Origin of the sequence: Mycobacterium kyorinense (assembly GCF_002101735.1) — a bacterium.
Classification (GTDB): Bacteria; Actinomycetota; Actinomycetes; order Mycobacteriales; family Mycobacteriaceae; genus Mycobacterium; species Mycobacterium kyorinense.
This window is the reverse complement of record NZ_LQPE01000085.1, coordinates 1-55,269: the sequence shown is the minus strand read 5'-3', so window position 1 is coordinate 55,269 and position 55,269 is coordinate 1. Positions and strand designations below refer to the sequence as shown.

The 55,269-nt window shown below is 66.9% G+C and carries 59 protein-coding genes and 1 tRNA gene (1 of these 60 only partly in view); 28 read left to right on the top strand and 32 right to left on the bottom strand.

Annotated features, from left to right (window positions below; all coding sequences use genetic code 11):
• Positions 1-983 carry the 5' portion of a phosphoserine transaminase gene (gene serC, locus AWC14_RS10500; protein WP_045374771.1) on the bottom strand. 136 nt of this gene lie to the left of the window's left edge, so only the first 983 of its 1,119 coding nucleotides appear in the window; it begins with the start codon at positions 981-983; its stop codon lies off the left edge, out of view.
• A 160-nt stretch (positions 984-1,143) separates the two neighbouring features.
• Here serC and AWC14_RS10495 point away from each other — a divergent pair, with 160 nt between their 5' ends.
• Together AWC14_RS10495 and AWC14_RS10490 are read left to right on the top strand one after the other, a co-directional pair.
• Positions 1,144-2,160 carry an AurF N-oxygenase family protein gene (locus tag AWC14_RS10495; RefSeq protein ID WP_045374774.1) on the top strand — a complete coding sequence of 339 codons (1,017 nt, stop codon included), beginning with the start codon at positions 1,144-1,146 and terminating at the stop codon, positions 2,158-2,160.
• 7 nt (positions 2,161-2,167) lie between these two features.
• Positions 2,168-3,859 carry an FAD-dependent oxidoreductase gene (locus AWC14_RS10490; protein WP_045374777.1) on the top strand — a complete coding sequence of 564 codons (1,692 nt, stop codon included), beginning with the start codon at positions 2,168-2,170 and terminating at the stop codon, positions 3,857-3,859.
• Here AWC14_RS10490 and AWC14_RS10485 read toward each other — a convergent pair.
• Positions 3,856-4,311: a VOC family protein gene (locus AWC14_RS10485; RefSeq protein WP_045374779.1), complete on the bottom strand. Its 456-nt coding sequence runs from the start codon at positions 4,309-4,311 to the stop codon at positions 3,856-3,858. The two genes, AWC14_RS10490 and AWC14_RS10485, sit on opposite strands and share 4 nt — an antisense overlap.
• Before the next feature lie 73 nt (positions 4,312-4,384).
• Complete coding sequence (locus AWC14_RS10480; RefSeq protein ID WP_045374781.1) at positions 4,385-5,515, bottom strand: citrate synthase 2; 1,131 nt, start codon at positions 5,513-5,515, stop codon at positions 4,385-4,387.
• 82 nt (positions 5,516-5,597) lie between these two features.
• Between AWC14_RS10480 and pdxH the strand changes: the two genes are divergently transcribed.
• From pdxH to AWC14_RS10465, 3 genes are read left to right on the top strand one after another with little or no spacing between them, the layout of a single operon-like run.
• On the top strand, positions 5,598-6,257 hold the full coding sequence (gene pdxH, locus AWC14_RS10475; protein WP_045374783.1) for a pyridoxamine 5'-phosphate oxidase: 660 nt from the start codon (positions 5,598-5,600) through the stop codon (positions 6,255-6,257).
• Entirely contained in the window at positions 6,258-7,547 is a 1,290-nt protein-coding gene (locus tag AWC14_RS10470; RefSeq protein WP_045374785.1) for an MFS transporter, read from the top strand.
• A 58-nt stretch (positions 7,548-7,605) separates the two neighbouring features.
• Positions 7,606-8,901 carry a citrate synthase gene (locus AWC14_RS10465; protein WP_045374787.1) on the top strand — a complete coding sequence of 432 codons (1,296 nt, stop codon included), beginning with the start codon at positions 7,606-7,608 and terminating at the stop codon, positions 8,899-8,901.
• A 46-nt stretch (positions 8,902-8,947) separates the two neighbouring features.
• On the opposite strand, the gene AWC14_RS10460 is transcribed toward AWC14_RS10465, so the two are convergent.
• Both AWC14_RS10460 and AWC14_RS10455 read right to left on the bottom strand, forming a co-directional pair.
• Positions 8,948-10,402 carry a phytoene desaturase family protein gene (locus AWC14_RS10460; protein WP_045374789.1) on the bottom strand — a complete coding sequence of 485 codons (1,455 nt, stop codon included), beginning with the start codon at positions 10,400-10,402 and terminating at the stop codon, positions 8,948-8,950.
• A complete protein-coding gene (locus tag AWC14_RS10455) occupies positions 10,399-10,662 on the bottom strand; it encodes a DUF2630 family protein (RefSeq protein ID WP_045374791.1) in 264 nt (87 codons plus the stop codon). The genes AWC14_RS10460 and AWC14_RS10455 overlap by 4 nt, the downstream gene beginning before the upstream one ends.
• A gap of 35 nt (positions 10,663-10,697) precedes the next feature.
• Here AWC14_RS10455 and AWC14_RS10450 point away from each other — a divergent pair, with 35 nt between their 5' ends.
• Genes AWC14_RS10450 through arfC form a run of 4 tightly spaced genes read left to right on the top strand, consistent with a single transcriptional unit; the run spans position 10,698 to position 12,076 of the window.
• Complete coding sequence (locus tag AWC14_RS10450) at positions 10,698-11,060, top strand: FKBP-type peptidyl-prolyl cis-trans isomerase (RefSeq protein WP_045374898.1); 363 nt, start codon at positions 10,698-10,700, stop codon at positions 11,058-11,060.
• A 57-nt stretch (positions 11,061-11,117) separates the two neighbouring features.
• The gene (gene arfA / locus AWC14_RS10445) at positions 11,118-11,762 is read left to right on the top strand and encodes a channel-forming protein ArfA/OmpATb (protein WP_057003160.1); all 645 of its coding nucleotides are present in this window, start codon (positions 11,118-11,120) and stop codon (positions 11,760-11,762) included.
• A gap of 12 nt (positions 11,763-11,774) precedes the next feature.
• The gene (gene arfB / locus AWC14_RS28965; RefSeq protein WP_045374793.1) at positions 11,775-11,927 is read left to right on the top strand and encodes a channel accessory protein ArfB; all 153 of its coding nucleotides are present in this window, start codon (positions 11,775-11,777) and stop codon (positions 11,925-11,927) included.
• Complete coding sequence (arfC, locus tag AWC14_RS28630; protein WP_156419149.1) at positions 11,927-12,076, top strand: channel accessory protein ArfC; 150 nt, start codon at positions 11,927-11,929, stop codon at positions 12,074-12,076. The genes arfB and arfC overlap by 1 nt, the downstream gene beginning before the upstream one ends.
• Here the strand turns inward: arfC and AWC14_RS10440 are convergent.
• Both AWC14_RS10440 and prrA read right to left on the bottom strand, forming a co-directional pair.
• Positions 12,073-13,410 (bottom strand): sensor histidine kinase, encoded by a 1,338-nt coding sequence (locus tag AWC14_RS10440; protein WP_045374795.1) that lies wholly within the window; start codon positions 13,408-13,410, stop codon positions 12,073-12,075. The genes arfC and AWC14_RS10440 overlap by 4 nt on opposite strands.
• Positions 13,411-13,435: 25 nt before the next feature.
• Positions 13,436-14,137, bottom strand: a complete 702-nt coding sequence (gene prrA / locus AWC14_RS10435) for a two-component system response regulator PrrA (RefSeq protein WP_045374797.1) — start codon at positions 14,135-14,137, stop codon at positions 13,436-13,438.
• Positions 14,138-14,240: 103 nt separating this feature from the next.
• Here prrA and AWC14_RS10430 point away from each other — a divergent pair, with 103 nt between their 5' ends.
• Positions 14,241-16,124 (top strand): ABC transporter ATP-binding protein, encoded by a 1,884-nt coding sequence (locus tag AWC14_RS10430; RefSeq protein WP_045374800.1) that lies wholly within the window; start codon positions 14,241-14,243, stop codon positions 16,122-16,124.
• Entirely contained in the window at positions 16,121-16,666 is a 546-nt protein-coding gene (locus AWC14_RS10425) for an AAA family ATPase (RefSeq protein ID WP_045374804.1), read from the top strand. The genes AWC14_RS10430 and AWC14_RS10425 overlap by 4 nt, the downstream gene beginning before the upstream one ends.
• On the opposite strand, the gene AWC14_RS10420 is transcribed toward AWC14_RS10425, so the two are convergent.
• On the bottom strand, positions 16,626-17,879 hold the full coding sequence (locus tag AWC14_RS10420; RefSeq protein ID WP_045374808.1) for an MFS transporter: 1,254 nt from the start codon (positions 17,877-17,879) through the stop codon (positions 16,626-16,628). The two genes, AWC14_RS10425 and AWC14_RS10420, sit on opposite strands and share 41 nt — an antisense overlap.
• A 116-nt stretch (positions 17,880-17,995) precedes the next feature.
• Here AWC14_RS10420 and AWC14_RS10415 point away from each other — a divergent pair, with 116 nt between their 5' ends.
• Entirely contained in the window at positions 17,996-18,310 is a 315-nt protein-coding gene (locus AWC14_RS10415) for an ANTAR domain-containing protein (protein WP_057003159.1), read from the top strand.
• 11 nt (positions 18,311-18,321) lie between these two features.
• On the opposite strand, the gene AWC14_RS10410 is transcribed toward AWC14_RS10415, so the two are convergent.
• Complete coding sequence (locus AWC14_RS10410; protein ID WP_235215827.1) at positions 18,322-18,462, bottom strand: hypothetical protein; 141 nt, start codon at positions 18,460-18,462, stop codon at positions 18,322-18,324.
• A 4-nt stretch (positions 18,463-18,466) separates the two neighbouring features.
• Entirely contained in the window at positions 18,467-18,883 is a 417-nt protein-coding gene (locus AWC14_RS10405) for a MerR family transcriptional regulator (protein WP_142281661.1), read from the bottom strand.
• A gap of 233 nt (positions 18,884-19,116) precedes the next feature.
• Here AWC14_RS10405 and AWC14_RS10400 point away from each other — a divergent pair, with 233 nt between their 5' ends.
• Both AWC14_RS10400 and AWC14_RS10395 read left to right on the top strand, forming a co-directional pair.
• The gene (locus AWC14_RS10400) at positions 19,117-19,539 is read left to right on the top strand and encodes an Hsp20/alpha crystallin family protein (protein ID WP_045374816.1); all 423 of its coding nucleotides are present in this window, start codon (positions 19,117-19,119) and stop codon (positions 19,537-19,539) included.
• A gap of 336 nt (positions 19,540-19,875) precedes the next feature.
• Complete coding sequence (locus AWC14_RS10395) at positions 19,876-20,196, top strand: J domain-containing protein (RefSeq protein WP_045374819.1); 321 nt, start codon at positions 19,876-19,878, stop codon at positions 20,194-20,196.
• 5 nt (positions 20,197-20,201) lie between these two features.
• Here the strand turns inward: AWC14_RS10395 and AWC14_RS10390 are convergent, their stop codons facing one another.
• A complete protein-coding gene (locus AWC14_RS10390; protein ID WP_045374822.1) occupies positions 20,202-21,674 on the bottom strand; it encodes an acetyl-coenzyme A carboxylase carboxyl transferase subunits beta/alpha in 1,473 nt (490 codons plus the stop codon).
• A gap of 111 nt (positions 21,675-21,785) precedes the next feature.
• Here AWC14_RS10390 and AWC14_RS10385 point away from each other — a divergent pair, with 111 nt between their 5' ends.
• The 7 genes from AWC14_RS10385 to AWC14_RS10355 are packed head-to-tail and all read left to right on the top strand — an operon-like array spanning position 21,786 to position 28,440.
• Complete coding sequence (locus AWC14_RS10385) at positions 21,786-22,952, top strand: glycosyltransferase family 4 protein (protein ID WP_045374825.1); 1,167 nt, start codon at positions 21,786-21,788, stop codon at positions 22,950-22,952.
• Positions 22,949-25,069 carry an amylo-alpha-1,6-glucosidase gene (locus AWC14_RS10380; protein WP_045374827.1) on the top strand — a complete coding sequence of 707 codons (2,121 nt, stop codon included), beginning with the start codon at positions 22,949-22,951 and terminating at the stop codon, positions 25,067-25,069. Before AWC14_RS10385 ends, AWC14_RS10380 begins: the two co-directional genes overlap by 4 nt.
• Before the next feature lie 27 nt (positions 25,070-25,096).
• Positions 25,097-25,828, top strand: a complete 732-nt coding sequence (locus AWC14_RS10375) for an enoyl-CoA hydratase (RefSeq protein WP_045374830.1) — start codon at positions 25,097-25,099, stop codon at positions 25,826-25,828.
• A 4-nt stretch (positions 25,829-25,832) separates the two neighbouring features.
• Entirely contained in the window at positions 25,833-26,960 is a 1,128-nt protein-coding gene (locus AWC14_RS10370; RefSeq protein ID WP_193393797.1) for an MBL fold metallo-hydrolase, read from the top strand.
• Between the two features lie 26 nt (positions 26,961-26,986).
• Complete coding sequence (locus AWC14_RS10365; protein WP_045374833.1) at positions 26,987-27,166, top strand: antitoxin; 180 nt, start codon at positions 26,987-26,989, stop codon at positions 27,164-27,166.
• Positions 27,167-27,169: 3 nt separating this feature from the next.
• Complete coding sequence (locus tag AWC14_RS10360) at positions 27,170-27,610, top strand: type II toxin-antitoxin system Rv0910 family toxin (protein WP_045374835.1); 441 nt, start codon at positions 27,170-27,172, stop codon at positions 27,608-27,610.
• A 56-nt stretch (positions 27,611-27,666) separates the two neighbouring features.
• Positions 27,667-28,440, top strand: a complete 774-nt coding sequence (locus AWC14_RS10355; RefSeq protein WP_045374838.1) for a VOC family protein — start codon at positions 27,667-27,669, stop codon at positions 28,438-28,440.
• On the opposite strand, the gene AWC14_RS10350 is transcribed toward AWC14_RS10355, so the two are convergent.
• On the bottom strand, positions 28,437-28,880 hold the full coding sequence (locus AWC14_RS10350; RefSeq protein ID WP_045374841.1) for a cupin domain-containing protein: 444 nt from the start codon (positions 28,878-28,880) through the stop codon (positions 28,437-28,439). The genes AWC14_RS10355 and AWC14_RS10350 overlap by 4 nt on opposite strands.
• A gap of 34 nt (positions 28,881-28,914) precedes the next feature.
• Between AWC14_RS10350 and AWC14_RS10345 the strand changes: the two genes are divergently transcribed.
• A complete protein-coding gene (locus AWC14_RS10345) occupies positions 28,915-29,331 on the top strand; it encodes a hypothetical protein (protein ID WP_045374843.1) in 417 nt (138 codons plus the stop codon).
• Here the strand turns inward: AWC14_RS10345 and AWC14_RS10340 are convergent.
• A complete protein-coding gene (locus AWC14_RS10340; RefSeq protein WP_045374847.1) occupies positions 29,317-30,846 on the bottom strand; it encodes a carotenoid oxygenase family protein in 1,530 nt (509 codons plus the stop codon). The two genes, AWC14_RS10345 and AWC14_RS10340, sit on opposite strands and share 15 nt — an antisense overlap.
• Positions 30,847-31,056: 210 nt before the next feature.
• Between AWC14_RS10340 and AWC14_RS10335 the strand changes: the two genes are divergently transcribed.
• Positions 31,057-31,743 carry a GAF and ANTAR domain-containing protein gene (locus AWC14_RS10335; RefSeq protein WP_045374850.1) on the top strand — a complete coding sequence of 229 codons (687 nt, stop codon included), beginning with the start codon at positions 31,057-31,059 and terminating at the stop codon, positions 31,741-31,743.
• Positions 31,744-31,754: 11 nt separating this feature from the next.
• Here AWC14_RS10335 and AWC14_RS10330 read toward each other — a convergent pair whose 3' ends face one another.
• The 12 genes from AWC14_RS10330 to AWC14_RS10275 form a co-directional block, all read right to left on the bottom strand.
• Positions 31,755-32,174, bottom strand: coding sequence for a type II toxin-antitoxin system VapC family toxin (locus tag AWC14_RS10330; protein WP_045374853.1), 420 nt, complete (start codon positions 32,172-32,174; stop codon positions 31,755-31,757).
• Positions 32,171-32,404, bottom strand: coding sequence for a type II toxin-antitoxin system Phd/YefM family antitoxin (locus tag AWC14_RS10325; protein ID WP_045374856.1), 234 nt, complete (start codon positions 32,402-32,404; stop codon positions 32,171-32,173). The genes AWC14_RS10330 and AWC14_RS10325 overlap by 4 nt, the downstream gene beginning before the upstream one ends.
• Positions 32,405-32,477: 73 nt before the next feature.
• Positions 32,478-32,550 (bottom strand) — tRNA-Arg (locus AWC14_RS10320).
• Between the two features lie 27 nt (positions 32,551-32,577).
• The gene (locus AWC14_RS10315) at positions 32,578-33,390 is read right to left on the bottom strand and encodes an LLM class F420-dependent oxidoreductase (RefSeq protein ID WP_045374859.1); all 813 of its coding nucleotides are present in this window, start codon (positions 33,388-33,390) and stop codon (positions 32,578-32,580) included.
• Positions 33,386-34,468, bottom strand: a complete 1,083-nt coding sequence (locus tag AWC14_RS10310) for a poly-gamma-glutamate hydrolase family protein (RefSeq protein WP_081967997.1) — start codon at positions 34,466-34,468, stop codon at positions 33,386-33,388. Before AWC14_RS10310 ends, AWC14_RS10315 begins: the two co-directional genes overlap by 5 nt.
• Positions 34,468-35,688, bottom strand: coding sequence for an Nramp family divalent metal transporter (locus tag AWC14_RS10305; RefSeq protein WP_045374862.1), 1,221 nt, complete (start codon positions 35,686-35,688; stop codon positions 34,468-34,470). The genes AWC14_RS10310 and AWC14_RS10305 overlap by 1 nt, the downstream gene beginning before the upstream one ends.
• A gap of 50 nt (positions 35,689-35,738) precedes the next feature.
• Complete coding sequence (locus AWC14_RS10300; RefSeq protein ID WP_045374865.1) at positions 35,739-36,815, bottom strand: NAD(P)H-dependent amine dehydrogenase family protein; 1,077 nt, start codon at positions 36,813-36,815, stop codon at positions 35,739-35,741.
• Between the two features lie 2 nt (positions 36,816-36,817).
• Positions 36,818-37,609 carry an SDR family oxidoreductase gene (locus AWC14_RS10295; protein WP_057003158.1) on the bottom strand — a complete coding sequence of 264 codons (792 nt, stop codon included), beginning with the start codon at positions 37,607-37,609 and terminating at the stop codon, positions 36,818-36,820.
• A 232-nt stretch (positions 37,610-37,841) separates the two neighbouring features.
• On the bottom strand, positions 37,842-38,762 hold the full coding sequence (ku, locus tag AWC14_RS10290) for a non-homologous end joining protein Ku (RefSeq protein WP_085241239.1): 921 nt from the start codon (positions 38,760-38,762) through the stop codon (positions 37,842-37,844).
• A 51-nt stretch (positions 38,763-38,813) separates the two neighbouring features.
• A complete protein-coding gene (locus tag AWC14_RS10285) occupies positions 38,814-40,022 on the bottom strand; it encodes an adenylate/guanylate cyclase domain-containing protein (protein WP_052425491.1) in 1,209 nt (402 codons plus the stop codon).
• A 55-nt stretch (positions 40,023-40,077) separates the two neighbouring features.
• Positions 40,078-40,992, bottom strand: coding sequence for a carbohydrate kinase family protein (locus AWC14_RS10280; RefSeq protein ID WP_045374871.1), 915 nt, complete (start codon positions 40,990-40,992; stop codon positions 40,078-40,080).
• Entirely contained in the window at positions 40,989-42,401 is a 1,413-nt protein-coding gene (locus AWC14_RS10275) for a mannitol dehydrogenase family protein (protein WP_045374907.1), read from the bottom strand. The genes AWC14_RS10280 and AWC14_RS10275 overlap by 4 nt, the downstream gene beginning before the upstream one ends.
• A gap of 171 nt (positions 42,402-42,572) precedes the next feature.
• Here AWC14_RS10275 and AWC14_RS10270 point away from each other — a divergent pair, with 171 nt between their 5' ends.
• On the top strand, positions 42,573-44,834 hold the full coding sequence (locus tag AWC14_RS10270) for an ATP-dependent DNA ligase (protein WP_045374874.1): 2,262 nt from the start codon (positions 42,573-42,575) through the stop codon (positions 44,832-44,834).
• Here the strand turns inward: AWC14_RS10270 and AWC14_RS10265 are convergent, their stop codons facing one another.
• From AWC14_RS10265 to AWC14_RS10255, 3 genes are all read right to left on the bottom strand, one after another.
• Positions 44,835-45,680 (bottom strand): HAD family hydrolase, encoded by an 846-nt coding sequence (locus AWC14_RS10265; protein ID WP_045374877.1) that lies wholly within the window; start codon positions 45,678-45,680, stop codon positions 44,835-44,837.
• Positions 45,671-47,218 carry a mannitol dehydrogenase family protein gene (locus AWC14_RS10260; protein WP_045374879.1) on the bottom strand — a complete coding sequence of 516 codons (1,548 nt, stop codon included), beginning with the start codon at positions 47,216-47,218 and terminating at the stop codon, positions 45,671-45,673. The genes AWC14_RS10265 and AWC14_RS10260 overlap by 10 nt, the downstream gene beginning before the upstream one ends.
• 133 nt (positions 47,219-47,351) lie before the next feature.
• Complete coding sequence (locus AWC14_RS10255; RefSeq protein WP_045374881.1) at positions 47,352-47,642, bottom strand: CDGP domain-containing protein; 291 nt, start codon at positions 47,640-47,642, stop codon at positions 47,352-47,354.
• Positions 47,643-47,736: 94 nt separating this feature from the next.
• On the opposite strand from AWC14_RS10255, the gene AWC14_RS10250 reads away from it, so the two are divergent.
• Positions 47,737-49,662 carry a fumarylacetoacetate hydrolase family protein gene (locus AWC14_RS10250; RefSeq protein ID WP_045374909.1) on the top strand — a complete coding sequence of 642 codons (1,926 nt, stop codon included), beginning with the start codon at positions 47,737-47,739 and terminating at the stop codon, positions 49,660-49,662.
• A gap of 6 nt (positions 49,663-49,668) precedes the next feature.
• Here AWC14_RS10250 and AWC14_RS10245 read toward each other — a convergent pair whose 3' ends face one another.
• The gene (locus AWC14_RS10245; protein WP_045374884.1) at positions 49,669-50,220 is read right to left on the bottom strand and encodes a hypothetical protein; all 552 of its coding nucleotides are present in this window, start codon (positions 50,218-50,220) and stop codon (positions 49,669-49,671) included.
• A 26-nt stretch (positions 50,221-50,246) separates the two neighbouring features.
• Positions 50,247-51,113, bottom strand: coding sequence for an LLM class flavin-dependent oxidoreductase (locus AWC14_RS10240; RefSeq protein WP_057003157.1), 867 nt, complete (start codon positions 51,111-51,113; stop codon positions 50,247-50,249).
• A 121-nt stretch (positions 51,114-51,234) separates the two neighbouring features.
• Here AWC14_RS10240 and AWC14_RS10235 point away from each other — a divergent pair, with 121 nt between their 5' ends.
• Both AWC14_RS10235 and AWC14_RS10230 read left to right on the top strand, forming a co-directional pair.
• Positions 51,235-51,933, top strand: coding sequence for a GAF and ANTAR domain-containing protein (locus AWC14_RS10235; protein ID WP_045374887.1), 699 nt, complete (start codon positions 51,235-51,237; stop codon positions 51,931-51,933).
• Positions 51,930-52,322 carry a hypothetical protein gene (locus AWC14_RS10230; protein ID WP_045374890.1) on the top strand — a complete coding sequence of 131 codons (393 nt, stop codon included), beginning with the start codon at positions 51,930-51,932 and terminating at the stop codon, positions 52,320-52,322. Before AWC14_RS10235 ends, AWC14_RS10230 begins: the two co-directional genes overlap by 4 nt.
• Here the strand turns inward: AWC14_RS10230 and AWC14_RS10225 are convergent.
• Positions 52,312-52,953, bottom strand: coding sequence for a chemotaxis protein CheB (locus tag AWC14_RS10225; RefSeq protein WP_045374912.1), 642 nt, complete (start codon positions 52,951-52,953; stop codon positions 52,312-52,314). The genes AWC14_RS10230 and AWC14_RS10225 overlap by 11 nt on opposite strands.
• Before the next feature lie 66 nt (positions 52,954-53,019).
• On the opposite strand from AWC14_RS10225, the gene AWC14_RS29550 reads away from it, so the two are divergent.
• Positions 53,020-53,736, top strand: a complete 717-nt coding sequence (locus AWC14_RS29550; protein WP_045374893.1) for a Crp/Fnr family transcriptional regulator — start codon at positions 53,020-53,022, stop codon at positions 53,734-53,736.
• Between the two features lie 3 nt (positions 53,737-53,739).
• On the opposite strand, the gene AWC14_RS10215 is transcribed toward AWC14_RS29550, so the two are convergent.
• Positions 53,740-55,269: CheR family methyltransferase (locus AWC14_RS10215; RefSeq protein ID WP_142281659.1), on the bottom strand; the 1,530-nt coding region annotated here is incomplete at its 5' end.

Sequence of the window (55,269 nt, the reverse complement as noted above, 5' to 3'; positions counted from 1 at the left end):
GCGCGCAGCACCTTGGCCACGGCCGCCGCGTCCACCTCGTCGCTGAAGTCGATGGTCCCGACAACTTGGGACCGCAGCCGCGGCTCGGCGACAAACGGAGTGGTGTAGGGCCGCTCCTGCGCCCACCGGTACAGCCGCTGCGACGAGTCCGCCGTGCGCTTGACCGCCCAATCCAGCCCGCCGTTGCCCAAGAGCCAGTCGATCTGCTCGGCCAGCAGCACCAGCGTGCCGATGGCCGGGGTGTTGTAGGTCTGGTTCTTGAGGCTGTTCTCGACCGCGATCGGCAGCGACAGGAAGTCGGGCACCCAGCGGCCGGATCCGGCGATGGCCTCGATGCGCGCCAGCGCCGCTGGGCTGCAGATCGCCAACCACAGGCCGCCGTCGCTGGCGAAGTTCTTCTGCGGCGCGAAGTAGTAGGCGTCGGTCTCGGTGATGTCGACCGGCAGCCCGCCGGCGCCGGAGGTGGCGTCGATGACGACCAGCGCGTCGCCCGAGTCGGCGGGGCGTTGCACCGGCACGGCCACCCCGGTCGAGGTCTCGTTGTGGGCCCAGGCGATGACGTCGACCGACGGGTCGCTCTGCGGTTCCGGGGCGCTGCCGGGATCGGCCTTGACGACGATCGGTTCGTCGACGAACGGGTTCTTGGTGACGGCGCCGGCGAACTTCGAGCTGAACTCGCCGTAGGACAGATGCAGCGAGCGCTTGTCGATCAGCCCGAACGCCGCGGCGTCCCAGAACGCCGTGGCGCCGCCGTTGCCCAGGATGACCTCGTAGCCGTCTGGCACCGAGAAGAAGTCACGCAGCCCCGTGCGCACCCGGCCGACCAGGTCCTTCACCGGCGCTTGTCGGTGCGACGTGCCGAACAGCCCGGCGGCGCTGGTGGCGAGGACCTGCAGCTGCTCGGGCCGGACCTTGGACGGCCCCGATCCGAAGCGGCCGTCGCCGGGTTTGATGCCGTCGGGGATCGCGAGCGTCTCAGCCATGGTGACCAGGCTAGTGACCCCGGTAATGTGAGCTAGACCACATCGATGGCGTCGACCCCGGCTGCGCCACAGTGCGTGCGTTGGGTCTAGAAAGTTTGCGATACCTGCGGTACTGTCTAGACACAAGACGTCCAAATGTAAACCTCATCGGGAGGCTTCGATGGCTCGGACGAAAATCGTGCAGCGCTGGCGCCGCAACATGGAAGTACAAGACGACACAGAGTACGTCGAGATGTTGCGCACGCTCTCCGAGGGGTCTGTCCGGCGCAATTTCAACCCGTACACCGACATCGACTGGAACTCGCCGGAGTTCGCGGTCACCGAGAACGACTCGCGCTGGAAGCTGCCCGCTACCGACCCGCTGGGCCGCCACCCCTGGTACAAGGCGCAGCCTGAAGAGCGTCAGATCAAGATCGGCATGTGGCGCCAGGCGAACGTGGCCAAGGTCGGCCTGCACTTCGAATCGATCCTGATTCGCGGCCTGATGGAGTACGCGTTCTGGGTGCCCAACGGGTCACCGGAGTACCGGTACTGCCTGCACGAAGCGGTCGAAGAGTGCAACCACACCATGATGTTCCAGGAGATGGTGAACCACATCGGCGCCGACGTGCCCGGCATGCCGCGGCTGCTGAAGTGGGTCCAGCCGCTGATCCCGTTGGTTGCCGGCCCGCTGCCCATTCCGTTCTGGTTCGGCATCCTCGCCGGTGAGGAGCCCATCGACCACACGCAGAAGAACATCCTGCGTGAGGGCAAGGAGTTGCACCCGATCATGGAGCGGGTGATGGCCATCCACGTTGCCGAGGAGGCCCGCCACATCTCGTTCGCGCATGAATACCTGCGTAAGCGCTTGCCGCACCTGCCGCGCCGCAAGCGGTTCTGGCTGTCGCTGTACGTGCCGGTCACCATGCGGATCCTCTGCTCGGCAATTGTGGTGCCGCCCAAGGCTTTCTGGCGTGAGTTCGACATTCCGCGCGAGGTCCGCAAGGACGTGTTCTTCCGTTCGCCGGAGTCGCGCCAAATGCTGCGCGACATGTTCGGCGACGTGCGGATGCTCTGCCACGACACCGGCCTGATGAATCCCGTTGCCAAGCTCGTGTGGCGGATCTGCAAGATCAACGGCAAGCCGTCGCGGTACCGCAGCGAGCCGCAGCGCCAGCACCTGACCGCGGTCGCCTAGAGGGTCCATGCCGCACGTCATCACCCAGTCGTGCTGTAACGACGGGTCCTGTGTTTTCGCTTGTCCGGTGAACTGCATTCACCCCACACCGGACGAGCCGGGGTTTGCCACCTCGGAGATGCTCTACATCGACCCGGATGCGTGTGTGGACTGCGGCGCGTGCGTGAGCGCGTGCCCGGTCGGCGCGATCGCGCCCGACACCCGGCTGGATGCCAAGCAGCTGCCCTTCGTCGAGATCAACGCGTCGTTCTACCCGGAGCGGCCGGCCGGTGTGAAGCTGCCGCCGACCTCGAAGCTGGCCCCGGTGATCCCCGCCGCGGAGGTGCGCCAGGACGGGCACCCGCTGACTGTGGCGATCGTCGGCTCCGGGCCCGCGGCGATGTATGCCGCCGACGAGCTGCTCACCCAGCCGCGGGTGCGGGTCAACATGTTCGAAAAGCTGCCGACGCCTTACGGATTGGTGCGTGCCGGCGTGGCGCCCGACCACCAGACCACCAAGCGGGTCACCCGGCTGTTCGACAAGGTCGCCGCCCGGCGGGGTTTCCAGTTCTTCCTCAACGTCGAGATCGGCAAGCACCTGAGCCACGCGGACCTGCTCGCCCACCACCATGCCGTCATCTACGCCAGCGGTGCACCCAACGACCGCCGGCTCGACATCGAGGGAATGGGCTTGCCCGGCACGGGTACCGCTACCGAGGTGGTGGCGTGGTACAACGGCCACCCCGAATTCGCCGATCTGCCAGTGGATCTCGGCCACGAGCGGGTGGTGGTCATCGGCAACGGCAACGTTGCGCTCGACGTGGCCCGCGTGCTCACCGCAGACCCCGACGAACTGGCCCGCACCGACATCTCCGATCACGCGCTGGAAGTGCTGCGCGCGTCACGGGTGCAGGAGGTGGTGATCGCCGCGCGGCGCGGCCCGGCGCACTCGGCGTTCACGCTGCCCGAGCTGATCGGGTTGACCGCCGCCGCCGACGTGGTGCTCGACGCCGAAGACCACGAGCTGGTGCGACGAGACCTGGCCAGCACCACCGATGCCCTGACCCGTCAGAAGCTGGAGATTCTCAGCAAACTCGGCCAGGCCTCGGTTCCGGCGCGACGGCCGCGCATCCGGCTGGCTTACCAGCTGACGCCGGCGCGCGTCCTCGGCCAAGACCGCGTCACCGGGATCGAGTTCACGCTCACCGGGACCGACCAGACCCGTCGGCTCGACGCCGGCCTGGTGCTGACTTCAATCGGCTACCACGGCAAGCGGATTGCCGATCTGCCGTTCGACAACACCGCCGGAGTGGTACCCAACGACGGCGGCCGCGTCGTCGACCCGGACACCGGCCAGCCGGTGACGGGCGCGTATGTCGCCGGGTGGATCAAGCGCGGCCCGACGGGATTCATCGGCACCAACAAGTCCTGCTCGCTGCAAACCGTGCAGGCACTGGTCGCCGACTTCAACAAGGGCCTGCTGTCCGACCCCGCGGCCGGGCCGCGTGCACTGGCCAGGCTGGTGCACGCTCGCCAGCCCGACGTCGTCGACGCGGCCGGATGGCACGCCATCGACGCCGCCGAGGTGGCGCGGGGCGGCGCCGAGGAGCGGCCCCGCGACAAGTTCACCTCGGTCACAGAGATGCTGGCGGCCGCGGCGAGCGCGCCCAAACCCTCGCTGCGGCAACGGCTTACCGACCGGCTGCGGGAATTTGTTTAAGACTGCTCCTGGCCCATTGCCGCTGCGATCTCCTCCATGCTGACCTCGCGAACCGGCTGGCCTAGCGACCAGCGGTGGCCGAACGGGTCCTCGACCGCGCCGTAGCGGTCGCCCCAGAACTGGTCCTCCAATGGCATCACCACGGTGGCGCCCGCGTCCAGCGCCTGCTGGAATTTGGCGTCGACGTCGGTGACGGTCAGGTGGATGGTGACCGGGGTGCCGCCCAGCGCCTTCGGGGTCATCGACTTGCCGCCGTTCACCTCCGGAAAGTCGTCGGCGAGCATCACCAGAAAACCGTTGATCCGCACCGCGGCGTGGATCAGCTTGCCGTCGGCGCGGGGCACCCGGCCCAGCTCCTCGGCGTCAAATGCCTTGACGTAGAAGTCGATCGCCGCTGCGGCGTTGTCGACGACAAGGTGCGGGGACAGTGCAGGTTCGACGGCTATCGCCATGGTGGCCTCCTCGGGTCATAGGGTCAGACACCGGTATAGACCACCCCACCGACAAAAAGTAATCAGTCAGGCGTCACGCCGTGCGAACTTGGTCCCACCCCTCGACGGATTCCGGGCTGCGCGGCTCCGGGCCGACGTAGATGGCCGACGGGCGCACCAACTTGCCCAGCTTCTTCTGCTCGAGAATGTGCGCACACCAACCCGCGGTGCGTCCACAGGTGAACATCGCCGGCATCATCTTGGCGGGCACCCGCGCGAAGTCCAGAATCACGGCGGCCCAGAACTCGACATTGGTCTCGATGGCGCGGTCCGGGCGTCGCTCCCGCAGTTCGGTCAGCGCCGCCTGCTCCAACGCCTTGGCGACCTCGTAGCGAGGTGCGCCCAGCCGTTCGGCCGTCGCCCGCAGCACCCGCGCCCGCGGGTCCTCGGCGCGGTACACGCGGTGCCCGAAGCCCATCAGCTTCTCGCCGCGGTCCAAGATGCCCTTGACCAATCCGCGCGCGTCGCCGGTGCGTTCGACCTCTTCGAGCATCGGCAGCACGCGCGCGGGGGCACCGCCGTGCAGCGGGCCGCTCATGGCACCGATCGCCCCGGACAGCGCCGCGGCCACGTCGGCGCCCGTGGACGCGATCACCCGGGCGGTGAACGTCGACGCGTTCATTCCGTGTTCGGCGGCCGAAACCCAGTAGGCGTCGACGGCCTCGACGTGGCGTGGATCGGGTTCGCCCTGCCATCGGGTCATGAAACGCGCTGTGACCGTGGGACATTCGTCGATGATCCGCTGCGGCACCGCGGGCTGGTAGATGCCGCGGGCGGACTGGGCGACATAGGACAGCGCCATCACAGACGCCCGGGCCAGCTGCTCGCGGGCGGTGGAATCGTCGATGTCGAGCAGCGGCTGATAACCCCAGATCGGCGCCAGCATCGCCAGACCCGCCTGCACGTCCACCCGCACGTCGCCGCTGTGGATCGGCAGCGGGAACGGCTCGGCCGGCGGCAGCCCGTGGCCGAACTTGCCGTCGACCAGCAAAGCCCAGGCGTCGCCGAACGTGACCCGCCGGCTCACCAAGTCCTCGATGTCCACCCCTCGGTAGCGCAGCGCGCCGCCGTCCTTGTCCGGCTCGGCGATCTCGGTGGTGAAGGCCACCACTCCGTCGAGGCCGGAGACGAAATTCTCCGGGATATTGTCCGGGATCACAGTCATGGCTGAATTCTCGCACGCCGGTCCCGGCCCGTCGCTACCGGTCGGTAACGAACGACGGCCCGCCGGTAGTAGCGTTGGCGCGGTGGCCGGACCAGACAACGAGCACCTGGCAGCAATGCGTGTGGAGTACGGCTCCGTCGAGAAGGACGGCAGCCCCGACCTCGACACCGATTGGCTGGCCGACGGTTGGGTTGCCCTGTTGCGCAAGTGGATTCGCGATGCCGAAGACGCCGGCGTCGCCGAGCCCAACGCGTTCGTGTTGGCTACCGTCGCGGCCGGGAGACCGGTCAGCCGCTCGGTGCTGTGCAAGAGCATCGACGAGCGCGGAATCACCTTCTACACCAACTACGACTCGGCCAAGGGGGCGGAGCTGGCCGCCACTCCCTACGCGTCGGCGACCTTCCCGTGGTATCTGCTGGGCCGGCAGTTCCATATCCGCGGCCCGGTGACCAAGGTCGATCCGCAGGAGACCCAGGAGTACTGGTCGAGGCGACCGCGCGGCTCGCAGCTGGGCGCGTGGGCGTCGCACCAGTCGCGGCCGATCGCGTCGCGGGCGGCGTTACTCGAGCAACTCGCCGAGGTGACCGCCCGCTTCGCTGACACCGAGCACATCCCGGTCCCGCCGAACTGGGGCGGCTACCGCATCGCGCCCGAGGTGGTCGAGTTCTGGCAGGGCCGGGAAAACCGGGTACACAACAGGATTCGCGTTGTAGACGGCCGTATCGAGCGCCTGCAGCCTTAGATGCGGAGGCTGGTTGCGGATACCACGCCGCTGCGCAACGGCGACTTCCGGCGGCTGTGGTTGGCCGGGATTGTCACGGTCGTCGGCGCCAACCTGACGATCTTCGCCGTCCCGGTCCAGATCTACGCGCTCACCCGCAACTCGGGCTACGTCGGGCTCGCCGGCGTCTTCGCGCTGGTGCCGCTGATCGTGTTCGGTCTGCTGGGCGGCGCCTGGGCCGACGCGATGGACCGGCGGGTTCTGCTGATCATCGCCTCGTGCGGGCTGGCGGTCGCGTCGCTGCTGCTGTGGCTGCAGGCCGCGCTGGGACTCGACGACGTGTGGGTGGTGCTGTGCCTGCTGGCGCTGCAACAGGCGTTCTACGCGATCAACTCGCCCGCCCGCTCGGCGGCCATCCCGCGGATGCTGCCCGGCCATCAATTGCCCGCCGCCAACGCGCTGAACATGACCGTGACCGGGTTCGGCGCGATCGTTGGCCCCCTGCTGGCCGGGGTGATGCTCAGCTGGGTCAACTTGTCGGCGCTGTACCTGATCGACGCGCTGACCTGTCTGGCGCCGCTCTGGGCGACGTTCCGGCTGGCGCCCATGCCGGTGGCCCAGCAGGCCGGCGGGCCGTCGGCTTGGGGTTTCGCGGCGGTCCTGGACGGCTTCCGCTACCTGGCCGGCAACACGGTGGTGTTGATGTCCTTCGTCGTCGACCTGATCGCGATGGTGCTGGGCATGCCGCGGGCGTTGTTCCCGCAGATGGCGCATGAGAGCTTCGGCGGGCCCGTCGAGGGCGGCACCACGATGGCGTTGCTGGCCGCGACGATGTCGGTCGGCGTCGTCGTCGGCGGGGTGTTCTCCGGCTGGTTGCCGCGGATCCGGCGGCACGGCTTGGCCGTCGTCGTCGCGATCGCGCTGTGGGGCGCGGCGATGGTCGGCTTCGGCTCGGTGAGCGGGGCGGCGCACCGCAGGGCCGGGCCGCTGTTGTGGGCGGCGCTGGCGTTCATGGCGCTCGGCGGTGTGGCGGACAGCGCCTCGGCGGCCTTGCGGCAGACGATCCTGCAGGAGGCCGCCTCCGACGAGCTGCGCGGCCGATTGCAGGGGGTGTTCATCGTGGTCGTCGCGGGTGGACCGCGGCTGGGCGACGCCGTGCACGGTGCCGCCGCGGCGGTGGTCGGGACGACGGCGGCGGCCGCCGGCGGCGGCGCCCTGGTGGTGGTCGGGATGGCAATCGCCGCGCTGGCCGCGCCCGGGTTCGTCCGCTACCGCAGGCCAGCACCCCGGTCAGGCGCGCCGCGCCGATAGCGACTACCTTCAGCTATACGCAACCTAGGCAGCATCAGCAGAGCGCAAAGGGGTTCTTGTGGCCGCAACCGACGACACCGCCACTCTCAAATACCCGGGTGGTGAGTTGGACCTGGAGATCGTCCACGCCAGCGAGGGAGCCGACGGGATCGCGCTCGGCTCGCTGCTCTCCAAGACCGGATACACCACCTTCGACAGCGGCTTCATGAATACCGCGTCGACCAAGAGCGCCATCACCTACATCGACGGCGACGCCGGCATCCTGCGCTACCGCGGCTACCCGATCGAGCAGCTTGCCGAGAAGTCGACGTTTCTCGAGGTGAGCTATCTGCTGATCTACGGCGAGCTGCCGACCAAGGACCAGCTCGTCGAGTTCACCCGGCAAATCCAGCGGCACACCATGCTGCACGAGGATCTCAAGCGGTTCTTCGACGGCTTCCCCCGCAACGCCCACCCGATGCCGGTGCTGTCCAGCGTGGTCAACGCGTTGAGCGCCTACTACCAGGATTCGCTGGACCCGATGGACAACGACCAGGTGGAGCTGTCCACGATCCGGCTGCTGGCCAAGTTGCCCACCATCGCCGCCTACGCGTTCAAGAAGTCCGTCGGTCAGCCGTTCCTGTACCCGGACAACTCGATGACGCTGGTGGAGAACTTCCTGCGGATGACGTTCGGGCTGCCGGCCGAGCCCTACCAGCCGGACCCCGAGGTAGTACGGGCGCTCGACATGCTGTTCATCCTGCACGCCGACCACGAGCAGAACTGTTCGACGTCGACCGTGCGGCTGGTCGGCTCGTCGCGGGCCAACCTGTTCACCTCGATCTCCGGCGGCATCAACGCGCTGTGGGGCCCGCTGCACGGCGGCGCCAACCAGGCGGTGCTGGAGATGCTCGAGCAGATCCGGGAAAGCGACGATGACGTCCGCGAGTTCGTCCGCAAGGTCAAGAACCGCGAAGAAGGCGTCAAGCTGATGGGATTCGGCCACCGGGTCTACAAGAACTACGACCCGCGGGCGCGCATCGTCAAAGAACAGGCCGACAAGATCCTGGCCAAGCTCGGCGGCGACGACGACCTGCTGACAATCGCCAAGGAACTCGAAGAAGCGGCCCTGACCGACGACTACTTCATCGAGCGCAAGCTCTACCCCAACGTCGACTTCTACACCGGGCTGATCTACCGGGCGCTGGGCTTCCCCACCCGGATGTTCACCGTGTTGTTTGCGCTCGGCCGGCTGCCCGGCTGGATCGCGCACTGGCGGGAGATGCACGACGAAGGCGATTCCAAGATCGGACGGCCCCGTCAGATCTACACCGGCTACACCGAGCGCAGCTACGCCACCATCGATTCCCGGTAGTCGTCGAGCGTGGGCTTGTGTTACGCGAATTCGCTTGGGGCGTGCATTAAGTCCACATTCGGCGCGAGTCAAGAACAGCCATCGCGGCGTTGTGACCGCCGATGCCCGACACCGCCCCGCCGCGGCGCGCACCAGAGCCGCACAGCAGGATCCGCGGGTGCGCGGTGGCCACACCCCATTGCCGCGCCGGGGTGTCCAGCGGATCGTCGTCGTCGGCGAACGGCCAGCTCAATCCGCCGTGAAAGATGTTGCCGCCGGGCATGTTCAGGGCATGTTCGAGATCGCGGGTGGTAATGGTTTCGACGCAGGGCCGGCCGTTGACGTCGTTCATCAACACGTCCTGAATAGGTTCGGCCAGAACGGAATTCAGCGATGCCAGGACGGCCTCGGCGTGGTTGCCGGGCAATCCGTGCGGCGTGTGCAGGCCGAACACGGTCAGGGTGTGCGCGCCGGACTCGCGCAGCGCCGGCGACAAGATGCTCGGGTCGGTCAACGAATGGCAATAGATCTCACACGGCAGCGGATCGGGTAACCGTCCCGCGGCCGCTTGCGAATACGCCGCGTCCAGTTGCGTCCAGCTCTCGTTGACGTGCAGCGTGCCGGTGAACGCCCGCTCGGGTGTCACGCTGTCGTCGCGCAGCCGCGGCAGCCGTCGCACCAGCATGTTGACTTTGACCTGCGCGCCGGAGGCGCTCGCCGGCCGCGGCTCGCCGAGCAAATCGGCCAGCACCGCCGGGGCGACGCCGGCCAGCACGAACCGGCCCTGGACCACACACTCGTCGTCGCCGCGGCGATACCGCACCTCACCGTCCGGATCCACCGCGTAAACGTCTGCGCCCGTGACGATTTCGGCGCCGCAGCCTGTTGCCGCGGCGGCCAGGCCCGCCGTCACCGCACCTATCCCGCCGACCGGGACCCGCCACGGGCCGCCGAGCAGGTGATAGAGGAAGCAGACGTTCTGCTGCAGCGACGGGTCGTCGAGCCGGGCGAAGGTGCCGATCAGCGCGTCCGTGGCGACCAGCCCGCGCACCAGGTTGTCGCTCAGGGCGTCGGCGATCGCGTGACCGATCGGCTGCTCGATCATCGCCTGCCAGGCCGCGGCCGCGCCGGCATCGCGCGCAACCAGACGGCGTGCCGCCTGCCGGGTGCGCAGCGGCTCCAGCAGCGTCGGCCAGAGCGCCTCCGTCACCAGCCGACAGCGCCGATAGAACTCACGGACATCGGCGGACTCGCTGACCGGGGGATACGACGAGTAGCGGCGCGGCGCCAACCGCACCGCTGCGCCCAGGTCGTCGACGATGCGCGACGGCAGCAGGCTGACCAGATAGGCGTATCGCGACAGCCGGGCGTCCACACCGTCGAAGACCTGCGCCGACACGGCCGCCCCGCCGACCTGCCCGAGCCGCTCGAGCAGCCGCACCCGCAGCCCGGCCCGGGCCAGGTACGCCGCCGCGACCAGGCCGTTGTGCCCGCCGCCGACGACAACCGCGTCGTGGCTCAGCGCAGGTAACCCTCGACCTGGTCGGGCGGGCGCACCGACGCCTCGCGCGGATCACTGCCGGTGTCGCGCAGCGCCCGACGCTGCCGCAGCAGATCCCAGCACTGGTCGAGCTCGGCCTCCACTACCCGCAACCGTTCGCGCTCCTGCGACGCGCTGATGTCGCCGTGCTGCAGTTGCTCACGCAGCGCCTTCTCCTCGGCGACAAGGTCGTGGATACGTGCCAGGGCATCTGTGTCGGTCGGTTTTCTCTCCTCTGCCACGTGTCCAGTCTGCACCCATCAGTAGGGTGGGCCCGGTGACGCAGAAACCAGAGATCGACTTCCCGACCGGCCCGGCCCCCACCGAACTCGTCATCAAAGACCTGGTGATCGGCGACGGCCCCGAAGCCGTGCCCGGCGGCACCGTCGAGGTGCACTACGTCGGCGTGGAATACGACACCGGCGAAGAGTTCGACAGCTCGTGGGGCCGCGGCGAATCCATCGAGTTTCCGCTGCGCGGCCTCATCCAGGGCTGGCAGGACGGTATTCCCGGAATGAAAGTGGGCGGCCGGCGTCAACTGGTGATCCCGCCCGCACAGGCCTATGGGCCGGCCGGCTCGGGCCACCAACTGTCAGGCAAGACGCTGATCTTCGTCATCGATCTACTCGCCACTCGGTAGGCCGCTGCCTTAGGCTCAAGTCGCGCGGCGGCACGAGACTCGATGACGGAGGGGCCCATGGCGGATTCCGACGACGCAGCCGAAACCACGCAATGGCGGCCAGCTGCCAAGTTTTACCGGCGACCTCTCGGTGTGCCCTGGCTGATCGCCCTGGTGGTAATTCCGCTGTTGCTGGGCGCAATCGGCTACGGGCTGTCGGAACGAACCCGGTCGCAGGCCAACGGACCCACCGGTGCATTTCCGACGCTGGCGCCGCCCACGTCGGCGGGCGCCTCGGCGCCGGCGCCGACCATTCCGCCGATATCGTTAGCGCCGGCGTCAATCACCCGCAACGGCAAGGACATTACGCTGCGCGGCGACTTTCCCGACGAGAAAGCCAAGAGGGCGCTGCTCGACGCAGTGATCGCATCGGTGGGCTCGGAAGCCAACGTCATCGACAACCTCGGCATCAACCCGGACATCAACGCGCTCGACTTCTCCGATGCCGGACCGGTTTTCAATGCCGCGGCATCGATTCCCAATTTCAGCCTCTCAGTCGCCGGCGACACCATCACACTGACCGGCACTGCCGCATCGATGGATCAGGCCGACGCCATTCTGCAGGCTGCCGACGACGCCTGGCCCAACCTGAACATCGACAACCAGATCGAAGTGAGCGGGCCCATCACGCCCACCGCGCCACCCGGCCCACCAGGTCGTTAAGGAGAATCCGACATGGACTTCGTCATCCAATGGTTGTGGTACCTGCTGGCATTCGTGGTGGGCTCGGCAGTGGCATGGGCGATCACCGTGGCATCGATTCGGCGCACAAACGAAGAGGAAGCCCTGGCTGACCTGCCCGGCTCGCGCGAGATAGGAGCGCGCTGATGCACGACCCGAACTGGTGGCTGATGGCGCTGTCTTTTGTGCTCGGATTGGTGCTGACGTTCGCGCTGATGGTGCGGCGGGTGAAACGCGAAGTGCCGGTAAGCAGTTCGAACCCCGAGGCCGCCGAGAAGAGCGACGACGCGTCCTAACTGGGCGCAGGCAAGCGCAGCAGCAGCCGCACCCCGCCCAGCGGGCTGTCCTCCAACGACGCTGTCCCGCCGTGTAAGTGGGCCTGCTGGGCTACCAGCGCCAGCCCCAACCCCGAGCCGGAATGCGAGGCCGTCGACCCGCGGGAGAACCGCTCGAACACCACCTGCCGCTCGTGCTCGGGCACTCCGCTTCCGTTGTCGTCGACGGCGATTTCCACTCCTTCGCGGGAACTGACCGCGGACAGCTGAACCCGGCTGGCGCCACCATGTTTGACGGCGTTGGCGATCGCGTTGTCGACCGCAAGGCGCAACCCGGCCGGCAACCCCACGATGATGCAGGTCGGTGACGGCACCAGCGACACGTCGAGGTTGGGATAGATCCGCATGGCGTCGTGGGCGGCGCGGTCGAGCAGCTCGGTGATGTCAACCGGCACATGGTCTTCCGATGTCGACAGTTCGCCCTGGGCCAGCCGTTCCAAAGCGGACAGCGTGGATTCGATCCGCGATTGGGTGCGGACCACGTCGTTGAGTACTTCCTTGCGCTGGTCGTCGGGCAGGTCCAGGGTGGACAGCACTTCGAGGTTGGTGCGCATCGCGGTCAGCGGCGTGCGCAGCTCGTGCGCCGACACCGACGCGAAGTCACGCGCCGACGCCAGCGCCTCCTTGGTGCGGTCCTGTTCCTTCCAGATGCGCTGGAGCATGCCTCGCATCGCCTCGGCGATCTCGACTGCTTCGCTGGCACCGCGGACCGCCACCGTTGGCCGCTCATCGGCATCGATCGAGCGAGCTTGCTGCGCCAGCTGTTTGAACGGCCGCACCGCGAGTGCGGCCAGCAGCCAAGCGAATACCGCCGCCGCGCCGATGGAGAGTGCGCAGATCAGGATCACCCGGCGATGCAGATTGTTCGTCTGGGTGATGGTGTCGTCGTAAGTGGCCCCGACTTCCACGGTCGTCGGATGCGGCGCTGGGATTTCGACGGTCCGCACGCGGTAGCGCACGCCGTCGACATACGTATCGGCGTAGCCCTCGCCGAGTTCGGGCAACGTGACATCTGAATTGGACTTGACCTGGCCGTCGCGGCGGACCGTGATGACGGTGTCCTGATCGTTGGGTGAATGAGGTATTTCGTCGAGCCCGCGCGGCAGGAACGGGATGGCGAAACCCGCTGCCTCATCGAGTCGGCGATCCAGCCGCTCCTTCCAGGCGTTGGTGATGCCGAACCACACGACGGCGCCCGCGATGAGCACCACTATCGAGGTCCCGATGGCCGTCGCGACCGCCACCCGGGTACGCAGCGACGGCGTACGGGTCAGGATCCGGGACAAGACATTCATGGTTTCCCATCACCGCGAGCGCAGCTCACTGCATGCGCAGCACGAATCCCACTCCTCGAACGGTGTGCAGCAGCCGGGGAGCCCCGTTGGCCTCCAGCTTGCGCCGCAGGTAGCCGATGAACACGTCGACCACGTTGGTGTCGGCGGCAAAGTCGTAGCCCCACACCAGCTCCAGCAGTTGCGCGCGGGACAGCACCGCGGTCTTGTGCTCGGCCAGCACCGCGAGCAAATCGAACTCCCGCTTGGTCAGGTCGACGTCCACGCCGTTGACCCGGGCCCGCCGGCCCGGGATGTCGACCTCCAGCGGGCCGACCGTGATGGTTTCCGACGACGACGTCGCAGTCGATCCGCGGCGGCGCAGCAGCGCCTTGACCCGCGCCACCAGCTCGGCCAGCACGAACGGCTTGACCAGGTAGTCGTCGGCGCCGGCCTCCAGGCCCATCACCCGGTCGTCGACCGAGCTGCGCGCCGACAGGACGCAGACGGGAACGTCGTTGTCCATGGCGCGCAGCGCGGTGACCACGCTGACGCCGTCCAGCACGGGCATGTTGATGTCCAGCACAATCGCGTCGGGCCGGGTCTCGGTGGCACTGCGCAGCGCCTCGGCGCCGTCGACCGCGGTCGACACCTCGAATCCGGACAGCCGCAGCCCGCGCTCCAGCGACGCGAGCACGTCGGAGTCGTCGTCGACCACCAAAACCCGGGGTGAGGTCACACCAGTGTCCATGCGCCCATCTTGCCTGATCGAACGGCGTGGCGGTGGGAGGAGCCGCCCGGGCTTCGGCGCGTCGGTTGACCTCATCCTTTGTTGAGGTTTTACCGTGAAGCCCGTGAATATGGAATCGGTCGCCAGCCGCGCGCTGTACCGGCAGATGCACGCGCGGTCGGGCGAGCTTCGCTCGCTGGTGGGGCGTGGCCTCGTCGGCCGGATCTGGCGCTTCTCCGGGCGGCATCACCGCAGGTTGGGCGCATTTGTCGGGGTCAGCGTGGCCAGCGCGCTGCTGACCGTGGCCACCCCGATGCTGGCCGGCAAGGTGGTCGACCAGATCGTGGCGGGCTCATCGACCGCAGCGGTCGTGCTGCTGGCGGCCGTCATCGCGCTGGTGGCGGTTGCCGAGGCCGCGGTGTCACTGGTCACCCGGTGGCTGTCGTCGACCATCGGCGAGGGTCTGATCCTGGATCTGCGGACCGCGGTGTACGACCACGTGCAGCGGATGCCGGTGGCGTTTTTCACCCGCACCCGTACGGGGGCATTGGTCAGCCGGCTCGGCAACGACGTGATGGGAGCCCAGCGGGCCTTTTCCGACACGCTGTCCGGCGTGGTGTCCAACCTGGTCACGCTGACGCTGACGCTGGTGGTGATGGCCGGGATCTCCTGGCAGATCACGGCGTTGTCGCTGCTGCTGGTGCCGCTGTTCGTGGTGCCGGCGCGGCGGATCGGCACCACGATGGCGCGGCTGAGCCGGGAACGCGCCGTGTACAACGCGACGATGAACAGCCAAATGACCGAGCGGTTCTCCGCGCCGGGCGCCACCCTGGTCAAGCTGTTCGGTGACCCGCAGCGCGAGTCGCACGAGTTCGCGCTGCGCGCCGGGCGGGTGCGCGATATCGGGGTGCGATCGTCGATGTTGCAGTCGGTGTTCATGAATTCCCTGACGCTGATGTCGACGCTGGCGTTGGCCTTGGTGTACGGGCTGGGCGGGGTGCTGGCGATCGGCGGTCATCTGCAGGCCGGGGCAATCGTCTCGCTGGCGCTGCTGCTGACCCGGCTGTACGCACCGCTGACCGCGCTGGTCAACGCCCGCGTCGAGATCGCCAGTGCGCTGGTCAGCTTCGAGCGGGTCTTCGAGGTACTGGATTTGCAGCCGCTGATCGTCGAGCGAGCTGACGCCGTGCCGGTGCCCGCCGGTCCCGTCTCGGTGGTCTTCGACGACGTGCGATTCGGCTACCCGTCGGCCGACAAGGTGTCGCTGGCCTCGCTGGAAGAGGTCGCGGTGCTCGACGGTCGCGGGGGAGACGAAGTGCTGCACGGGATTTCGTTCACCGCAGAGCCGGGACAGATGGTGGCGCTGGTCGGGTCGTCCGGGGCCGGCAAGTCGACGATCGCCGCTCTGCTGGCCCGGCTCTACGACGTGGACTCCGGTGCGGTGCGGCTGGCCGGGGTCGACGTGCGCGACCTGACCACCGCGTCGCTGCGCCAGACGGTCGGCCTGGTCACCCAGGACGGCCACCTGTTCCACGAGCCGATCCGGTCGAACCTGCAACTGGCTGCGCCCGACGCCTCCGACGACGCGCTGTGGGCGGCGCTGCGGCGCGCCCGGCTGGCCGACGTCGTCGCCGAGATGCCCGACGGGCTGGACACCGTGGTGGGGGAGCGCGGCTATCGTCTGTCGGGCGGTCAGCGGCAGCGGCTGACGATCGCCCGGCTGCTGCTGGGCCAGTCGCGGGTGGTCGTGCTGGACGAGGCGACGGCGTCCCTGGATTCGGCGTCGGAAGCCGCTGTGCAGCAGGCGCTTTCAGAGGCGCTGGCGGGCCGGACGTCGATCGTCATCGCACACCGGCTGTCCACCGTGCGGGCAGCCGACCAGATCCTGGTCGTGGAAGGCGGCCGGATCGTGGAGCGCGGCACGCATGACCAACTGCTGGCTCGTGGCGGGCGCTACGCCGAGCTGTATCTAACTCAATTCGGCGGCGCCGACGAGGCCGCGGCATGAGCCGCTCCGGGCAGGTGGTCGTCGTGACCGGCCCGCCCGGCTCCGGAAAGTCCACGGTCGCAGAGGTTCTCGCCACGTCGGCACAGCGGCCGACCGTGCACATGCTCACCGACACGTTCTATCGCTGGATCCGGACCGGCTATATCGCGCCCTACCTCGAGGAGGCGGCCCAGCAGAACGAGGTCGTCATCGGGGTCATCGCCGAGGCCGCCGCCCGGTACGCGACCGGAGACTACGACGTCATCCTCGACGGGATCGTGGGCCCGTGGTTTCTCGACAAGCTGCACAGCGTCCTTCGACGGCATGAGATAGCGACGTCGTATGTGGTGCTGCGGCCTCGGCTGGATGTTGCGCTCTCCAGGGCCAGCGGTCGCGGCGCCGACGAATTGACTCTCCCCGAGCCGATTTCGCAACTAAATGCACAATTCGGCGACCTCGTGGAACTCGAGCGCCATGTCGTCGACTCCAGTGACCGGACCGTCGAGCAGACCGTGGCCCAGATCACGGATGGCTTGGCGCGCAACGACTATCTGCTGCCTTAGCGGGGACGTCGGCGCCGCGCAGCGAGGACGCAAAACCGAACCAGATGACCAACGACCCCAACGACAGGCCGCCCAGCATCAAAAAAGCCGTTGGGAATCCCAGATGTTGGGCGACGAACCCGCCCAGCGCCGGGCTGAGCGCACCGCCGAGGCCCTGCGCGGCCATGATGGCGCCCTGCCCCACGTTGACGTGGCCGGTGCCGGCGAGGATGCGAGCCACCAGACCCGGCACGGCCACGGACAGCATGCCGGCGCCGACGCCGTCGAGCACCTGCACCGGAATAATGCCCCAGGTGGTGATCACACCGGCCGCGACCAGCGCGCGGATGGGCAGTGCGCTGAACGCGATCACGATGGCCACCCAGTACCCGCGGGTCTGGGCGATGCGCGTGGCGGCCAGCGCCGCCACGATCATGACGGCCTGAGCCACCACCACCGTGGTCGCCACCGTGGTGAATGGGTTGGTGTGCGTGGCGACGACGGCCAACCCGTACAGCGGCAGCATCGCCGCGTTGCCCAGCCAGAACAGCATCACCGCGGCGGCCAGCGCCAGCAGTGGCCGCGACTCGAGCAACACCCGCAGCCGCTTGACCGGCGCGCGATCGCCGGGCGGCGCCTCGCCGCGGGCCACGTGGTGGTCGATGTGATCGGCCGGCACCGCCAGCACGGCGCCGATCGTCACCGCGGCGAACCCCGCGGCCAGCCAGAACACCCCGGCGTAGCCGAAGAGCCAGCCCAGCAGCCCGGACAGCGCGGCGCCAATCATGTTGCCTGCGTGGTTATAAGCCTGGTTGCGGCCGTTCTGCGCGGTGAACCCCGCTTGACCCACGACGCCGAGCGTGATGCCGATTACCGCCGGCGCGATGGTCGCCCCGGAGATGCACATCACTGACTGCGCGGCGGCAACGACCCAGAAACTCCCTGAGCCGAGAATGACGGCCGACGCCGCCACCGCGGCCAGACCAACGACGATGACGCAGGCCCGCTTTCGGGTGGTGGCGTCGACCAGCGCGCCTGCCGGGGCGACCGTACACATGCCGACGATGGCGCCCAGGGTGATGACCGCGCCGATGGCGCTGGTGCTCCAGCCGCGCCCGGCCAGCAGAACGCCCAGAAACGGCCCCATGCCGGCCTCCATGTCGGCCATGAAGAAGTTGACCGCTTGCAGCGCGGCCCGATCTCGTGTCGTGACCGCCGAGTCTTGGGTAGTCATCGATTGAATGTTGAGGGATGCGCCCGGGCGGCCGCAACGCCGCTGGATCTCGACATCGGAGCGCAGGAAATATATGCACTAGGTCACAAGTTCCTCAGCGTGAGGAGGTGACCTTGATGAACAACTATCGGCGACCGCGCGACACACGCCGCGCCGGTGCGCGGATTCTGGACACCGCCGAGGGAGTTCTCGTCACGTTGCGCCGCTGCCGTGTCGACCAGGCGTTCGTCGAACTCATGCAGACGGCCAAGCGCCACGGAGTCAATCCGGTCAGCTTGGCCGATGCACTAGTGGCCATCGCCGAAGCTCAGCCGGGCACGGGCCTCGACGACGCGGCCAGGGCCGTTGCCCTGAGCACGTGGGGCCACCTGTTCGGCCAGAACCGGCCGAACGCCGCGGATCTCGACGAGCTTCCGGCCGCCGACGGGTGAAGCGCCGACGCTCAGTCGTCCTCGGGCACCGGCACCACGATCGCCTGGTCGATCAGGTCGGCGGGGTTGGCGTCGCGATCGACGACATCTGCGACATACGAAGTGTCCAGACCGATTTCGTCATCGGCATCGACGACACACTGCTGGTCCATCGCATCAGCTTCGGGCGTTTCGTCGACCCGGGCGAGTCCCTCGACGTTCTTCATGATCGGAGTCCCTCCTTCCCCTTCGCGATGCGTTGCCGCCGGGCGCGGCGCGACGAGCCTTGAGTTCGGCGTTGTCGGACCGTAGTTGAGTGTTGTCGGACTCTAGCTGAGAGTTGCGCTCTTCGAGGTTGAGGATCTGCACGACGCCGGCCAGGTTGATCCCTTGGTCGACCAGTTCGCTGATTCGCTTCAGCCGCTCGAGGTCGTCGTCGCTGTAGCGTCTGGTCCCGCCGTCGGTGCGCGACGGGGTTAGCAGTCCCCAACGCTCATAGAGCCGCAAGGTTTGCGGCCCAATGCCCGACAGCTCGGATGCCACCGAGATGCCGTAGACGCCCCGCGCGGACCGCGGGGTCGCGTCGCTGGTCAACTGCGTCTCCATTCGTCGTCGAGCTTCCTGGCTGGCGCATACACAAAACTATCATAGTGGATATGACAAAGCTTTCTCAGCAAGCATAGATTTCCGGCGCGGTGAGCCGGGGTCGCCGGGCCGCTCTTTCCAGAAATCTGGTGAGTACCACTTGCATAATAGTGCCTCGAGTGCTATCACAAAGTTATGTCAGTAGACATAGGTCATTTGGCAACGACTCGGGAGGTTAAGTCATGGTGCTGATGCGTACCGATCCGTTCCGTGACCTCGACCGGTGGACCCAGCAAGTGCTCGGGACCGCAGCCCGGCCGGCGGTCATGCCGATGGACGCCTGGCGAGACGGTGACAAGTTCATCGTCGAGTTCGACCTGCCTGGCGTGAACGCCGATTCGCTCGACCTGGATGTCGAGCGCAATGTGCTCACGGTCCGCGCCGAGCGGCCTGAGCTGGATCAAAACCGCGAAATGGTTTCCGCCGAACGTCCGCGTGGCGTGTTCAGCCGGCAGCTATTCCTCGGCGAGAACCTAGACACCGACAAGATTGAGGCCAACTACCACGACGGCGTCTTGCGGCTGACCATTCCAGTGGCTGAAAAGGCCAAGCCGCGCCGCATCGAAATCAGCCACGACGGCCACCAGACCGCGATCAACGCCTGAGACGGGCGGCGGCGACCGCAGGCGCGGCGCAGCCGGGTGCAGCGGGTCGCCGCCCGACGGCGCAGGGCGCGGCCCTGCCCATGGCCCACGTGTCGGATGACGATGAGGAGGTGATGCGTCGACAGTCGAAACCGAAAGCGGTGACCCCCGTGCTGTCCACAAGGATTGCTACGCGAGAGCGGCCGACGCAGTATCGCGCACGCATCGCCACCGATAGTGGCCATTTTGGTGGACTGCACGGACCTCATCGACCTGGGGTGGGCGCGTTTGTGGCCCGATACGCGCCCACCCCGGCACACGACTGTCGGCCCGGGTGGAAAGGCTCCGGTGCCTGAGATGGATGACCCCTACTCGGTGCTCGGTGTATCGCCGACGGCGACGCAGGCCGAAATCACCCACGCATACCGGCGCCAGCTGCGTGACTATCACCCCGACAGGCGTTCCGGGGAGCCGAATTCCGGAGCCGACGAACGGCTACGCCAAATCCTGGCGGCCTATGCACTGCTACGTGATCCCAGCCGGCGCGCGGCCTATGACCGTGCGCATCCGGTTGTCCGCAGACGCACCGCCCCGACCCGGATTCCGGTGACGCGCAAACGTTCTCGCGACGACAATGAGCCTCCGCTGCGGGCCGGCCCGGTCCGCTGGCACCGCTGATTACCTCAGACCAGGCCGATCCGCCGGTGGCGTTGCAGGCGGGCAGTGACGCGCTGGCGATCGGGGACCGCTCGCAGCGTGTGTAATTCGTGGGCAATGGCTCTCGACAGCCGCTTGGCGAACACGATCGGTTCGTCGGCCGCATCCGGATGTTCGGGCACGACGACGTCGACAATGCCCGATGCACGCAGGTCTTTCGACCGGATGCCTTGGGCCGCAGCGAGTTCGGGGGCATGGTCAGTGTTGCGGAACAGGATCGCACTGGCGCCCTCCGGTGGCAGGGGTGCCAGCCAGCCATGCAGCGCCGCCAACACCCGGTCGGCGGGCAGCATCGCCAGCGCCGGCCCGCCGCTGCCCTGACCCAGCAGCACCGACACCGTCGGCGTCTCCAGTGTCACGAGTTCGGCCAAACAGCGCGCGATTTCACCGGCCAGTCCGCCTTGCTCGGCGGCTTCGGAGAGCGCCGGGCCGGCGGTATCGATGACGAGCACCAGCGGTAGCCGCAGACCGGCGGCCAGCGTCATGCCGCGCCGGGCTTCGCGCAACGCGGCCGGACCCACGATGCCGCCGAAGACACGCTGCTGACCGAGTACGACGGCGGGCTGGCCGCCGAAGCGCGCCAGCGCGAGCAGCGTGCTGCCCGCCTCACCCTGGCCGGTCCCCGACAACAGCACACGCTCGGTAGCGCCGTGGCGCAGCAACGTTCCGACGCCCGGGCGGTCCGGCCGGCGCGATGCCACCACCGAATCCCACGCCGGCACATCGGGTATCGGCTCGTGGTCGAGCGCCGGCGGCCGGCCCGCGGGCGGATCGACCAACACCTTGAGCACCCGTTCCAGCGTGCGGCGCAGCCATCGCAGCGGAATGACGCCATCGATCACGCCATGCCGTTGCAGATTCTCGGCGACCTGGATGCCCGACGGGAACGGCTCACCGTAGAGCTGCTCGTACACCCGGGGACCCAGAAAGCCGATCAGCGCACCGGGCTCGGCGATGGTGACATGACCCAGCGAGCCCCACGAAGCGAACACGCCGCCCGTGGTCGGGTGGCGCAGATACACCAAATACGGCAGACGTGCCCGCTTGTGCAGCGCGATCGCCGCGCTGATCTTGACCATCTGCACGAAAGCGACTGTGCCCTCCTGCATCCGGGTGCCGCCGGAGCTCGGCGAGGCCAGCAGCGGGAGGCGCTCGCGGGTGGCTCGCTCGATCGCGGTGGTGATCCGTTCTGCCGCCGCTACTCCGATCGAGCCGGCCAAAAAGTCGAAGTCGCAGGCGATCACGGCCACTCGCCGCCCGTGCACGCGGGCCTCGCCGGTGACCACGGACTCGCTGCGTCCGGTCGCGGCCCGGGCGGCGGCCAGCTCGGCAGCGTACGCCTCGGTGGTGGGCACCGCGAGCGGCTCGGTGTCCCAGCTGACAAACGAATCCGCGTCGAACACCGCGTCGCGCAGTTCGTCGACGCTGATCCGGCTCACCGAACGAGGGTAGCCAGGACTTGGCAGATCGGGCTCGGACCGACCATAATTAGCACTCGTCGAATCAGAGTGCTAACGCGTGTCGATGAAGTCGGAGGGAGGGAAACGTCAATGCGCGGCGCTGATTTCGTCTTCTGGTCCGATGGTCCCGATCCCAAGCGTCAGCTGCGGATCGTCTTGGTGGCACCGCCCTATTTCGACATTCCGCCGAAGGGCTACGGCGGTGTCGAGGCCGTCGTGGCCGACCTCGCCGACATGCTCGTCGCACGCGGCCACGCCGTCACGGTGATCGGCGCCGGGGAACCGGGAACCGTAGCCAAATTCGTCCCGCTGTGGGACCGGACGCTGCCGGAACGACTCGGCGAGCCCTACCCCGAGGTAATGCACGCGTTGAAGGTTCGCAGCGAGATCGCCCGGATCGCCGCGGCCGACGGTGTCGACCTCGTGCACGACCACACCTTCGCCGGCCCGTTGAACGCCCCGGCTTATCAAGCGCTGGGGTTGCCGACCGTGGTGACCGTGCACGGCCCCATCGACGACGATCTGTACCCGTACTACCGCGAGCTCGGCCGCGACGTCGGCCTGGTCGCCATCAGTGACCGGCAGCAGGAGTTGGCGCCCGACCTGAATTGGATTGGCCGCGTTCACAATGCGCTGCGGATCGGCGACTGGCCGTTTTCGGCGGACAAGGGCGACTACGGCCTGTTCCTTGGGCGGTTCGCGCCCTACAAGGGCGCGCATCTGGCCGTTCAGGCCGCCCACGAGGTGGGCATGCCGCTCGTCCTCGCCGGAAAGTGCAGCGAGCCGGCGGAAAAGGAGTACTTCGAGGACTGCGTGCGCCCGCTGCTCACCGACAGCGACCACGTGTTCGGCGAGGCGAATGCGGTCGGCAAGCGGAAACTGCTGGCGGGTGCGCGGTGTCTGCTGTTCCCGGTGCAGTGGGAGGAGCCGTTCGGGATCGTGATGATCGAAGCGATGGCGTGCGGGACGCCGGTGGTCGCGCTGCGTGGCGGCGCTGTGCCGGAGGTGGTTCTCGACGGCGTCACCGGCTTCGTCTGCGAGCGGCCCGCCGAGTTGCCCGCAGCGATCGCAAGGACGCAGGCGATCGACCCGCACGCGTGCCGCCGCCACGTCGCCGCGCACTTCGAGGTGGCGCAGCTGGGGTACGGCTATGAGCAGATCTACCGGAAGGTGTTGCGCCGGGATCGGTTTGCGGCCCCAGCGACCGTCGAACCGGCCGCGCGTATCCCTGAATTGAGCGACAAGGCGACCGCGTGACCTCGGGCTTCAACACCGGCGCCGCGGCCCGCCTCGGGTCCGGCAATGACGTGGTGACGCTGGTGGAAGGTGCGACGTTCTGCTTGTCCAACCGCTACGGCGACATGGTGGTGGGCAGGCCGCACGGGCTGTTCTTCCGCGATGCACGCGTGCTGTCCCGCTGGGAGCTGCGGGTGGATGGTCAAGTGCCCGAATCGTTGTCGGTGGAGTCGACGGAAGCGTTTGCGGCCCAGTTCATTCTGCGCCGCGCGCCGCGCTCCGGGCGCGCCGACAGCACCCTGCTGGTGGTCCGGGAACGGCTGATCGTCGACGGGCTGCGAGAGACCATCTCGCTGCACAACCTCGACAAAGAGAGCACCGTGGTGTCTTTGGAACTGCACGCCGACGCCGACTTCGCCGACCTGTTCGCGGTCAAGGAAGGCCGGGCCGCGGTCGGCGGGGCCGACATGGCGGTCACCGACGGAGAGTTGGTGCTGCGCGAGCGTGGCGAGCAGGTGCGCGGCCTGACCATCGACGCGACCGGCGATCCCATCGTGGTGCCCGGCTCGCTGAACTGGCGGGTGGTGGTGCCGCCGGGGGAGCGCTGGCAGACCGAGATCGTCTTGCAGCCGACGTGGGCGAACCAGAAGATCACCAGCCGCGTGCGTGCCGGCGCGGACGTGGAATCCAGTGCGCCGGCCCGCAAGATCGAGGCATGGCGGGACAGCGCGACCAACGTCGAAACCGACCATCCGGGGCTGGCCGCGGTGTTGCGCCAGACCGAGAGCGACCTCGGGGCACTGCTGATGCACGACGAGACCGGGCGGGGCCGGTCCTTCGTCGCAGCCGGGGCGCCGTGGTTCATGACGCTGTTCGGCCGCGACAGCTTGCTCACCGCCTGGATGGCGCTGCCGCTGGAGGTAGGGCTCTCGGTCGGCACGCTGCAGCGGCTTGCCAGTCTCCAGGGGCGGCGCATCGACCCCATCACCGAGGAGGAACCGGGCCGGATCATGCACGAAATCCGGCGCGGCCCTGCCAGCGACGACGTGCTCGGCGGCAATGTCTACTACGGATCCGTCGACGTCACACCACTTTTCGTGATGCTGCTGGCCGAGTGCTGGCGATGGGGCGCCGACGAGACCGCGATCCGCGCGCTGCTGCCCGCCGCCGACTCCGCACTGGCCTGGGCGGAGCGTTACGGCGATCGCGACGGCGACGGGTTTGTCGAATACCGGCGCGCCACCGACCGCGGGCTGATCAACCAGGGTTGGAAGGACAGCTTCGACGGCGTCAACGACGCCTCCGGTCGCCGGGCCGAACCACCGATCGCGCTGTGCGAGGTCCAGGGCTACCTGTACGCGGCGCTGCTCGCGCGCGCCGACCTCGCCGACGGGTTCGGCGACCTACCGACGGCGGCGCGGCTGCGCGAGCGCGCCGACGCACTGCGAGCCAAGTTCCTCGAGACCTTCTGGCTTGCCGAGAAAGGCTGGTATGCGGTCGCGCTGGATGGCTACAAACGCCCGGTCGACGCGCTGACCAGCAACGTGGGCCACTGCCTGTGGACCGGCATCGCCAGCGACGAACACGCCGCGCAGATCGTCGAGCGGCTGTCCGGCCACGAGATGGATTCCGGGTTCGGCCTGCGCACGCTGGCCACCACCATGGGCGCCTACAACCCGATGAGCTATCACAACGGCTCGATCTGGCCGCATGACACCGCGATCACGGTGGCCGGGTTGCTGCGCTACCGCCACATTCCCGGCGCCGTCGAGTTGGCCGAGCACCTGGCCACCGGGCTGCTCGACGCGGCCGAAGCGTTCGGTAGCCGGCTGCCCGAGTTGTTCTGCGGCTTTGCGCGCAGCCAGTTCGCGGCCCCGGTGCCCTATCCCACGTCATGCTCGCCGCAGGCCTGGTCCAGTGCGGCGCCGTTGCTGCTGCTGCGCGCGTTCATGGGACTCGACCCCGACGTGCCGCACCGCAGGCTGTCGATCGCACCGCATGTCCCGGCGGCCTGGGGGCGGGTCGCGCTGACCGATCTGCGGCTGGGCAGCCTGACCGTGCACGTGGAAGCCGAGGGTGAGCTGGCCAAGACCCACGGGCTGCCCGACGACTGGCAGCTGGTGACGCCGTCAAGTTGATGTGGTGGCTCTCGTAGAGTGGCGCACATGATTGGTGTCACCCGTGACGGAGACGTCCTGACCATCGAGATGCAGCGCGCCGAGCGCCGCAACGCGCTGAACTCCCAGCTCGTCGAGGAGCTGCGGGAGGCGGTGCAGAAGGCGGCGGCCGAGAACGTCCGCGCCATCGTGCTGACCGGCCAGGGCACGGTGTTCTGCGCCGGCGCGGATCTGTCCGGGGACGCGTTCGCCGCCGACTACCCGGACCGGCTGATCGAGCTGCACAAGGCCATGGACGCCGCGCCGATGCCGCTGATCGGGGCGATCAACGGGCCCGCGATCGGTGCCGGTTTGCAGCTGGCGATGCAATGCGACCTGCGGGTGGTGGCGCCAGAGGTGTTCTTCCAGTTCCCGACGTCGAAATACGGTCTGGCCCTTGATAACTGGAGTATCCGTCGACTGTGTTCGCTCGTCGGGCACGGCCGCGCCAGGGCCATGCTGCTCTCGGCCGAGAAGTTGACGGCCGATGTCGCGCTGCAGACCGGGATGGCCAACCGGATTGGGTCGCTGGCCGACGCGCAGGCCTGGGCCGCGGAGATCGCCGGCCTGGCGCCGCTGGCGCTAGCGCACGCAAAGCGGGTACTCAACGACGACGGCGCCATCGAGGAAGCCTGGCCGGTGCACAAGGAACTCTTCGACAAGGCCTGGGCCAGCCAGGACGTCATCGAAGCGCAGGTGGCCCGCATGCAGAAACGACCACCGAAGTTCCAGGGAGCCTGATCGGATGCTGCGCGGAGCGCTGCGACTGGCCGCCGGCACGGTCACGCTAGCCGGCGGGGGGTGGGTGCTGCGCGCGTTGCACGGTGCACCGGCGGCCCTCGGGGCGGATCCCGCCGCGATCCGTGCGGTGGCCGGCCGCTCGCCGAATTTCCGCGACGGCGTCTTTGTCAACCTGGAACGGGGCTCGATGTTCAGCATGGACCGCGAGCAGCAGCGGCTGATCCTCCGTGAGGTCATCGGCGGTCGTGCGGCGAGCCGGCCGCGTGCGGCGATCCCGCTGGCCGCCCCGCAGCCCTTGGGCAGCGCCCTAGAACTGGCGGTCTGCTGGTTGGGCCACGCGACGGCGCTGGTGGAGATCGACGGCTATCGGGTGCTCACCGACCCGGTGTGGAGCGACCGCTGCTCGCCGTCGGATGTCATTGGCCCGCAGCGGATGCATCCGCCGCCGATCGACCTGGAGGGGCTGCCGGCGCTCGACGCGATCGTCATCAGCCACGACCACTACGACCACCTCGACATCGACACCGTCCTGGCACTGGCCCGCACGCAGTGGGCGCCGTTCGTCGTCCCGCTCGGGGTGGGCGCGCACCTGCGGTCGTGGGGCATTCCCGACGAGCGCATCGTCGAACTCGACTGGAACGAGCGCGCCAACGTCGACGCGCTCACCCTGATCTGCACACCCGCGCGGCATTTCTCCGGCCGCTTCTTGAACCGCAACACCACGCTGTGGGCGTCGTGGGCACTGATGGGGCCGAGGCATCGCGCGTACTTCGGCGGCGACACCGGCTACACCAAGAGCTTCGCGCAGATCGGCGCCGAGCACGGGCCGTTCGACCTCACGCTGCTGCCAGTCGGCGCCTACAACAAGGCGTGGCCGGACATCCACATGAATCCCGAGGAGGCGGTCCGCGCACACCTGGACCTCGGCGGCCGGACGTTGGTGCCTATCCACTGGTGCACCTTCCGATTGGCGCCGCATCCCTGGGCCGAGCCGGTCGAAAGGCTGCTGAGGGCCGCAGAGGCATCCGATGTCCGGGTGGCGGTCCCCAAACCCGGACAACGCGTAGATCCCACCGAACCGGCGGAATTCGAACCATGGTGGCGACTCCAGGACGACAAGGCCCGACGGTAGGGTCGGCAAACGGAAAGGATGAACTGATGGGATTTCTGGACAAGGCCAAAAGCCTGCTCTCGCAGAACGCCGACAAGGTTGAGCAGGCGATCGACAAGGCGGGCGACATCATCGACGACAAGACCGGCGGCAAGTACAAGGACGCTGTCGACAAGGTGCAGGACGCAGCCAAAAAGGCTGTGGACAAAGGCAACCCAGAGAACTAACCCATGGCGAAAGTCTCCGGATCCATCGACGTACCCCTGCCGCCCGAGCAGGCCTGGGAGCACGCCGCCGACCTATCCCGCTACAAGGAGTGGCTGACCATCCACCGGGTATGGCGCAGCTCGCTGCCCGAGAAGTTGGAGAAGGGCACCGTCGTCGAGTCGATCGTCGAAGTCAAGGGCATGCCGAACCGGATCAAGTGGACGATCGTGCATTACAAGCCGCCGGAAGCCATGACACTCAACGGAATTGGGGTCGGCGGCGTCAAGGTCAAGCTGCTCGCCAAGATCAAGCCCAAGGGCGACGGCTGCGAGGTCAACTTCGACGTGCACCTGGGCGGTCCGGCGCTGTTCGGCCCGATCGGCATGATCGTCGCGGGGGCGCTGCGGGGTGACATCCGCGAATCGCTGGACAATTTCGTCAAGGTGTTCGCGCCGGTGCGATGACTTTCGGAGCCGGCGGCGGTCGGTATGGGTGAACCCCGACACCGAAAGGAGCCACCATGCCCGTCCGTCATGGCGCCCCGCTGGGCGCTCCCTGCTGGATCGACCTGGCCTCATCCGACCTCGACCGTGCCCTCGACTTTTACGGCACTGTCTTCGGCTGGACCTTCGAATCCGCCGGACCCGAATACGGCGGATACGTCAACGCCGCCAAGAACGGCCAACCGGTCGCCGGCCTGATGGCCAACAACCCGCAGTGGCAAGCGCCGGACGGCTGGACCACCTACTTTCACACCGCCGACATCAACGCCACGGTGTCGGCGCTGACCGCGGCGGGTGGCTCGTCCTGCATCGAGCCGATGGAGATACCGGCCAAGGGATTCATGAGCATGGCCACTGACCCGACCGGCGCGCCGTTCGCCCTGTGGCAGCCCTTGGAGCACCCCGGCTTCGAGGTGATCGGCGAGGCCGGCGCACCGGTCTGGCACCAGTTGACCACCCGCGACCACCGCGCCGCGGTCGACTTCTATCGCGAGGTCTTCGGGTGGCGCACCGAGCAAGTCTCCGACACCGACGAATTCCGGTACACCACTGCGTGGTTCGGTGATCAGCAACTGCTCGGCGTGATGGACGGCGTGGGCTGTCTGCCGGCCGGCGTCGGATCGAACTGGGCCATCTTCTTCGGCGCCGAAGACGTCGACAAGACGCTGCAGGTGATCGTCGACAACGGCGGCGCGGTGCTGCGCGGCGCGGAAGACACTCCCTACGGGCGGCTGGCGGCGGCCGCCGACCCGACGGGCGCGGTGTTCAACCTGTCGTCGCTGCAGGCCTAATCGGCTGGACCGAGGCCGAAGTCGGCGTAGTCGAAGCCGGGTACTACCACGCAGCTGACCAGGCTGGGCTCGTCGTCGCGGGGCCGGGCCCGCTGCCAGTATCGGGGCGGCACCAGCACCTGGGGTTGTTCACCGGCGAGGATGTCGCTTCCGAGCACATGCGTTGTGGCGCTGTGTCGTTCGCTTCCGATGTCGAGCAGTAGCGGGCTGCCGCGATGATGCAGCCACAGCTCGGCGCTGCGCACGGTGTGCCAGGCTGACTGCTGACCGGGCATCAGCAGCAGCAGGATTGCCGTTCCGGCGCTGCGCGGCCCGGTGTAATCCGGTGGCAGCGCCGATTGGCCCACTGTCACATCGCTGCGCCAGGTCTGCCGAAACCAGCCGCCTTCAGGGTTGGGGGCCAGATCCAGCTCGCGGGCCCAGTCCGGTAGCTCGGTCATCGCTCCACACTAAAGTGCGCGCTAGTCTCGCACTATGACCCGTCTGCATCCTGGTTGGCTGGTCGCGCTATTCGCCGCGATACTGTCGGTCAGCACCTGGCTGCCGTGGCTGACCACAACCGTCAACGGGGGCGGCTGGGCCAGTGCCGTCGGGGGCAGCATGGGCAGCCTTCATCTTCCGCGCGGCTTCGGGACGGGTCAGCTGATCGTGTTGCTGTCGTCGACGCTGCTGGTAGCCGGGGCGGTGGTCGGGCGTGGATTGTCAGCCAGGCTGGCATCGGTTGCCGCGCTTGCCCTTTCACTGCTCATCGGTGCGCTGACGTGGTGGTACTACAGCGTCAACGTCAACCCGCCGGTCGCGGCCGGCTACGGCTTCTACGTCGGCGCGGTGGGCGCGGCCGGCGCGGTGATCTGTTCCGGGTGGGCGCTGGCGTCGTCACTGCGCCGGTGACAGCCCGATTGCGCCGGCCGCCGACTCCGCGGTATGCCAGCGCCGCAACTGCGCGCCCGGCGCCCACGTCGCATGGGTGCCGCTGGAAATACGTTCCGGCAGTTCGAGTTTGCACAACGGTCCGTCGCTCACTCGAGCGGCGTCGAAGATCAGGCAGTAGGAGGCGTCGGCGTTCATGTCGGTGGTCAGCGTGACCAGGTAGCCGTCGTCTTCGCCGCCGCCGGTTGCGCGCGGCGCCATCGCGGTCTCACTGCCGTAGACCCCGTCGCCGAACGAATAGCGCTGTTCGCTGCCCGTGAGAACGTCGTGCCGGACAAGCCCGTCGAACAGAAACCAGCCGGGCTTTCCGGTGGCCGCATAGCTGTAACGGTATGCGGTGGCCGCGTAGTCGGCGTTGATCACTCCGAATTCGGTGATGGCCTCCGAGAGCTGCTCCTCGGCCACCGCGCCGGTCACCAGGTTCAGCCGCCACCGGTGCAGCCGGGCCTGCATGCGGTCGAGGGCCAAAAAGCGAAACGCCCGTTGCCATTTGCTGCCGGTGCCGGTGTCGGCGGGCTCGGGGTCGGCCTGGAAGAAGCCGTCGAGCACGATCTCGTCGCCGTCCTCGTAGGCGTTGACGAAGTGCAGCACGAACGTCGGCTCGGCTTCGAACCAGCGGATGTCGGAGGTCTGGCCCCGCCGCGGCAGCACTGCGAAACGCGACGGCATGTCCGGATGGAACCGCGCCACGTGCAGGTCACGAGCCAACAGCTCGGGCTCCCAGAACAGCGGGAAATCATTGAGCACGACGTAGTTTTCGGTGAACGCCATGTCGTGCGGAAGCCGCGGCCCGGGCAGCGGAACGTCGACGTAGTGCACCAGGTCGTTGTTTGCGTCGACGACGCCGAAGTGCATGTACGGCGGCTGCTTGCTGTAGTTGAAGAACAGCAATTCGCCGGTCCTGGCGTCGACCTTGGGATGCGCCGACACGCCCCAGTCGAACGGGAAGCGGCCGTTCCATTGTTCTTTGCCAAGGGTTTTGGCGGTGTACGGGTCGAGCCGATACAGGTCACCGCACTGATAGAAACTGGTCAGCGCGGTACCGCGGTGCACGACGACGTCGGTGCTCGACGCGTCCTTCAGCAGGCCCCGAACGCCCCAGCCGTCCGTCCGCTTGGCCAGCGACACGGGCTCGGCCAGCCCCGGCCACAACGGCCCGCCCGCCTCGTTCTCGGCAAGAAAGCCGTCGGTGCGGATGAAGCGGTTGCGGTAGAAGGCCTTGCCATCGCGGAACCCGACCACGTGCAGCATGCCGTCGCCGTCGAACGGGTGATAGCTCTTCAACGGCGGATGCAACGGGTTCTCGGTGTTGCGCAGATAGATGCCGTCCAAGTCGGGCGGTATCTCACCGTCGACCGCCGGCAGGTCGTCGGCGTCCCATTCGGTGGTTTGCGGCCGCCATGGCCCGGTCCGGTAGGGGTGGTCGTCATCCTCGGGCAGGGTGGACAAGAACTTGGCGACGATCTCGACGTTCACCGAGTGAAGCCCTCGCGCATAGCGGCACGGTAGTACAACCGAGGGCGGCCCCGTCGGCTCTCGGCTGAACCGACGAGACCTGAGCGAGCGCGCAGGTCGACCAACGCGTCCGCCTTCAAGGGCACATTGCCGTTGGCCTCCATTGACAAACATTGTCGGTCTGCTCGCCCGGAATTGTGTAGTTGTGCGCTGCCGAGGGAATTCTCATATATGCCAGACGTATCGGGTCACGAGGTAGCGCAGCGGATGGCGGAGCTGGCTCGCTCCGTCGCGGCGCCCGCCAAGGTGGAAGACGTGCTGGCGACCGTGACCGGTGCGGCGGTCGAATTGCTGCCCGGCGCCGACACCGCCGGCGTGTTGCTGGTCTCCAAGGGCGGCAAGTTCGAGTCGTTGTTCGGCACCTCCGAAATGGTCTACAAGTTGGACCAGCTCCAGGCGAAGTACAACGAGGGCCCGTGCCTGGATGCGGCGCACGATGACTTGATGCTGCGCGCTGATGATTTCGCGATCGAGACCCGGTGGCCGAATTTCTCGCGCGCGCTTGCCGAAATCGGCGTGTACAGCTGTCTGTCCTTCAAGCTCTATGCCGGTGACCGCACCGCGGGCGCGTTGAATGTGTTCGGGCTGAAGGCCCACGCGTTCACCGCGGAGTCGGAAGCCCTCGGCTCGGTGCTGGCTGCGCATGCTGCGGCGGCGATCCTGGCCAGCCGGCACAGCGAGCAGCTTCGGTCCGCGATCAACAGCCGAGACGTCATCGGGCAGGCCAAGGGCATCATCATGGAGCGCTACAAAGTCGATGCCCTGCGTGCGTTCGAGATGCTGCGGAAGCTGTCGCAGGACACCAACGTCAAACTGGCCGAACTCGCGCAGCGGGTCGTCGACACCCGCGGAACCTGACCGCGCCAGCCTTAGGCTCTCAGGGTTGGAGTCAGCGCGGCGCTCACGATGCGGCTGTCACTCGTCGCGATGGTGAGATTTCGGCGGGCTGCCTGCGCCACGATCACCCGGTCGAATGGGTCTTTGTGGTCCCACGGCAATCGGCCGGCCAGGATGGCGTCGCTCGCATCGATCGGCAGATCGGTCGCGGTCATGTCGGCAACAATCTCGGACCACGCTGACAGCAGTGCCTCGCCGTCGAGGCGTCCCAGCCGGGTCTTGATCGCGATCTCCCAGGCCGACGCCGCCGATACGACGACGTCAGTGCCGGGGTCTGAGAGGATTTCGCGGACTGGGTCGGAGATCTTTTCGGGGACGGTTACCAGCCACAGCAGAACACTCGTGTCCAGCAGGACACCGGGTGGTGTCGCTGCGCGCTGCTCCGGCGTCACGAATTGCCTTCCCAGGCAGCGATTTCGGCATCGGGAAGCGGATCGTCAAAGCCTTCCGGCACGGCAAGCGTTGGCAATTGACCGAACTTGCGTCGACGTGGGTGTGCCGGGGCGAGGACGGCGACCGGCCGGCCATGGTTGGTGATCGTGACCGACACGCCGGTCCGCTCGACCTCGGCCAGGATCGCGTTCAGTTTCGCCTTGGCTTCCGTACTGGTGATGGTCTTCACCCAGGCAAGCTTAGACTTATCGGACTAGTCACACTAGTCAGGGCATGGAAATAGCGCTGAACTGCAGGAATTGTGCCCCCGGCAGGATTCGAACCTGCGACACCCGCTTTAGGAGAGCGGTGCTCTATCCCCTGAGCTACGAGGGCGGACCGGCTGGCAGCTTACGCTGAATCTCACCGCAACTCAGCGATCACCTTCGCAAAGCCTTCGGCGTGGTTTTCCTGCACGGTGAACGACGTCAGCCCGTAGGTGTCGCGGTATCCGCGCAGTCTATCGGCCATCGCGCGGGGGGATCCGCTCAACACCGCGGGCAACTCCAGCAGCTCCGCATCGGACAGCGTCGGCGCATACCTACGGGTTAGCGACAGGTCGGGTATCCCGGAGTTATCGGTCGGCACCGCGGTGATCGCGAGGTTCAATTCGAGATCCCGGTCACCGGCAGCGGTCCGGACGAAGTCGATCCGCTCGGAAAGCGGATCGCCGACCGCCTTCGGGTTCGCACCTGTCAGGCCGATGATGTGGGCGTGCCGGGCGGCCACCGTCAGCAGCCGGTCGCCGTTGCCGGCGATCAGGATCGGGATGCTGGGCAGGTGTTCCTTGAGGTAGGTCGTGACGTGCTCGAGGTAGTCGACGCGACGCCCGGCGCTCGGGTAGGGCAGCTCGGCCGCCTCGAATTCTTCGCGCACGTAGCCGGCACCGAGTCCCACTTCCAGGCGCCCGTCGCTGAGCAGATCGACCTCGGCGGCGTCGCGCGCCAACAGCGCGGGCTTGTAGAAGCACGCATTGAGGACATAGGTGCCCAGCCGGACCGTCGTGGTGGCTTGCGCGATCGCAGCCAGCACCGGAAACGGCGCCGGCGCACCGAGGTGGTCGGGCAGATGCAGGACGTCGAACCCGTAATCCTCCAGCCGCCGCGCCTTGTCGAGCAGCGCGGCCCGGGACTTGACCGCATGGATGCCGATCGAAAAGCGAAAACCCTTGCTAATCAGTCACTCCGATCTGCTCCCAGGACGACCGGGCCGCCGCGGCCAATCCTTGCACCAGAGCGGAGGTTACCGGTGAGAGTCCGTCGTCGCCGGGCAGGGGGCTGCGCGGGCTGATCCCGCGGACCCGCGGCGGCAACTCCAACTGAGTACCGCCGTCGCGTGTGCGGTTGACCGGGTTGCGCGGGTGCAGCCCACGCAGTTCGAGGGGGATCTTGTCGAGGTCGGTAACCACCTGGTAGCCCGGCAGGTCGACGTGCTTGGCGACGTGGGCGGCCAGCGCGCGGTTGCGGCCGCCGGCCAACAGCTGCGTCCCGCGTCCGACCCGCCCGTAGCCGTGCAGCGAGATTGCGACGTCGACGTGGTCGAGGAACTCCGCGAGCGGGGCCGATTCGGCGGGGGCGAAACGGGCCGACGACAGGTGGTGCGCATACCGGTCGGGATGGCGCACCACATACACCGACGCGTCGGCGGCGTCGGCGGCACGTTCGGCGATCACGTCGGTCATCTGTTCCAGGCCGCCGCCGTGAATGGCCAGAAACCCGAACCGCGACCGCAGCCGGCTGACTTCGCTCACACCGCCGCCGGACAGCAGCTCTGAAAGCGATTGCGGCGCAGGCGATGTGGGTGTGGACGCGGGCCGAGACCAATGGGCCGGGTCCCATCGGCGCAGAAAGTCGATCCAGCGGCGCGGCAGCCGGTGATGGATTGCGCCGTCGATGATGCGCTCGAGGTAGCCCGGGCGGGGCACACCGGGATCGACTCGGTGGTCGATGTACACCCAGGCGTGCGACGGCCCGTCGTCGGTATGGATCGTCAGCCGGTCGCGTCGGTAGCGGTGCGGCACACCCTCCGCGCTGTCCAGCGCAGCCAGGTCGTGGTCGGAGAGCCGCCAGACGACCCCGTGTACGCGGGTGCCTGCAAACGGCTCGACGGTGGCGACGCCGCGCTGGTTGATCAGCCAGTCATGGTTACCCAGCACGGCCGGACACGGATCTACGGCGTCGGGACAGCGCCGCGCCATCTGCTGCACGCACAGGTTGGACCCGTACGCGAAGTAGCTATGACGACGGGCCGGCACTAGCCCTTGAGGGTGAGGTAGATCAGCACCACGTTGAGCAGACTAATCAAAACCCCGACCAGCCAGCCAATAGCCGTGGTGAGGCGGTGGTTGACGTCGTCGCCCATCAGCGCGCGGTCGCTGGTCAACGCAACCAGCGGCAGCACCGCGAGCGGGATCCCGAACGACAGCACCACCTGCGACAACACCAGCGTGCGGGTCGGGTCCAGGCCGACGGCCAGAATCAGCAGGGCGGGGGCCAGCGTGACCAGCCGGCGCACCACCATCGGCACCGACCGGTACAGCAAACCCTGCATGATCATCGCGCCGGCGTATGCGCCTACCGAGGACGAGGCCAGCCCGGACGCCAGCAGCCCGATCGCGAACAACACCGCGATGGTCGGGTTGACGGTGTCGCGCACCGCCGCGTAGGCGCCGTCGATGGTTCCGGTTCCGCCGCGGCCCTGCATGTTGAGCGCTGCAACCAGCAGCATCGCCCCGTTGACCGCTCCCGCGACGACCATCGCCAGCCCGACATCGAGGCGGGTGATCCGCAACAGCCGGCGCCGCCACGGCCCGGGCGCCGGATGCCCGTGTCGGTCGCGGGCCAGGCCGGAGTGCAGATACACCGCGTGCGGCATGACCGTCGCGCCCAGCATCGCCGCGGCCAGCAGCACGCTTTCGGTGCCGCGGAACCGGGGCAGCAGACCGCCGAGCACTTCGTCGGGCGGCGGGGTGGCCACGAAGAAGCTGGCCGTGAACCCGATCGCGATGACCAGCAGCAAGCCGGTGATGACACGCTCGAACAACTGCTGACCGCGCCGGTCCTGGATGCCCAGCAACAGCAGCGACACCACGCCGGTGATCACTCCGCCCAGCAGCAGCGGCAGATGGAACAGAATGCGCAGCGCGACGGCTCCGCCGATCACTTCGGCGACATCGGTCGCCATCGCGACGATCTCGGCTTGGACCCAGTAGGCCAGCCGGGCCGCACGCGTCATCCGGACCCCGACGGCCTCGGGCAGCGTGCGCCCGGTCACCAGCCCGAGCTTGGCCGACAGGTATTGCACCAGCCCGGCCATCACGTTGGCGGCGACGATCACCCACAGCAGCAGGAACCCGAACTGCGCGCCGGCGCTGACGTTGGCCGCGACATTGCCGGGATCGACGTAGGCGATCGCTGCGACGAACGCTGGCCCGAGCAGATACCAGCCCGTCCTGACCTGGGTGCTCTGCGCCACCTAACTCACTTTCGCTGCCCGAAATTAGAAAGTTAGGGTAGCCGAAACATTCAGCTCGCGGTGTAGAGCCCCCGCCCAGTCACCAGCGGCAGATCCAGTGTGGTGCGGATGCCGGGCGGCGCGGCGACGACGGCGGGTATCGCGTTGACGACGCGCATCGCGGTGGCGACCAGCCCGGCGTGGTTGTGGTCGCCGTTGGGGCTACTCACGCAGACATCGACGGCATACGAGGGTTCGCCGGTGATCTCGATGCGGTAGGAGCCGCCGGGCTGCGTCGGTTGCGGCCAATCCGGCCGCAGGTCCTCGCGCAACCGGGTGACGTGTTCGAGGACCACCGCGGGTTGGCTGTCGACCATCCCGAGCACCTCGAACCGCAGCGCGGCCGCACTGCCCTGCGGGATGTGTCCGGAGGCGATGTCAAAATCTGCCGGGGCCGGCTCGCGTTCGTAGCGCTCGGTGACCTCGTCGAGCTCGATGCCCAGGCCCGCGGCGAGCTGGCGCACCACCGAGCCCCAGGCCAGGCTCAGCACGCCGGGTTGCAGCAGCATCGGGATCTCGTCGATCGGCTTGCCGAACCCCATCACGTCGAACATGACGGTCGCGCTGTCGTAGGTGGCGTAGTCGACGATCTCCATGCAGCGGATCTGCTGGACGTTCTGGCAGGTGCCCGCCAACGCCAGCGGCAGCAGGTCGTTGGCGAACCCCGGGTCGATGCCGTTGACGAACAGACTCGAATTGCCTTCCCGCGCCGCGTCTTCCAGCGGGGTGAGCATCTCCGGTGGGATCACCTGCCACGGGTACTGCAGGAATACGGCGCTGCTGCCGACGACGTTGATCCCGGCGGCCAGGATGCGCCGGTAGTCGTCGAGCGCCTCGGGCAGCCGGTTGTCGGCCATCGCGGTGTAGACCGCGCATTGCGGCCGGGTCGCCAGCACCGCGTCCAGATCGGTAGTGGCGGCGATGCCGGTCGAAACGTCAAGTCCGGCAAGCTCTCCCGCGTCTTTGCCGGCTTTGGCATCCGATGAGACCCATACGCCGGTGAGCTCGAATTCGGGATTGGTGACGAGTGCGCGGAGCGCGTGGACACCGACGTTGCCGGTGCCGATCTGGGCGACGCGAATGGGCATGGTCACAGGTCCGGGATCGGGAGGTCGAGGTTGGGAAAGGTGATGCCGCCGTCGACTTCGAGCACCTTGCCGGTCAGGTAGGCGCCTGCAGGCGAGGCCAAATATACTGCGGCGGCGGCGATTTCGTCTGGTTGTCCGAGTCGGCGCAGGGGTGTTGCCTTCTCCATCGGCTCTCGCAGCTCGTCGTTGGAGGCGACGATGTCCAGCGCGGAGGTGGCAATCGAGCCGGGCGCGATGGCGTTGACCCGGATCTTCGGGCACAGGTCCAGGGCAGCCAATCGCGTGTAGTGGGCAAGCGCAGCCTTGGCGGTGCCGTAGGCGGCGAAGCCGCGTCCGGCCACCCGTCCCATCGTCGACGTGATGTTGATGATGCTGCCGCCGTCGGCGTGCTCGAGCATCAGCGGCACGGCCGCGGTGGTCAACGCGTGCGCGGTGCCGACGTTGAAGGTGAACGCGTCTTTGAGGTCTTTGGTCGACGTGTTCAGCAGCGCGTTGGGCATCGTGCCGCCGACGTTGTTGACGACGATGTCGAGCCGGCCGAAGGCCTCGACCGCCTGGCCGGCCAGTTCCGCGGTCGCCTGGGGATGGGCCAGGTCCGCGGCGACGACATGCGCGCGGCGGCCGCCCGCGCGGACTCTTTCCGCGACGGCCTCTAGTTGGGATTGGGTCCGCGAGGCGATGACGACGTCCGCGCCGACATCGGCGAAGGCCAGTGCGATGGCCGCGCCAAGGCCGCGCCCGGCCCCGGTAATCACGGCAACTTGGTCGTCGAGCCGGAATTTGTCGAGTATCACGGCCGACACCGTAACAAGCGGTGGGCGGCCGTGGAACCCTATTTCTGAAACACGTTCTAGTCTTGACCGACTGCCGGTTGTGACTGCGATCTGTATCGCGCAACCGAAGGTGTGTGCTCCTCTGGGCGTCAACAAATGATGACGGCCCGGGGAGTGTGGTACCGGTTCGCAGGGCAATCGTGCAGTCCGGTCACTGTCAGCCGCGCGATTGGGGCCTTCTCGACGACGGGAACTAGGACTTCGAGCCGGCCTTGGCCGTTGACTTTTTGGCGGGCGCCTTCTTGGCCGACGCCTTTTTGGCGGGCGCTTTCTTCGCCGGTGCTTTCTTGGCCGCGGTCTTCTTCGCCGGGGCATTTCCGTCGCCCGAGCGAGCCTTCACGCTGGCCTCGAGTTTGGCCAGCAGATCCGAGACGTCCTCTGTCTCGTCCAGTTCCTTCGGCTGCTCCTCGGTGGTAAACGCTTCGCCGCCTTCGAGTTTGGCCTGCACCAGTTCGTGCAGCTGCTCCTGGTAGTCGTCGTGGTAGCGGTCCGGGTTGAAGTCGTCGGCCATCGACTCCACGACCTGCCCGGCCATCTTGAGCTCGGCAGGTTTGATCTCGACCTTCTTGTCCAGGATCGGGAAGTCCGGGTCGCGAATCTCGTCGGGCCACAACAGGGTATGGATCACCATCACCTCGCGCTTGCTGAAGTCCTTGACCCGCAACGCCGCAAGCCGCGTCTTGTTGCGCAACGCGAAATGCACGATCGCCACCCGATCCGTCTCCGCAAGCGTTTTGGCAAGCAGCACATACGATTTGGATGACTTGCCATCCGGCTCCAGAAAGTAGCTGCGGTCATACATCATCGGGTCGAGCTCACTGGCTGGCACGAATTCCAGCACCTCGATCTCGCGGCTGCGCTCCTCGGGCAACGTTGCGATGTCGTCGTCGGTGATCACCACCATCTGCCCGTCGTCGGATTCGTATGCCCTGGCGAGATCGCGGTACTCGACGACCTCGCCGCACACTTCGCAGACCCGCTTGTAGCGGATTCGGCCGTTGTCCTTGGCGTGCACCTGGTGGAACTTGATGTCGTGGTCCTCGGTGGCGCTGTAAACCTTGACCGGGACGTTGACCAGCCCAAAGGCGATCGAGCCCTTCCAGATGGAACGCATAGTGTCAGTATGCCCGCATGATCAGCCGGGTAAGCGTTGATCCAGGGCGCGTTACCCGCGATCCGGCTTCCGTCCGATCACGCACCACGTCTGCACACGACCCGCGCCCTTCACCTCGATCGGCCCGCGGGCTTCGCAATCGAATTCGCCGCGCACCAGCTCGAAGGTGTTCTGGGTGATCTGGACGACGCCGCTTTGCCCATGCGACTCCATGCGGCTGGCCATGTTGACGGTCTCACCCCACAGGTCATAGCTGAACTTCTTGCGCCCGATCACACCGGCGACCACCGGGCCCGAGTTGATGCCGATGCGAAAGTCGAGCCTGCGCCCGCCGAACGTCCGGCGCGCGATCTCGGCGCGCATGTCGAGAGCCAACTCGACAAGGGCCTGGGCGTGATCGGCGCGCGGACGCGGAACCCCTGCGGCAACCATGTAGCAGTCGCCGATCGTCTTGATCTTCTCCAGGTCGTATTTGTCGACGAGCGCGTCGAAGCACTGGAACACCTCGTTGAGAAGATCGACCAGGTTCAGTGGCGACATGCCGGCGGCCATCGGGGTGAATCCGACGATGTCGGCGAACAAGATGCTGGCGCCGTCGTAGTGGGCGGCGATCGCGCGCGGTTCGGTCTTCAGCGCCTCCGATATCTCCTTCGGCAAGATGTTGAGTAGCAGCATCTCCGACGTTTCCTGGAAGAAGTTGCGACGCGCCACGAAGTAATGCAGGAGCCCGAACACGATCGCGATCACGGATCCGACGTTGAGCACGAAGAACCAGGTGACGAACGTGTCGGGCAGGTCGGCAGGCGTCAGGTGGGGCTGCAGCACAGCGGTCACCACCAGCAGCGCGACGAAGCCGACGATCCAAAGCAATGTCCGCCGAAGTTCTTCCAGCACAAGCGATCCCAGTGGACACAACGCCGCCCAGATGATGACGACGCTGGACTGGCGGAAACCGCCCAACGTGAGCGTCACCAGCCACGGCAAGCTCAGGATTAGCAGCAGCTGGGTGGACCGGTAGAACTCCAGATTGCGGGTCCAGGCGAACAACGCGGTGTTGAGCGGGGTCACCAACGTATAGAACGCCGGAAACGCCGCTGCCCACGGGACGTGCATCTGCAGGTAGATCACGCTCCACAGCGCCGTGAGCGGAAGCGTTCCCGCGCACAACATCACGGTGAGCCGCTTCTGCAGGGCTGTTTCGTTCGTGTCGGTGGTGGCGGCGCCAATACGTCCCGCCCAGGACGGCACAACAACGCGCATCGGCCTGACCTCGCCTTCTCGGGTAACCGATACGGTAGCTGTTTGCTGACGCCGTTCAGTCGGCTTGGGACAGAGCGGCGTCGACAGCCGCCCGGTCGGGCAGATCGGCGCCGGCCCGGCCAACCGTCAACGCCGACGACAGCGTCGCCGCACGCAGCGCATCGGTCAGCGCATCCGTCCCGATTCGCCGCAACTCGCCGCGCCGATCCGCGCCCAGCAGGTCCATCGTCCACAGCGCGTCGATCAGTCCGGCCATGAACGCGTCGCCGGCGCCGACCGTGTCCACCACGCGCACCGGTCTGGCCGGCACCTGCACCTCTCCGCCCGCGCACAACGCGAGTGCGCCCCGCTCGGCCATCGTCACCGCGACGATCGACGGGCCCGACGCCAGCCAGCTTCGGGCAACCACCTCGGGCGGACGGCCGGGATCGATCCAGCGCAGGTCCTCTTCGCTGACCTTGACCACGTCGCTGCGTTCGAGGAGATGGTCGATGCGCGCGCGGGCCAGGTCGCGGTCGACGATCAACGCCGGGCGCACATTGGGGTCGAAGGTCACGGTCGCCGACACGCGATAGGTATCGACCAGCGCCGCAACGGCGAGACACCCGGGCTCGTGCACGGCGGCGATCGAACCGGTGTGCACGACGAGTGGGGGAGCCACCTCCGCGGTACCGGTCAGCTGCCACTCCAGGTCGAACACGTAGTCTGCCGCCCCGTTCTCGTCGACGGTTACCCGCGCGGTGGGTGTCCGGGTGGCAGACACGCTGCCCGGAACAAGTTGCACCCCAGCGTTATTGGCGTGCTCAGCGACATGCCTACCGTATGCGTCGTTTCCGATGTGGGTCAGCAGGTCGACCTCGCGGCCCAACCGGCCCAGGCCGACGGCGACGTTGAGCGGGCTGCCGCCGACGTGTTCGGCGGACCCGACGATATCGATCAGTGACTCGCCGATCACCAGCCCGCGGCTCATTGCAGGAGAGCCTCGAGGGTGGCCCGAGCACCCTTGCGGTGCAACGAATCCAGCGCCCACAGGTACGCCTGGACGAAGCGCGGCTGGCAGGCCAGATCCCCGAACAGCCCGGTAATCTCGATGAACGCGGTGGGATTCTCGTGCTGCGACCGGGCGATCGGCACCAACGAATCCGCCAGCTGGTCCACCACCTCGAACGGGTTACCCCATTCGTCGACGCCCTCGGCGTAACGGGCCCAGCTCGCCACGGTCGCCGCCGCCAGCCGGACCGACCCGTCGCTGGCCAGGTTGTCGCAGATTACCGGAATCAGCCATTTCGGGATGCGATCCGACGAGTAGGCACACAACCGTGCCACCTTGTCGCCGACGCCGGGGTTGGCGAACCGCTCGATCAGCGTGCGGCTGTACTCGTGCAGGTCGATGCCGGGTACGGGTGCCAGCGTCGGGATGGCTTCGGATTCGAAATAGTCGAGCAGGAATTTGGCGAACAACGGATCGCGGGCCGCGTCGTGAACGAACTCGAAGCCGCACAGATGGGCGAAGTACGCCAGGCACTGGTGCCCCGCGTTGAGCAGCCGCAGCTTCATCAGCTCGTAGGGGACGACGTCGTCGACCAGTAGCACGTCCGCCTGTTCCAGTGGCGGCCTGCCGTCCGCGAAGTTGTCTTCGATGACCCAGGCGGCGAACGGCTCGGTCAGCACCGGCCACCGGTCGGCTATTCCGAACTCGCGCTGCACCTCCGCGGTCATCTCGGGTGTAGTGGCCGGGGTGATCCGGTCCACCATCGAATTCGGGAAACGGACGTGTTCGGCCACCCACTCGGCGAGTGCGGGGTCCCGGTGCTCGGCGTTCGCGACGATCACTCGGCACGTGACCTCGCCATTGCTCTCGATGTTGTCGCAGGACAGGATCGTCGGTGCGGCGATCCCGCGGTCGCGACGCCTGGCCAGAGCCTCGGTGATCATCCCGAACGCGAGCCCGTCGGGGTCGCGGTAGCCGCCCTCGGTGATGGTCAGCGAAATGATCCGGGTGGTTGCCGCGGCCAACACCTCGATCACTGCCTCCGGATCGTCGGGGGCGTAGCGGTAGTCGATGATCGAGCCGATCACCCGCGCCTCTTGGCTGCAGTCGGGGTATTGGCAAATCAGCATGTACAACTCGTCCTGGTCGCGCAGGACGTCGCGCATCGGCCAGTTTTCGGGCAGCACCCCCACGCCGCAGATGCCCCACTCGTGCGCCAGGCCTTGTTCCAGCAGCCGGTCGATGTAGGCGGCCTGATGCGCGCGGTGAAAGTGACCGGCCCCGATGTGCGCGATCCCGACGCTGAGCTTGCTGCGGTCATAGCTCGGCGCCGCAATCGGCAGCTTGGTCAGCGCTGCGTTGTTCAGCTTTACTGCGTCAGGCACGATTGCACTACTCCTCCGGGCCAGCCTGAACAATTTCGCGCATATCTCAATCGCGTGCCCGATACAACGGGCCCGCCAAACCTTTTAGTGGCTCATGTCACGGTAAATTTACGGCGAGGACGATAATTGGCGTTCAGGAACCGTTTTCGACGCTGGGACGCGTAGGTTGGCCCTATGGCGTCGCTGGTGAAATTGACGAACGCCGACAAGGTGCTTTATCCCGCGACGGGCACAACCAAAGCCGACGTGTTCGACTACTACACTAGGATCGCCGAGGTGATGGTGCCGCACATCGCGCGGCGCGCCGCCACCCGCAAGCGTTGGCCCAACGGCGTCGACGAGCCGTCATTTTTCGAAAAGCAGCTGGCGTCCTCCGCGCCCGACTGGCTGCCCCGGGCCAGTGTGGTGCACAAGTCCGGGACGACGACGTATCCGATCATCGACAGCCCGGACGGCCTTGCCTGGATCGCCCAGCAGGCTGCGCTCGAGGTACACGTCCCGCAGTGGCGCTTTGCCGCCGAGTGGACGCGAAACGGCGAAGAGCTAAAGCCCGGCCCCGCAACGCGTTTGGTGTTCGACCTCGACCCCGGCGAAGGCGTGACGATGGCCCAGCTCGCCACCGTGGCCCGTGCAGTGCGGGACTTGATGGCCGACATCGGGCTGACCACCTTCCCGCTCACCAGCGGCAGCAAGGGGCTGCATCTCTACGCTCCGCTGGACAAGCCGGTCAGCAGCCGGGGCGCCGTGGTGTTGGCCAAACGCGTTGCGCAGCAACTGGAAAAGGCGATGCCGAAGCTGGTCACCTCGACCATGGCCAAGAGCCTGCGGGCCGGCAAGGTTTTGTTGGACTGGAGCCAAAACAACGGGTCGAAGACCACGATCGCCCCGTATTCGCTGCGCGGCCGCGAGCAACCGACGGTGGCCGCGCCGCGTACCTGGGAGGAGCTCGACGACAAAAACCTTCGCCAACTGTCCTACGACGAGGTGCTGGAGCGGGTGGGGCGCGACGGCGACCTGCTGACGCCGCTGGACGCCGACATAGTCCCCGACCGGCTGACGAAATACCGCAGCATGCGCGACGCGTCGAAGACGCCGGAGCCGGTTCCTGCCGCGAAACCCGTTACCGGCCACGGCAATATGTTCGTCATTCAGGAGCACCACGCTCGCCGGCTGCACTACGACTTCCGCCTGGAGCGTGACGGCGTGCTGGTGTCCTGGGCGGTGCCCAAAAACCTGCCGGACACTCCGTCGGTGAATCACCTGGCGGTGCACACCGAGGATCACCCGCTGGAATACGCCACCTTCGAGGGCACCATCCCAAAGGGGGAGTACGGCGCGGGCAAGGTGATCATCTGGGATTCGGGCACCTACGAAGCCGAGAAGTTCCGCGACTCCGGCGATAAAGGGGAAGTCATCATCACGCTGCACGGCAACCGGATCTCGGGGCGTTACGCGCTGATTCAAACCAACGGCGATCAGTGGCTGGCGCACCGGATGAAAGACCAGAATGTCTTCGCTTTCGACGAGCTGACCCCGATGCTCGCCACGGAAGGCTCGGTGACGAGCCTCAAGGCGTCGCAGTGGGCGTTCGAAGGAAAGTGGGACGGCTACCGGCTCTTGGTCGACGCCGATCGCGGCACGGTCCGGCTGCGCTCGCGGCGCGGCCGCGACGTCACCGACGAATACCCCCAATTACGTGCTCTCGCAAAGGACCTCGCTGACCACCACGTCGTGCTCGACGGCGAAGTCGTCGCATTGGACGAATCCGGAGTGCCCCGGTTTTCCGAGATGCAGAACCGGGTGCGTGCCACCCGGGTCGAGTACTGGGCATTCGACCTGCTCTATCTGGACGGCCGCTCGCTGCTGCGCGCCAAGTACCGGGATCGGCGCAAGCTGCTGGAAACGTTGGCCGCCGGCACCGGCCTCGCCGTTCCCGAGCTGTTGCCCGGAGACGGCGCCGAGGCGCTGGAGTACTCACGCAAGCACCGCTGGGAAGGGGTTGTCGCCAAGAAACGCGACGCCACTTACCAACCGGGTCGCCGGTCGGCGTCGTGGATCAAGGACAAGCACTGGAATACCCAGGAAGTCGTCATCGGCGGCTGGCGCGCGGGTGAAGGCGGACGCACCAGCGGCATCGGCTCACTGCTGATGGGCATCCCCGATGGGGGCGGGCTGAGCTACGCCGGGAAGGTCGGCACTGGCTTCACCGAACGCGACCTGGCCAACCTGAAGAAGACCCTGGCGCCATTGCGCACCGCCGAATCACCGTTCAACGCAAGGCTTCCCGCCAAGGATGCCAAGGGAGTGACGTTCGTCGAGCCGAAACTTGTCGGTGAAGTTCGTTACAGCGAATGGACGTCGGACGGGCGACTGCGTCAACCCAGTTGGCGCGGGCTGCGGCCGGACAAGGCGCCCGACGAGGTACGCAGGGAATAGTTATGTCGCGGCCGGCGACAAAAGGGCCTCGGTGAGGGCAGACCACGAGTCGGTGATCGCGTGCACCCCGGCCATGGTGAGTTCGTCACTGCGGCAAGAACGTTCGTCAGGTGGAACGAACATGAGGTTGCCCACGGTGAGGTAGCCGGCCGCCACCGCGGACGTCACGCCGGCGATGGAGTCTTCGATGGCCAGGCCTTGATGAGCGCCGATGCCCATGACCTCGCCGGCATGCCGGTACACCGCCGGATCGGGCTTGCTCGTCGGCACGGGAAGGGAATCTTCTGCGCTGAAACGCAGCGGCGCTGGAATAAGCGCGTCGAGTTCGGTTGCGGTGAAACAGGCATCCAGACGCAGGAGAGCACTGGAGCTGACCGCGGTCAACGTATACCGCGAGGCGAGGTCACGCAGCGGGGACAGCACCTGGGGGTCTGGTTTCAGGGTGACGGACAGGTGGGCGGTGACGTGCTCGCGCTCTTGGCGCACCCATTTCTCGAGTTCGTCGGCGCGCAGCGCACGATCGGTTGCGGCGCCGGTGTCGGAAGCGACAACTGCCCCGGGGCGGCCCTGTGCCAGCGTCTGATCCATCGGGATCTCGCACAGCACGGCCAGGTCGAGAGCGGTGCTACGGAAGTTTTTGCCGACGGCCTTCTTCCGCAACTCGTCCGCGGTAAGGGGGGCCGACACGCCGAACCTGGCCAGGAACCGGTTGGTCACCTCGACCGAGGCGTCGAAAGCCGGTGCCTCAGAAGGGAAGAGGTTGTCGTCGGCGTCGCAGAGCAATGTGGTGATCTGGGCCGGGTCGAATTCGCGCATCACGGCCAGCCCCTGGCGGTTTAGCCCCATGCCACCTCCCGACCGGTGTCGCCCAGCGCTTGGCGCAGTGTGGGTTGCACGCCACGCATATCGATGTCGGCAATTCTGTCGCTGAGGTGTTTTGCAAAGTGGGGCACATCGCGTAATTCGGTGAAGATCTCGTGATCCAGCAGCGGGTAGGCCCTGTTGCCTCCGCGGGTCGCCAGGTCGGTCAGCAGCTCGGCCTGCGGGTCCTCGATGTGGATTGGGTGGCCGTCGAGGTCGTAGCCGCGCAGGTAGCGGGCCCACCCGGCCAGGGCCAGCATCAGCAGGCTGTGCGGCCTGCCCTGCTTGATGGCCTCCTGCAGGGACGGCAGCACAAACGACGGCATCTTCTCCGATCCCCTACGCGCCAACCGCGACAATTGGTCGGGCATGCGGGGATTGCTAAGCCGGGTGAGCAGCGTGTTCCGATAGGCGCGGGTGTTCATCGGATGTCCCGCCGGCAGCAGCGGCTGAATCTCGTCGCGCATGAGCTGCTCGACATAGCCGTAAATGACCGGGTCACGCATCGCTTCGCCGGTGCTCCGGTAGCCGACTAGGGTCGCCAGGCATCCGAGTGCCATATGAGTTGCGTTAAGAAGTCGGGTCTTGACCAGCTTGTAATCTCTCACGTCGGCTACGAACTCGGCACCGACCTCCTCAAGCGGCGGTCGGCCGTGGGAGAAGCTGTCCTCGATGATCCACTGACAGTGTGGTTCGGTCACCACCGGCAACATGTCGGCGACGCCGAAGGTGCGTTCCACGAATTCGCAGTCTTCGCCGGATGTCTGTGGGGTAATCCGGTCGACCATCGTGGATGGGAACGCTACGTTGGTCTTTATCCATCGGGCGAGGCCGGGATCGCGCAAAGCTGCGAACGAGACCAGCGCGGTGCGCGCTGTCGGGGTGTTGTCGGGGATGTTGTCACAGCAGAGCACGGTGAACGGGGCAATACCGGCTCGGCGGCGGTAATCGAGGGCCTCAGTCAGGTAGGCCCACGCGGTGGCAAAGCACGTCGCGGACTTCGGTGCGGCCAGATCGGCGCGCACGTCGGGGTGCGAAGCGTCGAACTCGCCGGTACGCGGGTCCAGGTAATAGCCATTGCCGGTTATCGTCAGGCTGACGATGCGGGTTTGCGGATCAGCCAGGGCGGCGCGGACAGCCACGTTGTCGTGCGGTGCGTAGTGGTAGTCGGCGATTGAGCCGACCACGCGCGCTGTTTGGCGGTCACGCCCGCGTTGCACCACGGTGTAGAGCCCGTCCTGAGCCGTCAGCAGATCCTTTACCCGGGGGGTGCGAAGACTGATGTCGGTGACTCCCCAGTGGCGGGAAACACCTGAGCGCGCAAGGTCATCGAAGTAGACGGCCTGATGAGCACGGTGAAAGTTACCCGGCCCGATGTGAACGACACTGGGCCGAAGGGCTGACCTGTCATACGTTGGCACGTCGATCCGTTGCGAATGCAACGGCAATGTGGCGTTGCTCAACGGAACGCCGATGGTGCGGCGCAAGGGGACGACGTTGCTGATGTGTTTTGGGTATCCCATCGCTCGGACGAACTTAGCTTCGTACTACGTGGGCTTCAAGCGAGCGCGCCGCCGTTACACCCGATAAGGTTGTCGTCAGCAGGCGCGGAGCCGAGATGGTGACCTTCGCCACACGACGAGTTGGTTTTTCGGCTCAGTCGTCGATGTGCGTGGGCGGATCAGCGAAGCCGGGATCGCCCGGCTGTTGGTCAGGCCCCATCACATCGCAGCGCTTGTCGGGCACTAGATAGGAGCTGGCGCCCCGATACATCAAGGTGGGAACCGCCACGCAACGTTGCCAGGTGCCGTCGGGTTGGACGGGGCCATCGCACTTGCTGATTACGGGCCCCCCGTACTGGCACCCAGCGCTGGCGTGCGGCGCTGACGCGATGAGCTCTACGACCATCAGCAGCGCGGCCAGTCCTCCGACGATGCAGCGCTTCATGGTTGTCTCCCGTCACACCCGGCAACCATTGACGCTACCGCTTATTTCAGTGGTTTTTCCTGCCTTTGCGGTCGTGATCCGTATGTTGATCCCCATGCGGTGGGTGACGTATCGACACGATGACAGCGAACGCACCGGAGTCCTCTCCGAGGATGTGATCCACCCGATGCCGCCGGGTGTGACGCTGCTGGAGCTCGTCGCGCTGGGCGCTGCCGGATTACAGGAGGCGGGCGAAAACGCGCTGCGTTCGCGGGACACCGTGCCGCTGGACGGGGTGACGCTGCGGGCGCCGATCCCGCGCCCACCGTCGATCCGCGACTCGTTGTGCTTCCTGGACCACATGCGTAACTGTCAGGCGGCGATGGGCGGCGGCCGGGTGCTTAAAGACACCTGGTACCGAATTCCGGCGTTCTACTTCGCCTGCCCGTCAACCGTGCTCGGTCCCTACGACGACGCGCCGATGGCTCCCGGAAGTGCTTGGCAGGACTTCGAATTGGAGATCGCGGCGGTGATCGGGGTTGCAGGCAAGGACCTTTCGGTCGGCGAAGCGGAGCAGGCCATCATCGGCTACACCATCTTCAACGACTGGTCGGCGCGTGACCTGCAGCAATTGGAGGGCCAGCTGGGGATCGGGCAGGCCAAGGGTAAAGACAGCGGCGTCACCCTGGGGCCGTACCTGGTCACCGCCGACGAACTGCAGCCCTACCGTCGCGACGGCAAGTTGAGCCTCGACGTGACCGCGATGGTCAACGACGCGGTGATCGGCTCGGGTTCGACCGGGACGATGGACTGGAGTTTCGGCGAGGTCATCTCTTACGCCTCGCGGGGTGTAATGCTGACTCCCGGTGATGTTTTCGGCTCCGGCACGGTGCCCACCTGCACTCTCGTCGAGCATCTGACCGGCCCGCAATTCCCGGGCTGGCTGCACGACGGCGACGTCGTCACACTGCGCGTGCAGGGACTCGGCGAGACCCGCCAAACTGTCCGCCACACGCCCGCCCCGCACCGCCTGCCCGCACGGCCCAACCCGGACGCCAAACCGGACAAGCCGCGCGTCAATCGGGCGACCGCCAAAGTTTCCTACACGCGCGGCCTGCACGAGGTGGCCGATCGGGTGTGGGCGTGGACCTTGCCCGACGGCGGATACGGCTGGAGCAACGCCGGGCTGGTCGCCGGCGACGGCGCGTCGCTGCTCGTCGACACGCTGTTCGACCTGGCGTTGACCCGCGAAATGCTGACCGCGATGAGGCCCATCACCGACGCCGCACCGATCACCGACGCGCTGATCACCCACTCCAACGGCGACCACACCCACGGCAACCAGCTGCTGGACCGCTCGGTGCGCGTCATCGCCGCGAAGGGCACGGCCGAGGAGATCGCGCACGGCATGGCGCCCGAGATGCTGGCCATGACCCAGACCGCCGACCTGGGGCCGGTGGCGACACCATACCTGCGAGATCGCTTCGGGCCCTTCGACTTCAGTGGCATCACGGTGCGCAACGCCGACCAGACATTCGACGACCGGCTCACCATCGAGGTCGGCGGCCGGGAGCTGCGCCTGCTGAACCTGGGGCCGGCCCACACCGCCGCCGACTCGGTGGTGCACGTGCCCGACGCCGGGGTGCTGTTCGGCGGCGACCTGCTGTTCATCGGCTGCACGCCGATCGTGTGGGCCGGCCCGATCGCCAACTGGATAGCCGCCTGCGACGCAATGATCGCGCTGGACGCGCCGACCGTCGTGCCCGGCCACGGCCCGGTCACCGATCCGGACGGCATCCGCGCCGTCCGCGGTTACCTTGTGCATGTCAGCGAACAGGCCGAGGCCGCCTACCGCAAGGGCTTGTCGTTCGCCGAGGCCGCCGACGCCATCGATCTCGGCGAGTACGCGACCTGGCTGGACGCCGAACGTATTGTCGTCAACGTCTACCAGCGCTACCGCGAACTCGACTCGGCCACACCGCAATTGGAGCCGATGGCATTGCTGGCGATGCAGGCCGAGTGGTTCGCCAAACACCACTGAGCGTGCTCACGGAAGCAACGGCAAGCGCCACAGCGGTGTTCCGGGGTCCAGCAACCACAACCGGGTGGCCATCAGCCGGATGATGCGCAGCGCACCGGCGATCAGCAGGGTAGCCAGCGGCAGCGCGCCGAAGAGGGCAGTCACCAGCGCCAGCCACATGTCGTTCGGGCCGGCGGTCATGATGTCGAACCAGGCGTCGCAGATAAGCAGCACGCCAGTGGTGAACGCGGTGAGTATCAGCACCTGGCGGCGCAGGAAGCCCAGAACCGCGGTGGCGGCCATGAAGACCACCAGCAGGCTGTCGAATCCCACCCAGGTCGCCGTCCAATTGTGGGCCATGTAAATGTCGGGCAACGTGAATGCGAGATAGACGATCCACGGGATCAGCGCCACCGAACCGGTGGCCATCAACCCCACCCGAATTCGCCGGATCCGCTCCAGGGCCGACGGCTGCGGGTAAACCTCGGCGATGGGCCGCTGCAGCCGGCTGATCAAATCGCGACGCTGCGCATCGGACAGTGCGGCGATGTCGGCCTCGGACAGGATGTTCTCGGTCACAGTCCCACGGTAGGGCGCTGTAGCCGCTAAAGTTTGGAGATCACGTTCTCGGCGAACTTCTCCAAATTGCGGATCTTGGTGTCCAGCGGCTCGGTGTCGGGGCCTTTGATGTAGGGGACGCGGAAGCCGACGATGACGTCGGTAACTCCCTTGTCCTCCAACCGCTTGATGCCGTCGAGGGTGAACGCGTCGGCCGAGATGACGTGGATCTCGAACGGGCCTGTCTTACCCTCTTCTTCGCGAAAACGCTTGAGCCGTGCGATCAGCCGATCCAGCTCCTCGGGGTCGCCGCCGCCGTGCATCCACCCGTCGGCGCGGGCCGCACGCCGCAGCGCCGCATCGGCGTGGCCGCCGACCAGGATCGGGATCGGCTGAGTGGGCGCCGGGGTCATCTTGGTTTTCGGGATGTCGTAAAACTCGCCGTGGAACTCGAAGTACTCGCCGGTGGTCAGACCCCGTACGATTTCGATGCATTCGTCAATTCGCTTGCCGCGCTTGGCAAACGGAACACCCATCAGCTCGTAGTCTTCCGGCCACGGGCTGGTGCCGACGCCCAGGCCCACCCGGTTGCCGATGAGCGCCGCCAGCGAACCGGCCTGCTTGGCCACCAGCGCCGGCGGCCGAATGGGCAGCTTGAGCACGAAGAAGTTGAACCGCAACGTCGTCGTCACCGCCCCCAACGCGGCGGTCAGCACGAACGTCTCGATGAAAGCCTTGTCTTCGAGGAATTCGCGGCTGCCGTCGGGGGTGTACGGATACTTCGAATCCGACTCGAAGGGGTAGGCGATGCTGTCCGGGATCGTCATGCTGGCGTAGCCGGCCGCCTCGGCCGCCTTGGCCAACGGGATGTAGAACGCCGGATCCGTCATCGCCTCCGCGTAGCTGAACCGCACACCGCCTCCGTCCTGGTCTGTTAAACAGATGCTAGGACGCCTTGCCGAATGGTTGCCGCGCGCGTGCGGACGCGGGACAATTGGGCCCGTCTCGATCGAAGCAGCCGATCGGAGCCAAAGCATGACAGCGAAGGACCGAAGCGGGCTTCTCCTCGAAGTCGGGGAGTTGGTGCAAGCCTTGCAGCAGCATTCCGTGGACGTCGACTCGGTCCTCGGAGAATTGACAGAAAGCGCCCGCCAGTCCATTCCTGGTGCGCAATACGCCGGCATCACGGTTGCCACTCGCAACGGCAAAGTGCGGACGGCGGCGGCGACTGGCCCGTATCCGGTTCTGCTCGACGAAATCCAGCAGCGTCACTGCGAGGGACCCTGTCTGTCGGCTGCGTGGGAACACCACATGATCCGGATCAACGACATCGCGCGAGAACAGCGATGGCCGTCCTACTGCCGCGACGCGCTCAAGGAGACCCCGATCCGGTCGATCATGTCGTTCCAGCTGTTCGCCGACCACCACACGATGGGTGCGCTGAACGTCTACGCCGAAAAACCCGACGTGTTCGACGACGACGCGGTGGAGCTGGGGCTGATCATGGCCACGCACACCGCGCTGGCGTGGAACCTGGTCCGCCGGGATGAGCAGTTCCGCAGCGCGCTGGCCTCTCGCGACATCATCGGGCAGGCCAAGGGCATGATCATGGAGCGGTTCAAGGTCGACGCCGTGCAGGCGTTCGAACTGCTCAAACGGCTGTCGCAAAGCTCCAATACGCCGCTGGCAGACGTCGCCCGCGAGCTCGTCGAATCAGAGCACCCCCACAAATGAACGCAGCCCAGCAGGGGGGGTCCAGCTGGAGTTCCGCGTCGGCGAGAGCCGAGGCGGCGCGGGTGCGGGCCGCGGACTTGCAACAGCGCAGAACCGAACTCGCATCCGGGTCCCCATCGAGCGCCGCCCACGCCGAGCGCGCCCGCCTGCATGCCGACGAGTCACTGCAACGGGCCATGCGCGCGCACCGCGCCGCCGCGCAGAGACACCTCGACGCCAGCGCAGCACACCGGCGTGCTGCAGCCGCTCACGAGCAGGCCGCCATGCTCGCCGGGGACGGCAGGGGCGATGCGCATCACGACGCGGCGCAAAGACATCGCGCCGCTGCCCAATGGCACGACGCCGCCGCGGTCATCCAGGCACGGGCTCAGCAGCCGTCTAGGAACTGATGCGCGCCCACGGTGGCAGCGGCACCGCGAGCAAGTCGGCTGCCCCCGGTGCGGTGGTGATGGCCAGCAGCGCGGAGGCGAGCCGCTCGGGAGGTAGCACAAAGTCGGCGCAGCCGGTTGCGATCGCGTTGGCTGGCATGCTCGACGCCCGCGCAGTGGCGGGATCCTGAACCAGCACGCGGCCGCCGGCACGTTTGACTGCACGACATCCTTCGGCGCCGTCGGTTAGTGCGCCGGTCAAGATAACGGCCACGGTCGGGGTGATGTCCGCCGAGCTGGCGAGCAACGCGTCGCCCGGTCCGATGCCGTCGCCGTTGTCGGCAAGCACCCATCGCCCTGCGGGATCGATTGTTGCGATTGTCTCCGCGGGCACCACAGTGATGCCGAGCAGATCCGCGGCATCACCGGCCTCGGCGACCCGGGCGGGCAGGCGCGTGCGGCGGGCCAGGATGGGGCCGAGCAGGTCGCGGACGCCGCTGCGGCTATGGTGCAGCACAACCGCGACCGGAATCGGGTAGGTCGCCGGAAGCTCGGCCAAGACGGCCGTGATCGCTTGCATTCCACCCAGAGACGCTACGACGACGATCCGCCCGAAGCCCGGTGTCGTCGCCGAATGACGGGTCGCGATCATCCACACAGCGTAGTCGCTGTGTCCGGTTCCTGACATAGCTGACGACAGATTGGGTACCCCGGTGACATGACGGAAGAGGAGGTCCGGCGCAACGCGATACTGGCCAGGCTGCCCGAGTCTGAATTCGCCCAACTGCAACCGCATTTTCGGCTGGAGCGCATCGAGACCAAACGTGCGGCTTATGAGCCGGGCAAGCCGATCACCGACATCTATTTTCCGTTGACCTCGGTGTATTCGCTGGTGGCGATGGCTGACGGAAGGATCCAGCTCGAAGTCGCCACGGTCGGCCACGAAGGCATGGTGGGCCTGCCCGTCTATCTCGGCGCCAGCAACAGCCCGCAGGCGGCGTTTTGCCAAGTCGCCGGCGACACGGTCCGGCTCGGCGTTGCCGAGTTCCGTCAAGCGCTGAGCCGCGACGGTGAGTTGCACGCAATGCTAAACCGGTTCACGCAAGCGACCATGGTGCAGGTCTCGCAGAACGTGGTCTGCAATCGCACCCACTCCACCGAGGTCCGGATGGCGCGATGGTTGCTGACCACCCGCGATCGGGTGGGACGCGACGAATTTCCGCTCACCCAGGAGTTTCTCGCCCAGATGCTCGGGGTGCACCGGCCCACCGTCTCGGAGACCGCCCAACGGATTCAGGCTCAGGGCCTCATCCGCTACCGGCGCGGCATCATCACGATCGCCGACCCCGACGGTTTGGAGCAAAAGGCCTGCGAGTGCTACCGCATCGTCAAGGCGGAGTTCGACGACTTGCGCAATCACCGCGGAAAGTCGTGATCGTCACGATTGTGCGTCCATCAGCAGCAGCGCGCCGTTGACACCGCCTTCGGGGGCCTGGAATCCGGTGCACGTCACTCGGATCCGAGTAGGTCGGCCGCGACGGTTGACGGCCTCGACGACGGACTCGCCCGGGTTTTGCGGATCGACGAACGCGTTGCCGATCATCGGCCGGACATTGTCCATCGGCAGCCCGATGTCGAGGGCGGTCAGGACTTGGCCGCTGGTCTCGTCGGCGCGCAGGCCCCAGAGTTCCTCACAGCCGCGGTTCCACACCACGACCCGCATCTCACGATCGACCACCACCATGCCGAGATGGATTGAATTGACCAGCGAGTCGAGGAAGGTTCGGGCATCGTCGAGTTCGATGCTGCGCTCACGCAGCGCATCGTTGATCGCGTGCAGCTCGTCGTTGGTCGACTGCAGCTCTTCGTTCATCGTCTCGAGTTCTTCGTTGGTCGATTGCAGTTCCTCGTTGGTGGTCTCGAGTTCCTCGACGGTCGATTGCAGTTCCTCGTTGGTGGTCTCGAGTTCTTCGTTGGTCGATTGCAATTCCTCGTAAGCCGCCTCGAGCTGGCGGTTGGTCTGGACCACCTTGTCCAGCAGCGCCCGGGTCGCGGTGACGTCGAAGAACACGATCGACACACCCAGCAGCCCGTTCTCGGCGTCGATGAGGGGATTGACGTGGATCTCGAACCAGACGGTCTCCATGCCCGGCCGCTGCCATTTGACGTCGGTGATCCGGGCGGACCGGCGCTCGACCTTTGCCTGTTCCAAATATGCGCGCAACTCGACCGGCCGATAAGAGACCTCCAGGTCGCGCAGCAGTCGTCCGATGTCGCGGGCCGACAAACCGAACATGGTCTCGGCCTGCTGGTTGATCATCGCCACGGTGTCCTCACCGGTCACCACGATCTGCGCGACCGGGTTGGCGCGAAAAGCCAAGTCGCGCACGGTGGCCAGGCCGGGCAGATCACCGCGGCGGTCGTACATCGCAGCAGCGGGATCGTAGCCGTCCAGCCCACTGTGCGAGCCGGGCGTCTTTCGAAAGACCCGGTGTTTGAGGTTCAACGGAGTGAATCGATCCGCGTGGCTCAACAACATCTCGGCATGGCCGAGGAACAGAATCCCCTGTGCGGCCAACGCAAAATGCAAGCGCCCCAGAACATTTCGCTGCGTTTCGGCATTCATGTACATCAGGGTGTTTCGGCATACCAGCAGATCCACTCTGGAGATCGGAGCGTCTTTGACCAGGTCGTTGCGGCCGAAGATCACCGCGCGGCGCAGGTCTTTGTGAAAGATGTAGCGGCCGTTGAGCTGGTCGAAGTACTTTTCGACCAGCTCCGGGGGAACGGATTCGACGGCCTTGGCATCGTAGGTGGCGGCTCGTGCCTCGCTAAGCCTGAATCCGTGGATCAGTGATTTGGTGTCGTCGCGGGGCTGATTCTTGCACGAATGGGGCGGTTGGGATTGGCGTGGCATGAGTGATCCGCTGGCCTGCACCAGTTTTCCTTGGGTTCCTCGGGTCGGGCC

What these genes read in the sequence shown, in the direction of transcription:
- AWC14_RS10495 (WP_045374774.1), top strand. Translation starts at nt 1,144, where the DNA reads ATGGCTCGGACGAAAATCGTGCAGCGCTGGCGCCGCAACATGGAAGTA.
- AWC14_RS10490 (WP_045374777.1), top strand. Translation starts at nt 2,168, where the DNA reads ATGCCGCACGTCATCACCCAGTCGTGCTGTAACGACGGGTCCTGTGTT.
- AWC14_RS10485 (WP_045374779.1), bottom strand. Translation starts at nt 4,311, where the DNA reads ATGGCGATAGCCGTCGAACCTGCACTGTCCCCGCACCTTGTCGTCGAC.
- AWC14_RS10480 (WP_045374781.1), bottom strand. Translation starts at nt 5,515, where the DNA reads ATGACTGTGATCCCGGACAATATCCCGGAGAATTTCGTCTCCGGCCTC.
- AWC14_RS10470 (WP_045374785.1), top strand. Translation starts at nt 6,258, where the DNA reads ATGCGGAGGCTGGTTGCGGATACCACGCCGCTGCGCAACGGCGACTTC.
- arfA (WP_057003160.1), top strand. Translation starts at nt 11,118, where the DNA reads ATGGCGGATTCCGACGACGCAGCCGAAACCACGCAATGGCGGCCAGCT.
- arfB (WP_045374793.1), top strand. Translation starts at nt 11,775, where the DNA reads ATGGACTTCGTCATCCAATGGTTGTGGTACCTGCTGGCATTCGTGGTG.
- arfC (WP_156419149.1), top strand. Translation starts at nt 11,927, where the DNA reads ATGCACGACCCGAACTGGTGGCTGATGGCGCTGTCTTTTGTGCTCGGA.
- AWC14_RS10440 (WP_045374795.1), bottom strand. Translation starts at nt 13,410, where the DNA reads ATGAATGTCTTGTCCCGGATCCTGACCCGTACGCCGTCGCTGCGTACC.
- prrA (WP_045374797.1), bottom strand. Translation starts at nt 14,137, where the DNA reads ATGGACACTGGTGTGACCTCACCCCGGGTTTTGGTGGTCGACGACGAC.
- AWC14_RS10425 (WP_045374804.1), top strand. Translation starts at nt 16,121, where the DNA reads ATGAGCCGCTCCGGGCAGGTGGTCGTCGTGACCGGCCCGCCCGGCTCC.
- AWC14_RS10420 (WP_045374808.1), bottom strand. Translation starts at nt 17,879, where the DNA reads ATGACTACCCAAGACTCGGCGGTCACGACACGAGATCGGGCCGCGCTG.
- AWC14_RS10415 (WP_057003159.1), top strand. Translation starts at nt 17,996, where the DNA reads ATGAACAACTATCGGCGACCGCGCGACACACGCCGCGCCGGTGCGCGG.
- AWC14_RS10410 (WP_235215827.1), bottom strand. Translation starts at nt 18,462, where the DNA reads ATGGACCAGCAGTGTGTCGTCGATGCCGATGACGAAATCGGTCTGGAC.
- AWC14_RS10400 (WP_045374816.1), top strand. Translation starts at nt 19,117, where the DNA reads ATGGTGCTGATGCGTACCGATCCGTTCCGTGACCTCGACCGGTGGACC.
- AWC14_RS10395 (WP_045374819.1), top strand. Translation starts at nt 19,876, where the DNA reads ATGGATGACCCCTACTCGGTGCTCGGTGTATCGCCGACGGCGACGCAG.
- AWC14_RS10385 (WP_045374825.1), top strand. Translation starts at nt 21,786, where the DNA reads ATGCGCGGCGCTGATTTCGTCTTCTGGTCCGATGGTCCCGATCCCAAG.
- AWC14_RS10375 (WP_045374830.1), top strand. Translation starts at nt 25,097, where the DNA reads ATGATTGGTGTCACCCGTGACGGAGACGTCCTGACCATCGAGATGCAG.
- AWC14_RS10370 (WP_193393797.1), top strand. Translation starts at nt 25,833, where the DNA reads ATGCTGCGCGGAGCGCTGCGACTGGCCGCCGGCACGGTCACGCTAGCC.
- AWC14_RS10365 (WP_045374833.1), top strand. Translation starts at nt 26,987, where the DNA reads ATGGGATTTCTGGACAAGGCCAAAAGCCTGCTCTCGCAGAACGCCGAC.
- AWC14_RS10360 (WP_045374835.1), top strand. Translation starts at nt 27,170, where the DNA reads ATGGCGAAAGTCTCCGGATCCATCGACGTACCCCTGCCGCCCGAGCAG.
- AWC14_RS10355 (WP_045374838.1), top strand. Translation starts at nt 27,667, where the DNA reads ATGCCCGTCCGTCATGGCGCCCCGCTGGGCGCTCCCTGCTGGATCGAC.
- AWC14_RS10350 (WP_045374841.1), bottom strand. Translation starts at nt 28,880, where the DNA reads ATGACCGAGCTACCGGACTGGGCCCGCGAGCTGGATCTGGCCCCCAAC.
- AWC14_RS10345 (WP_045374843.1), top strand. Translation starts at nt 28,915, where the DNA reads ATGACCCGTCTGCATCCTGGTTGGCTGGTCGCGCTATTCGCCGCGATA.
- AWC14_RS10335 (WP_045374850.1), top strand. Translation starts at nt 31,057, where the DNA reads ATGCCAGACGTATCGGGTCACGAGGTAGCGCAGCGGATGGCGGAGCTG.
- AWC14_RS10300 (WP_045374865.1), bottom strand. Translation starts at nt 36,815, where the DNA reads ATGCCCATTCGCGTCGCCCAGATCGGCACCGGCAACGTCGGTGTCCAC.
- ku (WP_085241239.1), bottom strand. Translation starts at nt 38,762, where the DNA reads ATGCGTTCCATCTGGAAGGGCTCGATCGCCTTTGGGCTGGTCAACGTC.
- AWC14_RS10285 (WP_052425491.1), bottom strand. Translation starts at nt 40,022, where the DNA reads ATGCGCGTTGTTGTGCCGTCCTGGGCGGGACGTATTGGCGCCGCCACC.
- AWC14_RS10280 (WP_045374871.1), bottom strand. Translation starts at nt 40,992, where the DNA reads ATGAGCCGCGGGCTGGTGATCGGCGAGTCACTGATCGATATCGTCGGG.
- AWC14_RS10270 (WP_045374874.1), top strand. Translation starts at nt 42,573, where the DNA reads ATGGCGTCGCTGGTGAAATTGACGAACGCCGACAAGGTGCTTTATCCC.
- AWC14_RS10265 (WP_045374877.1), bottom strand. Translation starts at nt 45,680, where the DNA reads ATGGGGCTAAACCGCCAGGGGCTGGCCGTGATGCGCGAATTCGACCCG.
- AWC14_RS10260 (WP_045374879.1), bottom strand. Translation starts at nt 47,218, where the DNA reads ATGGGATACCCAAAACACATCAGCAACGTCGTCCCCTTGCGCCGCACC.
- AWC14_RS10255 (WP_045374881.1), bottom strand. Translation starts at nt 47,642, where the DNA reads ATGAAGCGCTGCATCGTCGGAGGACTGGCCGCGCTGCTGATGGTCGTA.
- AWC14_RS10250 (WP_045374909.1), top strand. Translation starts at nt 47,737, where the DNA reads ATGCGGTGGGTGACGTATCGACACGATGACAGCGAACGCACCGGAGTC.
- AWC14_RS10235 (WP_045374887.1), top strand. Translation starts at nt 51,235, where the DNA reads ATGACAGCGAAGGACCGAAGCGGGCTTCTCCTCGAAGTCGGGGAGTTG.
- AWC14_RS10230 (WP_045374890.1), top strand. Translation starts at nt 51,930, where the DNA reads ATGAACGCAGCCCAGCAGGGGGGGTCCAGCTGGAGTTCCGCGTCGGCG.
- AWC14_RS10225 (WP_045374912.1), bottom strand. Translation starts at nt 52,953, where the DNA reads ATGATCGCGACCCGTCATTCGGCGACGACACCGGGCTTCGGGCGGATC.
- AWC14_RS29550 (WP_045374893.1), top strand. Translation starts at nt 53,020, where the DNA reads ATGACGGAAGAGGAGGTCCGGCGCAACGCGATACTGGCCAGGCTGCCC.